Annotated in this window: 46 protein-coding genes and 1 pseudogene (2 of these 47 cut by a window edge); 28 read left to right on the forward strand and 19 right to left on the reverse strand. The window is 73.2% G+C overall.

Features of this window, described 5'->3' with window-relative positions; genetic code table 11:
- On the forward strand, positions 1–372 hold the final stretch of the coding sequence (locus FHR36_RS12735) for an ROK family transcriptional regulator (protein ID WP_253796479.1). Its footprint begins 726 nt before the window's first position; the window shows 372 of its 1098 coding nt (coding positions 727–1098); its start codon lies off the left edge, out of view; its stop codon occupies positions 370–372.
- Between the two features lie 141 nt (positions 373–513).
- On the opposite strand, the gene FHR36_RS12740 is transcribed toward FHR36_RS12735, so the two are convergent.
- From FHR36_RS12740 to FHR36_RS12800, 13 genes are all read right to left on the reverse strand, one after another.
- Positions 514–900 (reverse strand): winged helix-turn-helix transcriptional regulator, encoded by a 387-nt coding sequence (locus FHR36_RS12740; protein WP_253796480.1) that lies wholly within the window; start codon positions 898–900, stop codon positions 514–516.
- Positions 901–1050: 150 nt separating this feature from the next.
- The gene (locus FHR36_RS12745; protein ID WP_253796481.1) at positions 1051–2217 is read right to left on the reverse strand and encodes a thiopeptide maturation pyridine synthase; all 1167 of its coding nucleotides are present in this window, start codon (positions 2215–2217) and stop codon (positions 1051–1053) included.
- Entirely contained in the window at positions 2214–4616 is a 2403-nt protein-coding gene (locus tag FHR36_RS12750; protein WP_253796482.1) for a lantibiotic dehydratase, read from the reverse strand. Before FHR36_RS12750 ends, FHR36_RS12745 begins: the two co-directional genes overlap by 4 nt.
- Positions 4613–6463: a TOMM precursor leader peptide-binding protein gene (locus FHR36_RS12755; protein ID WP_253796484.1), complete on the reverse strand. Its 1851-nt coding sequence runs from the start codon at positions 6461–6463 to the stop codon at positions 4613–4615. The genes FHR36_RS12750 and FHR36_RS12755 overlap by 4 nt, the downstream gene beginning before the upstream one ends.
- A 21-nt stretch (positions 6464–6484) precedes the next feature.
- Positions 6485–7900 (reverse strand): nitroreductase family protein, encoded by a 1416-nt coding sequence (locus FHR36_RS39880; protein WP_253796486.1) that lies wholly within the window; start codon positions 7898–7900, stop codon positions 6485–6487.
- 3 nt (positions 7901–7903) lie between these two features.
- Positions 7904–8878, reverse strand: a complete 975-nt coding sequence (locus FHR36_RS12765) for a lantibiotic dehydratase C-terminal domain-containing protein (RefSeq protein WP_253796488.1) — start codon at positions 8876–8878, stop codon at positions 7904–7906.
- On the reverse strand, positions 8871–11519 hold the full coding sequence (locus FHR36_RS12770) for a lantibiotic dehydratase (protein WP_253796490.1): 2649 nt from the start codon (positions 11517–11519) through the stop codon (positions 8871–8873). Before FHR36_RS12770 ends, FHR36_RS12765 begins: the two co-directional genes overlap by 8 nt.
- On the reverse strand, positions 11516–13072 hold the full coding sequence (locus FHR36_RS12775; RefSeq protein WP_253796491.1) for a SagB family peptide dehydrogenase: 1557 nt from the start codon (positions 13070–13072) through the stop codon (positions 11516–11518). Before FHR36_RS12775 ends, FHR36_RS12770 begins: the two co-directional genes overlap by 4 nt.
- The gene (locus tag FHR36_RS12780; RefSeq protein ID WP_253796492.1) at positions 13069–14718 is read right to left on the reverse strand and encodes a TOMM precursor leader peptide-binding protein; all 1650 of its coding nucleotides are present in this window, start codon (positions 14716–14718) and stop codon (positions 13069–13071) included. Before FHR36_RS12780 ends, FHR36_RS12775 begins: the two co-directional genes overlap by 4 nt.
- Entirely contained in the window at positions 14711–16681 is a 1971-nt protein-coding gene (locus tag FHR36_RS12785) for a hypothetical protein (RefSeq protein WP_253796494.1), read from the reverse strand. The genes FHR36_RS12780 and FHR36_RS12785 overlap by 8 nt, the downstream gene beginning before the upstream one ends.
- Positions 16682–16801: 120 nt before the next feature.
- Positions 16802–16969 (reverse strand): thiomuracin/GE37468 family thiazolyl RiPP peptide, encoded by a 168-nt coding sequence (locus tag FHR36_RS12790; protein ID WP_253796496.1) that lies wholly within the window; start codon positions 16967–16969, stop codon positions 16802–16804.
- 58 nt (positions 16970–17027) lie between these two features.
- A complete protein-coding gene (locus FHR36_RS12795) occupies positions 17028–17195 on the reverse strand; it encodes a thiomuracin/GE37468 family thiazolyl RiPP peptide (RefSeq protein ID WP_253796497.1) in 168 nt (55 codons plus the stop codon).
- 26 nt (positions 17196–17221) lie between these two features.
- Positions 17222–18286 (reverse strand): LLM class flavin-dependent oxidoreductase, encoded by a 1065-nt coding sequence (locus FHR36_RS12800; protein WP_253796498.1) that lies wholly within the window; start codon positions 18284–18286, stop codon positions 17222–17224.
- Between the two features lie 324 nt (positions 18287–18610).
- Here FHR36_RS12800 and FHR36_RS12805 point away from each other — a divergent pair, with 324 nt between their 5' ends.
- The gene (locus FHR36_RS12805) at positions 18611–20650 is read left to right on the forward strand and encodes a radical SAM protein (protein ID WP_253796499.1); all 2040 of its coding nucleotides are present in this window, start codon (positions 18611–18613) and stop codon (positions 20648–20650) included.
- 15 nt (positions 20651–20665) lie between these two features.
- On the opposite strand, the gene FHR36_RS12810 is transcribed toward FHR36_RS12805, so the two are convergent.
- Complete coding sequence (locus tag FHR36_RS12810; RefSeq protein ID WP_253796500.1) at positions 20666–22468, reverse strand: cholesterol oxidase substrate-binding domain-containing protein; 1803 nt, start codon at positions 22466–22468, stop codon at positions 20666–20668.
- Positions 22469–22678: 210 nt separating this feature from the next.
- On the opposite strand from FHR36_RS12810, the gene FHR36_RS12815 reads away from it, so the two are divergent.
- The 4 genes from FHR36_RS12815 to FHR36_RS12830 are packed head-to-tail and all read left to right on the forward strand — an operon-like array spanning position 22679 to position 25299.
- Positions 22679–23776 carry a hypothetical protein gene (locus FHR36_RS12815; protein ID WP_253796501.1) on the forward strand — a complete coding sequence of 366 codons (1098 nt, stop codon included), beginning with the start codon at positions 22679–22681 and terminating at the stop codon, positions 23774–23776.
- A gap of 3 nt (positions 23777–23779) precedes the next feature.
- Positions 23780–24640 (forward strand): DUF3592 domain-containing protein, encoded by an 861-nt coding sequence (locus FHR36_RS12820; RefSeq protein WP_253796502.1) that lies wholly within the window; start codon positions 23780–23782, stop codon positions 24638–24640.
- Positions 24641–24662: 22 nt separating this feature from the next.
- Positions 24663–24983 (forward strand): hypothetical protein, encoded by a 321-nt coding sequence (locus tag FHR36_RS12825; protein WP_253796504.1) that lies wholly within the window; start codon positions 24663–24665, stop codon positions 24981–24983.
- Between the two features lie 13 nt (positions 24984–24996).
- On the forward strand, positions 24997–25299 hold the full coding sequence (locus FHR36_RS12830; protein WP_253796505.1) for a hypothetical protein: 303 nt from the start codon (positions 24997–24999) through the stop codon (positions 25297–25299).
- Between the two features lie 215 nt (positions 25300–25514).
- On the opposite strand, the gene FHR36_RS12835 is transcribed toward FHR36_RS12830, so the two are convergent.
- Positions 25515–25784 carry a type B 50S ribosomal protein L31 gene (locus FHR36_RS12835; RefSeq protein WP_253796506.1) on the reverse strand — a complete coding sequence of 90 codons (270 nt, stop codon included), beginning with the start codon at positions 25782–25784 and terminating at the stop codon, positions 25515–25517.
- A 23-nt stretch (positions 25785–25807) separates the two neighbouring features.
- Positions 25808–25972: a 50S ribosomal protein L33 gene (gene rpmG / locus FHR36_RS12840; protein WP_253796507.1), complete on the reverse strand. Its 165-nt coding sequence runs from the start codon at positions 25970–25972 to the stop codon at positions 25808–25810.
- Positions 25973–26135: 163 nt separating this feature from the next.
- Between rpmG and rpmB the strand changes: the two genes are divergently transcribed.
- From rpmB to rpmF, 6 genes are read left to right on the forward strand one after another with little or no spacing between them, the layout of a single operon-like run.
- Complete coding sequence (rpmB, locus tag FHR36_RS12845; RefSeq protein WP_253796508.1) at positions 26136–26372, forward strand: 50S ribosomal protein L28; 237 nt, start codon at positions 26136–26138, stop codon at positions 26370–26372.
- Complete coding sequence (gene rpsN, locus FHR36_RS12850) at positions 26372–26677, forward strand: 30S ribosomal protein S14 (RefSeq protein ID WP_253796509.1); 306 nt, start codon at positions 26372–26374, stop codon at positions 26675–26677. Before rpmB ends, rpsN begins: the two co-directional genes overlap by 1 nt.
- Positions 26678–26688: 11 nt before the next feature.
- On the forward strand, positions 26689–27876 hold the full coding sequence (locus FHR36_RS12855) for a CobW family GTP-binding protein (protein WP_253796510.1): 1188 nt from the start codon (positions 26689–26691) through the stop codon (positions 27874–27876).
- Positions 27877–27907: 31 nt separating this feature from the next.
- Positions 27908–28186, forward strand: coding sequence for a 30S ribosomal protein S18 (gene rpsR, locus FHR36_RS12860; RefSeq protein WP_253796512.1), 279 nt, complete (start codon positions 27908–27910; stop codon positions 28184–28186).
- Between the two features lie 38 nt (positions 28187–28224).
- Positions 28225–29391 carry a GTP-binding protein gene (locus FHR36_RS12865; RefSeq protein ID WP_407660820.1) on the forward strand — a complete coding sequence of 389 codons (1167 nt, stop codon included), beginning with the start codon at positions 28225–28227 and terminating at the stop codon, positions 29389–29391.
- A 26-nt stretch (positions 29392–29417) separates the two neighbouring features.
- Positions 29418–29588 carry a 50S ribosomal protein L32 gene (rpmF, locus tag FHR36_RS12870; protein ID WP_253796514.1) on the forward strand — a complete coding sequence of 57 codons (171 nt, stop codon included), beginning with the start codon at positions 29418–29420 and terminating at the stop codon, positions 29586–29588.
- Between the two features lie 104 nt (positions 29589–29692).
- Here the strand turns inward: rpmF and FHR36_RS39885 are convergent, their stop codons facing one another.
- The 3 genes and pseudogenes from FHR36_RS39885 to FHR36_RS12885 form a co-directional block, all read right to left on the reverse strand.
- Complete coding sequence (locus tag FHR36_RS39885; protein WP_253796515.1) at positions 29693–31405, reverse strand: class I SAM-dependent methyltransferase; 1713 nt, start codon at positions 31403–31405, stop codon at positions 29693–29695.
- A gap of 97 nt (positions 31406–31502) precedes the next feature.
- Positions 31503–32198 carry a TIGR03943 family putative permease subunit gene (locus tag FHR36_RS12880; RefSeq protein WP_308199303.1) on the reverse strand — a complete coding sequence of 232 codons (696 nt, stop codon included), beginning with the start codon at positions 32196–32198 and terminating at the stop codon, positions 31503–31505.
- A pseudogene (locus FHR36_RS12885) lies at positions 32186–33132 on the reverse strand (permease). Before FHR36_RS12885 ends, FHR36_RS12880 begins: the two are co-directional and overlap by 13 nt.
- A 210-nt stretch (positions 33133–33342) precedes the next feature.
- Here FHR36_RS12885 and FHR36_RS12890 point away from each other — a divergent pair.
- From FHR36_RS12890 to FHR36_RS12965, 16 genes are all read left to right on the forward strand, one after another.
- Positions 33343–34272 (forward strand): metal ABC transporter solute-binding protein, Zn/Mn family, encoded by a 930-nt coding sequence (locus tag FHR36_RS12890; protein ID WP_253796516.1) that lies wholly within the window; start codon positions 33343–33345, stop codon positions 34270–34272.
- Positions 34269–35114 carry a metal ABC transporter ATP-binding protein gene (locus FHR36_RS12895; protein WP_253796517.1) on the forward strand — a complete coding sequence of 282 codons (846 nt, stop codon included), beginning with the start codon at positions 34269–34271 and terminating at the stop codon, positions 35112–35114. The genes FHR36_RS12890 and FHR36_RS12895 overlap by 4 nt, the downstream gene beginning before the upstream one ends.
- Positions 35105–36010 (forward strand): metal ABC transporter permease, encoded by a 906-nt coding sequence (locus FHR36_RS12900; protein WP_253796518.1) that lies wholly within the window; start codon positions 35105–35107, stop codon positions 36008–36010. Before FHR36_RS12895 ends, FHR36_RS12900 begins: the two co-directional genes overlap by 10 nt.
- Positions 36007–36816 carry a metal ABC transporter permease gene (locus FHR36_RS12905; protein WP_253796519.1) on the forward strand — a complete coding sequence of 270 codons (810 nt, stop codon included), beginning with the start codon at positions 36007–36009 and terminating at the stop codon, positions 36814–36816. The genes FHR36_RS12900 and FHR36_RS12905 overlap by 4 nt, the downstream gene beginning before the upstream one ends.
- A gap of 30 nt (positions 36817–36846) precedes the next feature.
- The gene (locus tag FHR36_RS12910; protein ID WP_253796521.1) at positions 36847–37278 is read left to right on the forward strand and encodes a Fur family transcriptional regulator; all 432 of its coding nucleotides are present in this window, start codon (positions 36847–36849) and stop codon (positions 37276–37278) included.
- A gap of 91 nt (positions 37279–37369) precedes the next feature.
- Positions 37370–38599: a YibE/F family protein gene (locus tag FHR36_RS12915; protein WP_253796524.1), complete on the forward strand. Its 1230-nt coding sequence runs from the start codon at positions 37370–37372 to the stop codon at positions 38597–38599.
- An 83-nt stretch (positions 38600–38682) separates the two neighbouring features.
- Positions 38683–40269 (forward strand): ABC transporter substrate-binding protein, encoded by a 1587-nt coding sequence (locus tag FHR36_RS12920; RefSeq protein WP_253796525.1) that lies wholly within the window; start codon positions 38683–38685, stop codon positions 40267–40269.
- On the forward strand, positions 40266–41228 hold the full coding sequence (locus FHR36_RS12925; protein WP_253796526.1) for an ABC transporter permease: 963 nt from the start codon (positions 40266–40268) through the stop codon (positions 41226–41228). Before FHR36_RS12920 ends, FHR36_RS12925 begins: the two co-directional genes overlap by 4 nt.
- A gap of 43 nt (positions 41229–41271) precedes the next feature.
- On the forward strand, positions 41272–43749 hold the full coding sequence (locus tag FHR36_RS12930) for an ABC transporter ATP-binding protein/permease (RefSeq protein WP_253796773.1): 2478 nt from the start codon (positions 41272–41274) through the stop codon (positions 43747–43749).
- The gene (locus tag FHR36_RS12935; protein WP_253796527.1) at positions 43746–44546 is read left to right on the forward strand and encodes a thioesterase II family protein; all 801 of its coding nucleotides are present in this window, start codon (positions 43746–43748) and stop codon (positions 44544–44546) included. Before FHR36_RS12930 ends, FHR36_RS12935 begins: the two co-directional genes overlap by 4 nt.
- 58 nt (positions 44547–44604) lie before the next feature.
- Positions 44605–52188 (forward strand): non-ribosomal peptide synthetase, encoded by a 7584-nt coding sequence (locus FHR36_RS12940; protein WP_253796528.1) that lies wholly within the window; start codon positions 44605–44607, stop codon positions 52186–52188.
- Positions 52185–53243, forward strand: coding sequence for a saccharopine dehydrogenase NADP-binding domain-containing protein (locus FHR36_RS39300; RefSeq protein ID WP_308199304.1), 1059 nt, complete (start codon positions 52185–52187; stop codon positions 53241–53243). Before FHR36_RS12940 ends, FHR36_RS39300 begins: the two co-directional genes overlap by 4 nt.
- Positions 53240–55468 carry a methyltransferase gene (locus FHR36_RS12950; RefSeq protein ID WP_253796529.1) on the forward strand — a complete coding sequence of 743 codons (2229 nt, stop codon included), beginning with the start codon at positions 53240–53242 and terminating at the stop codon, positions 55466–55468. Before FHR36_RS39300 ends, FHR36_RS12950 begins: the two co-directional genes overlap by 4 nt.
- Positions 55462–56157: a VOC family protein gene (locus tag FHR36_RS12955; protein ID WP_253796530.1), complete on the forward strand. Its 696-nt coding sequence runs from the start codon at positions 55462–55464 to the stop codon at positions 56155–56157. Before FHR36_RS12950 ends, FHR36_RS12955 begins: the two co-directional genes overlap by 7 nt.
- 2 nt (positions 56158–56159) lie before the next feature.
- Positions 56160–57521 carry an FAD-binding oxidoreductase gene (locus FHR36_RS12960; protein WP_253796531.1) on the forward strand — a complete coding sequence of 454 codons (1362 nt, stop codon included), beginning with the start codon at positions 56160–56162 and terminating at the stop codon, positions 57519–57521.
- A 1-nt stretch (position 57522) separates the two neighbouring features.
- Positions 57523–57671: the beginning of a non-ribosomal peptide synthetase gene (locus FHR36_RS12965; RefSeq protein WP_253796533.1), read on the forward strand. 5230 nt of this gene lie beyond the right edge of the window; 149 of the gene's 5379 nt are visible here — the first part of the coding sequence; its start codon is at positions 57523–57525; its stop codon lies beyond the right edge, outside the window.

The raw sequence follows: 57671 nt of genomic DNA on the forward strand, positions 1-57671 counted from the left end.
CTCAGCGCCATGGGCGGCTGGCCCGAGGACCGGGAGAGCACCGTCCGTGCGGCCGCCGCGGGCGATGCCGACGCCCGGGCCCGCATCGACGAGGTCGCCGAGTGCCTGGCCACCGGTATCGCCGCCCTGGTCCTCGCCGTCGACCCCGAGTGCGTCATCCTCTCCGGCGGTCTCAGCCGTGCCGGTCAGACGCTCCTCGGGCCGCTCCAGAGCCACCTCGATGCCAAGACTCTCGTCCCCATTCCCATCCGGCTGTCCACCCTCGGCCACGACGCCGTCGCGCTCGGCGCCGTCCGGTTCGCTCTCGACCACGTCGAGCAAGAGCTCTTCGACACCGACTCCGCCCGGCTCATCGCGGCACTCGCACCCTGACGGGGCGCAGGTGGCCGCGGCAGGGTGCGACGAAGGTGGGCCGGCACCGCGGTGCGCGGCCCGGCCGGTCGCGGAACTCGCTGAGCAGCGAGTGGCCGACGGCAGTCCGGGCATGCCCGCCGATCCAGCGGCCGGGTTCAGCTAGCCGCGCACGCGCTGGTCGTACGCCAGCTGATGTGCTCGGATGTCGTCCAGGTTGGCGTCCGTCCAGGCGTAGAGGTGGCTGAGCGGCTCCAGCAGGGACTCGCCGAGCGGGGTGAGAGAGTACTCGACCCCGATCGGCGACGTCGTCAGCACCCGCCGCGCGACCAGCCCGCTGCGCTCCAGGCGGCGCAGGGTGTGGGTCAGGACCCGCTGGGTCACGCCGTCGAGGTGGCGCTTGATCTCGTTGAACCGCCTCGGTCGGTCGAGGAACGCCAGCACCGTCATCGACCACTTGTCGGCGAGCTGGTCGAGGATCAGGCGGCTCGGGCCGTCCGACCGGTAGCCGATGCCGACGGTGGCGCTGGTCTCGAGGGTGGTGGCCATGGCGCGTCCTCCGTGCTCCGTCCGGTGCGGAAGGTGCGGTTCCGGCGCCGGACGCGCGAGCGCGGGACGGCGGGGGTGGGTGAACCGCACCTTCCGTGTGCAGTCGCCACCAGACTGCTGCACCGTCACCTGGCCACGGGAGGCGTAAAACTACCCTACGGAGTACCTATTCGATCCGGGCGGAGCCGACTCGGTGCCGGCCGCCTGCAGCCGGCCGCCATTGTCGACGAATCCGATCAGGTCCTGGATCCGGTCCAGCGCGGTCACCCCGTGGACCTCCTCGACGGCCCGGGAGACCACGTGGCAGATCAGGTTGCGCTCCATCTCGCCGATGCCGAGCCGGTACATGTTGAGGTACATCCAGTTGAGGACGACCCGGTACTGCTGGAACTCGCTCCAGCCGCCGAGCTGGTCGGCCGCGGCCCGGTGGCCGCCGAGCGTCTTGTGGAAGGGGCTGCGGTCGGACCAGGCGCTCCAGCTCGAACCCCACGCCTGCGGGTCGCCGTTCTCGTCGGTGTTGAGCGCCAACGCCCCCGACGCCAGCAGCGCGCCGGCCCGGTTGCGGTAGCGGAGCAGGATGTCGAGCAGGCCGCTGAACGGGACGACGTCGTGGTAGTCGTCGGCCGCGGTGATCTCGACGACCCGCCGGCGGAAGTGCTCCGCACTGGCCGCGTAGACCCGGTCGAACCGTTCGCGCATGCCGTCGGGCAGCTTCGCCAGGTAGGCGTCGGCGTGTCCGCGGAAGGACAGGTACCCGTAGGTCACCGGCGGGAGGAACCGGTTCGCGGCCGCGATGAACAGGTCCACCGCGAGCGCCATCTTCGAGCCGCCGCCGCGGATGTGCTCGAGGATCTCGAACACGACCGCGTTGCTCTCGACGTAGTACTCGGCGAGCAGATCCGCCGCGGCCTGTCCGCCGAGCACGTGCAGACGCTGGTCGTGCGGTGCGATCTCGATGGTGTTGTTGGGCGCCCAGGGCGTCAGCGGCCCGCTCTCGCGCTCGTGTTCGGCGAGCCGGAGGTGGTGCGGGTGCGCCGCCCGCTCGTCCAGGACCACGGTCGACGGATGCGCCCGGAGGTACTCGTCGAGGACGCCGGTGACGGCCGGCACGACGACCTGCGCGAAGGCCTCGTCGCTCGCCAGGACCGGGATGCGGACGTGCGGCCCGCGCCGCCAGTGCGGCTGGAAGTACACCCCGGACACCGCAGGGGACACCGCGTCGATGAACGGGCGCACCGCGTCGAGCAGCAGGTCGGTCCGGTCGCCGCCGCTGTCGTGGCGGAAGACGTTCACGCTGCGCCATGAGGATTCCGTCATTTTCCTTCTCCCAGACAGTTCAGCTCGATCAGGTACTCGCACACCCGCGGCACGCCGAGGTGATCGACGACGGCCGTCTCCGGCTCCGGCAGGACCTCGTGGAACACCGCCGCGGCGGCCGGGTCCCCGGCCAGGCGCTCGAAGGCAAGGACGAGCGGCGGCGAGCCGAGGTCGACGTACATCGGTTTGCGGCTGCGATCGCTCGTGGGCGGGCCCGCCGGTGCGGCGCCCGTCCGCAGCACCGACACGAAGAACCGGGGCGGGATGCCGTGGTCGGCCAGCCAGGCCGCCAGCGCGAGCAGGTACTCCGCGTCGGACCGGCCGGCCCCGCGACGCGGCAGCGTCCCCGGCGGGGCCACCCAGGCGGCCCGCCGCAGCACGACGCGCCCGACGTCCAGCCGCGGCGCGTGCAGCACCCGGTCCTTGCCGCTCGCGGCGCCGGCCTCGTGCTGCAGCGGCTGGTCGGGCCGCAGCAGGATGGGGCTCTCGCCGAACGCCTCCACCAGCAGCGCCAGCACCGGCGGGAACTGCCGCTCGTAGGACAGCCCGCCGTGGACAGGACGGACCACCGCTCCGTCGTCGAGCAGGACCGGGAGCCCGTCCTCGCCCACCCCGACCGTCAGCCGGGCGGCCGGTGGGTGGTCGAGCCGGCCCGGCAGGGTGAGCTCACGCTGGTTGAGCGAGGTGGCGAGCGTCGCGGTGAACTCCGCGTACCCCCGCGTGCTCGGGTACACCGCGTCGACCGGGAGCGGATCGTCGCCAGCGTGGCGCAGCAGCCGGCGCACCTGGGACCGGCCCCGGCCGTACCCGGAGTTCACCGCGTTGACGACCAACCGGTGGCCGTCGTGCTGGGCGTACACCGCGACCGAGCCGACCGGCCGCACCCAGGCCGGCAGCGCGTCGAGCACCGGCTCGATCCGCTCCCGGTCCGACAGCGCGCTGCGGACCTCGGCGATCAGCTCGACCAGGCGGCGCACCTCGGCGACCGGGCTGGCCGCGAGGAGCCCGGTCGTCCCGGCCCCGCTGAAGGCGACCGCGGCCGGGTGCAGTCGCATGGCCTCGTGGCCGTCGCGCACCAGCTCGGCGTAGAACCGGTCGAAGGGCACGGGGGAGCCCGCGGCGAAGCGGTCCCGGATGAACGCGGCCACCGCGAGCCGGAACGGCAGCGTGTGGTCGAAGACCGCGAGGAGCCGGCAGGCGAGGGCCAGATCGTCCAGCGTCTCCTGCCAGGACGGCAGACCCGCTTCGACCACCACGCCCGGGACGACGGACTGTTCGGTCACGACGTCCCGCAGCTTTCCGGTGATGCCGAGGGCCCGCAGCCGCTCGTCCAGCACCGGCCCGAGCGCGATCCGCTGTGCCCCGTCCGCGCTCCGGTACGCGGCCAGCGCCTCCCGGACCGGCGCCAGCCGGGGTACCCGGTCCGCCAATCGGCCGAGCGGATCGACCCCGTGCTCGTCGAAGTCCGGTCGGACGAGAAGCAGGCCGGCCGTCACGAGTGAGCGCAGGTACCCGGCCGCCTGCTCCGGCGGCGCCGGAAAGCCTGCCGTCAACTCGGCGAACGTCGGCTCACCGGCCACTGCCCGCAGGGCGTGGCGCAGCGCCGGGGTGACCGGGAGGGTGAGCAACTCCTCGGCGGGTGCCGGGCCGAGGAACCGGACCCCGTCGGCCACCAGGCGCGCGCTCGGGTTGACCCGGACCGTCACCCCGGTCAGCTCGGCGGCCAGCGGGAGCAGGACCGACAGGTCGAGTTCGACGACCGAGCGGGCCTGCTCGGTCGCCGTCCAGCGCACCGCCGGTCCGTCGGGGACGAACCGGCCGAGGCCGCTGGCGGTGAAGGTGCTGAACGGGCTGGTCCTGGCCGCGGCGCGCGCGGCGTACACGGCCAGCCGGATCAGCTCCTGCCGTCCGGGCCTGCCCCGGAGCACGGTGTGCAGGGTGGGGCTGGCGTGCGCGAGGCCCTGGTCGAAGCGGGGATCCGTGCTGATCTGCCGCAGCCGGGCCCCGACGGCGCGGTCCGCTTCGGCCAGCAGCGCCGGCAACTGCGCACGGTGAGCACGGTACTCGCCCACTGCTCGGCCGAACTCGGCGATGTCGGAGGCGAGTTCACGGCCGAGCGCGGTACGGGCCGGTGGATCGGCGAGCAGCCGTGCCGGGTCGCGCAGCTGGTGCACGCTCCGCCGGAGCGCGACCAGCTTCGGCTTGGCCGCGGGGTCGCGCAGCGCGCCGATCACCGCGTGGCAGCGGTCGGACAGCGCCGCGGCGTCGGCCGTCAGCGCGGCCGCCGTGCGCGCCGACGACAGCAGCGCGTCCCGCAGCCGCTCGTCCGCGAGCTGGTCGAGCACGGTGGCGGGCAGGCCCGCGACGCGTACTCCGAAGGTGGTGGCGTGGCCGGTCATGGGAACGGGTGGGGGTGCGGGTTGAGGTCGGCCTCGGTCAGTGGGTGCGGCGCGTGGCCGAGCCGGTGGGGGACCGTCAGCAGTCGGGGCAGCCCGGTGGTCCGCCGGTTCTGCTGGCCGAAGGTCATGGGCAGGGCGCCGGGTGCGATCACCTTCACGCAGTGCAGGCCGGCGGCCTCGTGCAGCGGTGAGGTCTGGTCGACGACCACGACGTCCATGCCGCCCGCCAGCATCCGCCCGACCGCCTCGGTCAGGTCGTCCCGCAGGTCGGTGTGGAGCGGCCAGGGCCGCCGGCCGAGCTCCTCCCAGCCGACCACGCGGTTGCCGGAGAGCAGGAAGTCGAACCGGTCGAACGCCTCCTGCGTCGCACTGCAGAGCGCGTGGTCGGACATGACCCGCACCAGATCCGGGTCGGCGGCCATCTTCCGGGCCCGCTCCGCCTCCGCGGGGTACCTGCGCACCTCCTGCTCGACGATCGGAGCCAGTTCGCGCAGCGCGGTGAGCACGCCGGAGACCGGGTCCAGCGCCGATCCGCTGGTGCACAGGACCTTCGGCCGGGTGGTGTCACCGGTGGTGTCCTGGGCCAGGACCCAGAACGCGGGGATCCCCTCGGCCAGGGTCATGTCGAAGGCCCGCACCCGGTAGCCGGCGCGCTCGATGCGTTCGACGACGAGTCCGACGCGCGGGTCGGGCGCCCGGGCGAGGTCCACCTCCGGAAGGGGCAGCCGGGCGTACCAGGTCATCAGGAAGGCGTCGCGTTCGACGACCTCCAGGATCCCGTGCAGGATCGCCTCCTCCAGGCAGCCGCCGAGCGCGCAGCCGTTGGAGATCTCGAAGGTGAACGGCTTGTCCGGCTCGGCCCCGGGCCGCCAGTCCGTCCGGTAGTACGCGTACGTCTCCGGGACGAGCACCGGCCGGGCCTCGCGGAAGGAGTACGCCCACACCCAGTCGGTCACCGCGTCCTCGGTGAACGGCTGGTAGGTGCAGTCCGGCTGCTGGTAGCGCTCCGGGGGGAACAGGCCGAGCGAGCGCGGATCGAGGGCGTCCTTGGCGAGTTCGGCGTAGCTGCCGCGCACCGTGGTCCGCTTGCCCCAGGCCCACTGACCGCCGAGCCGCTCCATCGCCTCGGCCACCGCGGTGGCCCGGCACGCCGCGAAGTCACTGGTACGCCCGAACCCCGCCTCGCCGCGGTAGCCGTACTCGGCCAGGACGGCTTCGGCCAGCGGGAACAGCGACCCGCTCAGGCCGGTGGGCGGGGCGACCACGCCCGTCTCGGCGTCCACGTAGAGCGCGGTCAGCCGCGACTCGGACAGGTCGCCGATCCGGCTGGCGCCGGCCCGGGGCTTGGGCCGCGACCGGAGCGTGAGCTCGGCCCGCGCCGCCGTGTCGTCGGGCAGCGCACCGCAGACCTGGCACAAAGGGTCGGGGAGGAACGCGTGCCTGGCCAGCGACAGGTCGCGCAGGTCGAGGAACCAGCAGCAGTCCTCGGCGGCGCCCGCGTGCACCAGTTCGCGCACGGTCTCGGCGGCGAAGTCCGACAGCCAGTGCGAGGGCTCGGCCGCGATCCGGTCGTGCCCCCGCAGCTCGCCGGTCCACTGCTCGCGCCGGGGCGCACTGGAGCGCCACTTCTGCAGGCACCAGACGCAGCCGGGCTCGCCCGGCCGCACCAGCGGGCCGACCACGACCCGGCCGAGCTCGGTCCACACCGGCAGCCAGGGCCGGCCCAGGTCGTGTGCGGCGGCCCAGTCGCCGGTGTCCCAGCCGTCGCGCGCCACCACCAGCACCTCCGGTGGACGCCGAGCGACGGCGGCGGCCAGCAGGCCGTCACCGATCACCGTGGAACTCACGAGCGCTTCTCCCTCACCACGTCAGTACGTCAGTCGGAACTCGGGGCGCAGTCCGGCCGGGTGCTCCGTGCCCAGCTGCGCCATCAGCAGGCCCCGCCTGCGACCGCCCAGGCCGAACCACTCGTCCAGCACGTGCGTCAGCACGTCGTTGTGGATCCGGCTCGCCACCCCGACGGACGCGGCGGCCAGGCAGGCGCGGTGGAGCGCGGCACCGGCGGCCGCGTGCTGGACGCGGTACCAGCGCTCGCCGTAGCGCTCCTCGGCCGCGGCGGCGTCCCCGACCGGCAGCAGCCAGAGGTTCGCCGTACGGGCGCCCTGCTGGGTCAGCGAGGTGATCGCGGCCTCGCGCAGGCGATGGCGCGGATCGCCCTCGGCGACCAGCTCCAACCGGTGCTCGCCCGGGTGGTAGCGGTACGCGCCGTCCGGGACGCCGGTCACGTCGGCCACGACGCAGTGGAACTCGATCAGGTCGGGCGCCAGGTCCCAGCGTGCCCCCTGACCGTAGCCGGTGAGGACCGCGGCCAGCGTGTCGATCGACATGGCGTCGCCGCTGAACCCGCGCATCGCCGCGTGGCGGGTCCGGGTGCCGGCCGCCAGGTCGGGTGCTACGTACGGCAGGTCGATCCGCGTGCCGCCCGCCGCCGGCGCGGCCGCCAGCGGTTCGGGGCCCGGGCGGCTCTGCGCGAGCACGGCCGCGTGCACACCGGCCGCCCGCGGAAAGCCCGCCAGCGACGGGCCGCCGTACGCGGCGGGCACCGGCGGAAGCAGCTCGACGACCGCGTGCACCCCCTCCTCCCGCGGGTCGAGTCCCAGCAGCTCCGTCAGGTCGGCGTCGGGGAAGCACAGCCGGGCCCTGGGGTTCTCCTCGGCCGCGACGACCAGCGCCTGCGCGACCTGGATCCCGGACTCCAGGCAGGTGAGCCGGTAGTACATCTCGCCGTACTTGGCGGCCAGCCGCCAGAACACGTTGGTCTGCACCAGGACCGTGGTGGCCGGCCCGGACGCCGCCCAGCTCCGGTGGTCACCCGAGCGCAGCTGCACCAGCTCGTGCCGGGCCGGGTCGTAGTAGTGGACGCCGGCCGGCACCTCGGAGTCCGGACCGGCGATCACGTACCACTCCGCGCTGTAGCGGGCGCCGCCCGACGGCGTCGGCCGCCGGGTCACCAGCCACTGCAGCGGATCGTTGTCCGGGATGGTCTCGAAGCTGCCGGTGAAGGGCAGCATGTCCAGCGGGGTCAGCCACTGCGAGCGGGTGATCCCGCCGACCCCGGCGAGCACCCGGCCGAGCCGGTGCCCGGGCTGCTCCGGCGGCCACGGCAGCGGGTGCCGCGGCGCGCCCGGGTAGCTCTTCACGATCCGGCGCGGGTACGCCTGCGGGTCCGCCACCTCGGTCGGGGTGCGGATGTCCTCCTGGTAGCGCGAGGCCTCGGTGGTCACGGCTCACACCACGCAGAGGTCGAACGCGGTCCTGGTCAGCAGCAGCCGCAGGTGGGACTCCTGGGCCGGGGCGATGCCGAGCCGGTTGCACATCAGGTGCGCGCACCGCTCCACGATCAGCTGCGGCACCAGGCGGTTGATGTGCTCCAGCACGTCGGCCGGGGCGTCGGCGGCGGGGTAGCCGTCCGGTCCGGGCAGTGACGGTGCGTCGGCCAGGGCCTCGTCGAGCTCCCGTACGGTCGCCAGCCAGCTGCCCACCACGGACGCGTCCGGCGGGGTGGCGCCCCGGGTCGCGGCCCACACCGACTCCAGGCCCGCCCGCAGCTGGGCCTTGTTGGCCTCGAAGTACCGCTCGAACCCCGGCGACTCCAGTAGCTCCGCCGCGCCGCCGCTCTCCGACATGAACCGGGCCTGATAGGCGAGTTCGGGCAGGATGTCGGTGAACAGCGTGCGGTTGGCGGCCAGCATGGCGAAGGCGTCCGCAGCCCGCCCGCCCGGGGTGCGACCGCGGGCGATCAGTTCGAGCGCCAGCGCGCTGGACGCCATGAGCTGCTTCTCGACCGCCGCCAGGGCCGGGCCGGTGCCGAACACCCCGGTCTCCGGCACGTAGTCGACGAACGCGAGCGAGTTGTCCGGGTGCAGCACCCGGTCGTAGTCGGGCATGCGCTCGCGCGCGGCGAGTTGGGCCGCGGACTCGGCGTAGTCCGCCTCGGTCATCGGCGACTGCGACGGTGACGTCCGGAAGAACTCCGCGGCCGTCTCCTCGATGACCGCACGGACGTCCCGATCGTGCTCGGGCCGGGTGCGCACCCGCAGCCGGACGTGCGGGCCGCCCTCCCAGTAGCGCAGGAAGAAGAAGCCGTCGGCCTGCCCGGCCCGGCGCAGCCGTTCGATCACGGGCCCGACGACACCGACGACCACGGTGTCCTGGTCGCCGTGGTGGAAGAGGTGGGCGCTGACCCAGCTCCGCTCAGACATGGGTGACTCCAGGCTCGTTGAGTTCCACGATGTACTCGGCGACGTGCTCGAGGCGGGACCGGCCGGGATCCGGCAGCATCTCGCTGATCTGCACGATCGCGCTCGGCTCGGTGAGCCGGCGTTCCAGCCCGAGCAGCAGCAGCAGGCTCGAGAAGTCCACGTAGTTCGGTTTGATGTCGTTGCCCGGGCCGCGCCCGCCCCGGCCCAGGTCGGCCGGGTCGAGCACGGTGACGAAGCACCGCTCGGGGATGCCGTGTTCGGCCCGCCAGCCGGCCAGCCGCAGGAGCCACGCCGCGTCGGTGGTGGCGTCCGTACGGCGGGGCAGCCGGTCCGCGCGGGTCATCCACATGGCACGCCGCAGCACCACGCTGCCCACCATCAGCCGGGGCAGGTGGCGCACGTCCCGGTCGGTGCGCGGGTCCGCGGTCATCCGGAGTTCGGTCTGCGGGCCGAACCAGGTGGTGGACTCGCCGAACGCCTCGATCATGAACCGGGCGGCGGGCGGCAGCAGCCGGTCGCCGAGGCCCGGGTGGACCGGGCAGATCCGCCGGCCGAGCCGCCGGGACACCAGCGCCGGCAGCCCGTCGTCCCCGCGTCGCACGTACAGGTCGTTGACGGGCACCAGGTCCTCGCCCTCCCGGACGCTGCGCACGCCGGGATAGTCGACGACCAGCCGGACACCGGGCTTCCTCACGTTGACCGCGGAGCGGGCCACGGCCTCGAACTCGGCGAAGAGCACCTCGTCACGGCCAGTGGCCAGCCCCGGTTCAGGCGGTGCGCCGGCGTGCAGGTCGAGCGCGTCCAGCACCTGCCGGACCCGGTTGCGGCCGCGACCGAAGCCGCAACTGACGGTGTTGACCACCAGTTCCGGGCCGTGTGCGGACTCGGCGAGCTGGCAGTAGACCGCGACGGAGGTGGGGGTGCGGACCCAGTCCGGCCACTGTTCGGCCAGCGCGCGCACCTCGGCGGGATCGACCCGGACCACGCCGTCCCCGTCGGGCGCCCGCTCGCCCAGCAGCCGCTTGCCGACGGCCCGCAGACGCTGCAGCTCGCGGACGGCCGCCACCGGGCTGTCCTCGCGGGCGATCGGGCTGGGGGCCAGCCACGACACGCGCGCGGACGCGCCGGCGGACTGCTCGGCCAGCACGTCCCGGTAGAACACCAGCAGCGGAACCTCCGCGTCGGCCGGGTACCGGCTCTCGAACAGCGAGCCGAGCGCGAGCTTGAACGGCACATCGGGACCGATCAGCCCGAGCAGCGTGCGCACCGCGTCGAGGTCGTCCAGCAGCGGCTGCCAGCTGCCCCGGTCCAGCACGGCGGCCGTGCCGGGGTGCACCGCGTTCTCGTAGAAGCTGTACCGGGCGAACTCCTGGGCCAGCTTCGGGCTGTCGAGGTGGGCGTGGTCGCCCACCTCGCGCAGGGCCGAGTCCAGACCGCGGACCACGGCCTCGCGGACGGCGACCCGGTCGCCGGCTGCGGTGGTCGTGGTGTAGCCCGACAGCGCTTCGTGGACCCCGTGGAGCGTACGGTCCAGCCGCTCCAGACCGGGCCGGCTGAGCCGGTGCAGCCAGGAGCGCAGGTCGGTCACCGGGTCCGGGGCCTGGTCGGCGAGCGGCGGGACCAGCTCCAGCACCCCCAGGGCCAGCAGGCGGTGAAGGAACGCGTCCACCTGGCGCTCGTCGGCAGCCCGGGCCAGCAGCCGGCCCCGCAGCCCGTCGAAGGTGACGTCGTGGCCGGCCAGGTCGAGCACCCGGCTCAGGGTCGGCGTGAGAGCGACGCTGTGCACGTGCTCGACCGGCCGCCGGCCGAGGAACACCAGCGCGCCGTCGGTGACCGTCGCGCTGGGGTTGAGGCGGACCCGGCAGCCGCCGACCACCTCCGGGCGTTCACTGACGGCCCGGGCGATCCGGTGCAGCGAGCCGACGCTGATCTCGGTCCCGGTCACGGCGGCGAACCGCCCCTCGCCGGGCCGGCCGGACAGCTCGACGAGCTCGTCGGCCCGGCCCCAGGCGGCCAGGCCGCTGCTGGTGAACGTGGAGTACGGGCTGGTCTTCGCCGCGGAGCGGGCGAGGTACTGGGCCAGGCGCAGCACGGTCTGGCGCTGCGGTGCGCGGCCGGTGCCGACCCACTTGTCGAGGGCCAGGAACAGGTCCGGGTTGGCGTGCACGAGACCCAGCTGGAACGCGGGCAGCCGGGCCGCGGCGCGCAGCGCCTCGCAGCTCGCGGCCCAGTCCTGTTCGACCTGCTCGGGGAGCGCCGCCAGCAGGCGGTTGCGTTCGGCCAGCCGCGCCGTCCAGGAGCTGACCGGGTCGACCAGGTCGGCGGGCAGTCCGGCCAGCCGGTCGGGATCGACCGGCCGCCCGCGGTGCACGGCCCGGCGCACCGCGACGAGGCCGGCCTTCCGCTCGCCGTCGCCCGTGGCGCCGATCGCCGCGTAGAGCCGGTCCGACAGTTCGCCGGTCGCGGTGGCGATCTCGGCCTGGAGCCGCACCAGGTCGTCCGCGGTGCGCGAGCTCCGCTCGCCGCGCAGCCCGTCGAGTGCGGCGAGCGGACTGCCGGCGAGGCGGACCACGGCGGCCGGGCCGAGCACGTAGCGCGCCGTGGTGGACGGGGCCGCGCCGGATCGGGCCTGCCGGCTCATCCGTCCACCGCCTCGGGCTCGACGGGCACGATCAGGCGCGAGCCCGGGCCGGTCCTGGCCAGCAGGATCTGGAAGACCGGGGTGTGGCGCTGCTCGGTGAGCCCGAGCGCCGCGCGGACCCCCTCGGCGCTGTAGGCGTTGACGACCCGTCCGGACAGGCCCTGCGCCGCGGCCGCGACGCACACCCGGTGCGCGAGCAGCCCGGCCTCCTGGTTGATCACCCGGTAGCCGCGGTCGCCGAACGTGTCGAACGCCCAGTCGCGGTCGCCGACCAGGTGGACGACGGCGTTCAGGCCGTGGAAGACCGGTCCGGGGATGCTGACGCGCTCGATCGCCGTGATGGCGTCGGTGTCGGCGCCCGCCCGGTCGACCGGGTGCAGTGCGCCGGTCTCCCGGTCGAGCCGGTAGCAGCCGGGCGGTATGCCGTCGAGGTCGCCCACCGTCAGGAAGATCTCCAGCGGGACGGGGGACCCGGCCGGGACGGCATCGCTGCTGACCCCGGTACAGGCCCGGGCCAGCCGCGCCCACAGCTCGATCCCGTCGACCCGCGAGGGGACCGGACGGAAGACCGCGGGACCGGAGTCGCGGGCGCGCAGCACGGCCGCCAGGTCCACCTCCGGCACCTCGGCCGCGGGCAGCTGGAGCGGTGCGCCGCCGGACACCCCGGACCTCCCGGGCGCGACCGGTGCGGCCGCCGCGAAGGCCGCGGTGTCCGTGCGCAGGGAGGCGCGATTGACCTTGGTCAACGTCGGACAGGCCCGCGCGACCCGCAGCCCGCTGCGGACCACCGCCGGATCGATCGGGTCGATCGCGTCGCTCAGCATCGCGGCCGTCCGGGAGACCGGGTCGCGCCGGATGCCGGGCTCGCCGAAGTGCAGCGGCAGGACCAGCAGGGCCGGTTCCTCGTCGGGGTCGAGCCCGAGCAGTTTGTTGACCGGCTCGTCGGTGAACTGGTGGTGCAGGTGCGCCCGCAGGCCCATGGCCCGGGCGACCAGGTCGATGTTCCCGGCGAGCAGCCCGGCCTCCTGCGTGCACAGGCGGTAGGCGTAGTCGCGGTAGATGAACGCGGTCTTGGCGAAGTGCCCGGAGAGCACGATCACGGCCTCCGGCAGCGGACCCGCGGTTGCGGTGGCCAGGCCCAGCAGACGGCGGTAGTCGCCGTCGCGCAGGCGCACCAGCTCGTGGTGCGGGGCGTCGTAGTGATAGACGCCGTCGGCCAGGCAGAGGTACAGCTGGACGCCGAACAGGCAGCGCGCGGAGGCGACCATCCGGTGGTAGGGCCACGTCCCGTTGGTGTCGAACTCCTGCCGGGAGATGCCGTATCCGTACCGCAGCAGGGTGGAGAGCGCCGACTCGTCGAAGGCCTCGACCCCGGTCAGCTCCCGCGGTACCGCGGTGGTCAGCGGACGGCGGGGCAGGCCCCGGAAGATCTTGAACTTCAGCGGCTCGTCCGGGTTGCCGTACTCCGACTGCCGGGTCTCCATCGCCTCGGCGAGGTCCTCCAGGGTCACCCGCCAGAACTCCCGGCCGACGCCCTGCTCGGGCCCGCTCACGGGAACGGGTGCGGGTGCGGGTTGCGCACCCGGGGCAGCCGGGGCAGTCCGGTCACCCGCCGGGCCGTGTGTCCGAAGGTCATCGGCAACGAGCCGGGTGCCATCACCTTGACGCATCTGAAGCCTCCCGAGGCCTGTTCCGTGGCGGTGGTGTCTACGGCGACGACGTCCATGCCGGCCGCGGCGAAACGGCGGACGGCCTCGTCGAGATCCGCGCCGATGTCGGTGTTGCTCGGCCAGTGCCGGCGTTCGAACCCCTGCTGCCAGGACTGCACCGGCGGGTCGTCGAGGAGGAACGCGTACCGGTCGAAGGTGCCCGGATTCGCCGCGCACAGCAGGTGGTCGGCCATCGACACGACGTCGTCCGGATGGTCGGCCAGGTGCTGGGCGCGCTCGCGCCAACCCGGGTCGAGCGCGAGCAGGGCCACGTACTCGACGGTCTGGCTCAGTTCGTGCAGCGCGGCCAGCACCGCCTCGGCCGGGCGCAGCCCGCTGCCGCCGGTCGAGACGGCGGCGGGCCGTCCGGTTCCGGTGATGTCCTCGGCCAGCGTCCAGAACGACGGGATCCCGTGGTCCTGCGTGGTGTCGAAGACGCGCACCCGGTAGCCCTGCCGCTCGATGCGCTCGGCCACCAGCGCGATCCGGCGGTCGGGCACGGTCGCCAGGTCGATCTCGGGCAGCGAGGTCTGTGCGTACCAGGCCATCAGGAACGCGTCGCGCTCGGCGACTTCGAGGACGCCGTGCAGCACCGCCTCCTCGTAGCAGCCGCCGAGCGCGCAGCCGCTGGAGATCTCGCAGGCGAACCTGCGGTCACCGCCGGACCGGTGCAGCCGGTAGTAGACGAAGCTCTCCGGTACCAGCACCGGTCGGCCCCGGCCGAACGAGTACCCCCACACCCAGTCGGTCACCGCGTCCTCGGTGAACTCCCGGTAGGGGAAGCCGGGGAGCCGGTACCGGTCGGCGGGGTAGAGGCCGAGCGAGCGGGGGTCGACCGCGTCGGCGGCCACCGCGGCCCAGCCGGCCGTCACCCCGGTCCGCCGGCTCGGTGCGTACGCGGCGAGCCGCTCCAGCGACTCCGCCACCGAGACGGCCCGCGCGGAGGTGAAGTCCCTGGTACGGCCGTAGCCCGCCGCCTCCAGGCCGACACCGGGCACGGCCATCAGCGCCCCGGTGAACGGGAACGCGTGCTGGGTGTACGAGGTGACCGAGGGGATCAGGCCGCTCTGCCCGTCCACGTACAGCGCGTCGAGTTCGCCCGGGTCCAGCCGGCGGACGCGGCTCGACTCAGGCGAGAGCTTGGGCCGCGCCTCCCGGCCGATCTCCGCGCCCCGCTCGGTGTCGTCGGGCACGGTCGAACAGCTCGGGCAGTGCGGATCGGCGAGAAACCCGTGCCGGGACAGCGCCAGGGTGGCCGTGTCGACGATCCAGAACCGCTGCGCCTCGGGCCCGGCCGAGGCCAGCCCGGCGACGGTGTCCGTCAGGAAGCTGGGCAGCTCCCGGTCCGGGACGCCGACGGCCATCTCGGCGCCGCGCTCGGCCGAGGCCGCCGCGGTGCGCCGGGTGCGCAGGCACTCCGGGCAGCCCGGCGGCCACGGCCCGACGATCACCTGGTGCGGCTCGCGCAGCACCTGAGGCAGGTCAGTCATGGACGACCACGGCCCGCGCCACGAACGGACACAGCCGGGCGACGAAGGGGTCGTGGTCGAGCGGCACCGCGACCACGCGGCCGCCCTCGCGCGTCAACCGCGCCACTACCGCCTCGAGGGTCACCGACTCCGGCCACGGTCCGGCCTCCCCGCGAAGCTCCGCGGGCAGGTCGGGCACGGCCGCCGGCGCGTAGACCGGCTGGTCCGCGGCGCGCGACTGGTACGCCAGCAGGGTCTGCTCCAGTCCCTGCTCCAGCGCGGCGGCGACGTCCAGGTCGCTCGCGTACGCGACGGTGCCCGCCGGCGTGCTGAATGCGAGGGTGGGCAGGCCGAGCAGGTCGGACAGGTCGTGGATCTCGAAGGCCTCCTCGACGATCCCCAGCAGCTTCAGGTAGCGCTCGCTGCGCGGGGTCAGTTCCGCACCGTCCAGGTCGAGCCGGGGCAGCGGGCGGGTCGCGGCCGACAGTGCGGCCGTGACGTTCGCGTGGGCCGCCGCGACCACCGCGGCGCGGGTGGCCTCGGGCCAGTCGCGGCCGGAGGCGGCGGTCCGCGCGGCGGGGAAGACCGACGCGCTGTCGGCCGCGACCAGTTCACCGGTCAGCACGTCCAGGCCGTACACCTGCTCGCCCCGGCGGGAGTCGACCATGACCGCCGCGTACTGCTCGAACGCGCGCCGGACCGCCCGCTGGCGCGATTCCACCACGGTCTCGCCGCAGCCGTGCACCGGGAACGGACCGCCGGCCAGGCCGACGGGGTCGGAGACCACGACCTCGCTGACGAACAGGGGCAGTTGCTCGTAGTCGCGTTCGGTGACCTCGGCGAAGACACCGGTGCGCGGATCGACGCACGCCACCGCGCGCTGGGCCAGTTCCTCGTCGTCGACCGGCGCGGAGACCGGCAGCGCGGCCAGCCGTGCCGGGTCGTCCGGGGCGGCGGGCGCGGCGAGCGGGTGCGGCTGGAACGCGTGCTTCACGGTCTCCAGCGTCTCCAGGTCGAACCGCACCAGCTCATTCGGTCCGGTGCCCTGGTCGATGCCGGTGAGGTGGCGGAACGCGGCGAAGCACAGCTGGTTGGCGACCAGGGCGACCGTGGGGCCGCGCAGGAAGGCGCTCGGCTCCACCTGCGGGTCGTCGCCCAGGTCGGCGTCGCCGAGGCCGGGGGCGAGCGCGCGCAGGCGGCGCCAGGCGGACTCCCAGGCCGTGGGATCGCCGTCCTTGGCGATCACCGGGCCGATCCACGCCTCGTCGCCCGCCACGACGGCCTGCGCGAACGAGGCACCGGCGGCGACCGCGCTGCGCGGCAGCGTCCGGGCGCGTTCGATCATGGGCCGGTCGGCGACGTGCAGCACCATGGCGGCGCCGGCCGCCAGCCGGTCGACCTGCCCGTCCTCGACGGGCAGGTAGGCGACCTGCTGCTCGGGGTCCTGCTCCCGGGCCGCGGCGAGGTGCTCGGCGATCCGGTCGCGGTCCACCGGCGACTCGGGGAACGGCGCCAGCGACACGGTGCGCACGCCCGAGCGCAACTGGGAGTTGGTCAGGGCCTGCAGCAGCGGACCGGACCCGGCCAGCACCACGGTGCCGTCGCGGTAGCGCTCGAAGCGCAGGTCCGGCGAGTCGGTGAAGTACTCGATGAAGGCGATGTTGGCCGCGTAGGTCTCGGCCAGTGCGGCGGGCAGCGTGTGCGGACGGTCCTCCAGCACGTTCTTGACGTAGCCCTTGCCGATCAGCAGCAGGGTGAGCCTGGCGAACGCCTCGCGGCTGGACTCCGGTACGGCCGCGCACAGTTCGGCCAGCGTCCGGGTGCCGTCCAGCATCGGCGCGATCCGCTGGATCCACTCGTAGGTCGACGCTCCCTTGAGCATCGATCCGCCCAGGTTGCTGCGGATGTAGGCACCCTCGGGCACGCGCATGACGTAGACGTCCCCGCGCAGCCGCGGCCGTATCAGCTCGAGATTGACTTGCATCGCCACTGCCTCTTCACACCTTCGTCGATGACGGGTCAGGGGGAGGACCGAGAGCCACCCGGTCCTCGTTCACAAGCACGCACCGGCTAGAGCACGTGTGCCCGGAACATCAGCACCGGATCAGGTGCAGCAGCAGCACGGCGTGCAGCAGCAGCAGCTGCTCGCACCGGCGGACGCGGACAGCTCGGTCAGGCCGTAGCCGGCGGTCACCGAAGCGGGCACAACCTCGCCCAGGTCCACGAGCTCGAAGGCGCTGTCGTCCAGCACCAGGTCGTTGAATCCCTCCATGGCTCGTACACCTCCTTTCTTTCTTTGAATTCGACGGGTGGTTCGGATCGGCACCGGATCAGGTGCAGGAGCAGCACGGGGTGCAGCAGCAGCAGCTGCTGGCACCGCCGGACGCGGACAGCTCGGTCAGGCCGTAGCCGGCGGTCACCGAAGCGGGCACAACCTCGCCCAGGTCCACGAGCTCGAAGGCGCTGTCGTCCAGCACCAGGTCGTTGAATCCCTCCATTTCTTGCACACCTCCTCTCGCGTGAGTCACAGTGATTTCACCTCGGGCAGAACCTGGTCGCAGAAGAGCTCCAGGGTCTGCCGAGCCTCGGGGAGCGGCATCGCACCGAAATCGATCTGCCAGAGGATCTGGTCGACGCCGCCGATGTGGTGGTTGAACGCGCGGATCCGGTCGATGACGGTGGCCGGGGATCCGACGATCGCACCACCTTCGGTGAAGAGCTTTGAGGGCTTGAGGCCGCGCAGCATCCAGCCGAATCCGGAGTAGCCGCGGTAGGCGGAGGATTCCCTCCGGTCCCACGGGCTCACGGCCTCGGCCCAGACGTCCAGGTAGCGGCGCAGGTAGGTTTCGGCGATCTGCTCCGCCTGCTCGTCGGTCTCCGCGACCACCAGCGGCAGGCTTGCCGCCACCCGGGGTCGCAGACCCGAACCGCCGTGCGCGACCTGGAACGCGTCGCGGTAGAGGTCGAGTTGGCCGCGGAACTCGTGCGGCGAGATCATCGGGGTGATCAGCAGCCCGAGCCCCTCCGTGCCCAGCCAGGCGAAGTTCTCCGGCGTGCGGACAGCGGCGCCCCACATCGGCGGATGCGGCTGCTGGGTGGGCCGCGGCCGTCCGGTCACGTCTCGGTAGGAGAAGAACGGGGTCTGCTCGGTGACGTTCTCCTCGGTCCAGATCCGCCGCACCGCGCGAATGGTCTCGCGGTAGCGGTCGTTGCTCTCGTCCATCGGAACGCCGAGCGCGTCGAACTCGTCGGGCAGGTACGCCCGGGCGAAACCCACATCGAGCCGGCCGCCGCTGAGCGCGTCCAGTTGCGCGGCTTCGGCAGCCAGTTGGATCGGATGGTGGAAGACCGGAAGGACGCAACCGGTGATCAGCCGGACCGAGTTCGTCCGAGCGGCCACGGCCGACAGGAAGCCCAGCGGACTCGGGCAGTAGCCGCCGTAGTGGTGGAGGTAGTGCTCGGTCATCTTGACCGAATCCAGGCCACCCAGTTCGGCCTGTACCGACAATTCCAGCGCGTCGCTGAAATAGGTCTGCGGAGATTTCATCTCCGGCTTGCAGTCGGGAAGAAAGGAAAGCCCGAAGCGCACCGATACCACTCCCTAGCAACCGGATATCCACCGGATGGACGTCTGGGGTTCGCACCCACGCGGTCCGCGGGTCCTTTCGGCACCACCGGGGTGTTTCGCGGCAGACGCTACATCGGGCCAGAGGGGGCGTCAATCCGCGTATCAGCGGCCGTCCGTCGGGTATTCGAGCAGGTATCCCCGAGGATACTTACGATGCGAAGTGTGCGCTATTGACGCGTGTGCCGGGCGCTGCGACCGTATTCGGGCTGGCAACTCGTGCGCAGCCGAGCCCGTGCGTACGGGATGTCAACCTCAACCGACTTCTTTCCGTACGGACGGGCAGCTATGACCTCCACCATGGACGTGACCCACTTCGCCGCCGCCGCCTCACCGCCGCCGGCGCCCGCAGGGAAGAAGTCGGTGCAGCTCGTCGAGTTCACCGCGATGCACGGCGTCCGGTACAGCGTCACCCTCGGGTATCTCAAGGCGACCGCGATGGCGGACCCGGTCATCGACGCGGCCTACGACTTCCGGATCAACGTGCGGGAGCAGAGCGGCGGGGAGCAGGCGATGACGGCGCTGCTCGACTCCTGGGACGAGCCCTTCGTCGTCGGGCTGACCGTGTACTTCTGGAACCGGGCCCAGTCCCTGGAGCTCGCCCGCCTGGTCAAGGAGCGCTGGCCGGCCTGCCGCGTCGTGATCGGCGGCAACGACGTCAGCCACCAGCAGGACCCGCTGTTCGCCGAGGCGCCCTGGGTGGACGTGCTGGTGCACGGCGAGGGCGAGCTGCGCTTCCGCGACCTGCTGCACCGGTTCCTCGCCGACGGCGACCTCGCCACGATCCCCGGCATCAGCCACTGGTCGGACGGCGCCGTCGTCACCAACGCGGACGCGGACCGGATCACCGACCTGGACCAGATCGTGTCGCCGATCCTCACCCCGGTGTACTCCGACGAGGAGATCACCGGCTCGTCCATGATCGTGTACGAGACCAACCGCGGCTGCCCGTACAAGTGCTCGTTCTGCTACTGGGGCGGCGCCACCAACTCCAAGGTGCGCCAGTTCGACCTCGACCGGATCTTCGCCGAGCTGGACCGGCTGATCCGGCTGATGCCCACGGACGCGACGCTGTTCATCGCGGACGCGAACTTCGGCATCCTCGCCCGGGACCGGCAGATCGCCGAGCGGATCGTGGAACTGAGCCGGCGCTACGACAAGCGGATGCTCGTCAGCACCAACTGGGCCAAGAACGGCAACGAGCGCATCGTGCAGATCGCGAGCATGCTGCACGAGGCCGAACTGACCGGTGCGATCACGCTCTCCGCGCAGTCCTTCGACGCCAACGTCCTGAAGATCGCCAACCGCGCCAACATCCGCACCGACCACTACCGCCGCTTGCTGTCCCGGTTCCGCGAACTCGACATCCCCACCTACACGGACCTGATCTGGGGTCTGCCCGGCGAGAGCTACACGACGTACCTGGACGGCATCGAGGAGGTGCTGACCGCAGGCGGCTCGCCGGTGATCTATCCGCTGCTGCTGCTGAACAACACCGACTACTCGCGGGAGTCCTTCCAGGACGAGCACAAGCTGGCGACCCGCTGGATGCCCTGCGACATCACCAACCCCGAACTCGTCGCCGACGTCGTGATCGGGCACAGTGCCATGACCGCCGAGGAGTGGGTGCGCGGCATGGAGTTCCGGGTGGCCATGACGCTGTTCCAGAAGATCCTGCTGCGCTGCTCGCTGCGCGTCCTGCACGCGACCACCGGCGTCCGGCTGGTCGAACTGTGCCGGGAACTCTGGACGTTCCTGCTCGACGACTGCGCCGACCCGTTCCTGCGGGCGATCGCCCGCAACATCGGTGCCACCTACCGGGAGCCGGCGGACCTGGACATGGCGCTGCTCAGGAGAGTCATCGGCGACCAGATCGTGGTGCCCGAGGAGATGCACTTCCAGGCGCTGCTCTGCCGCATCATCGGCACCGAGCGCGCCACGACGGACCTGCTCCGCGCAGCGGTCGACCGGCTCTGCGACCGGCTCACCGACGCCGGGCACCGGATCGACCGCACCCTGCTCGACGGCGCGCTGGCGCTCGACTTCGCGGCGACCACGATCCTGCGCGGAATCCTGCGCAAGGACGTCCAGGAGGCCGAGTTCGCCGTGCCGCGGTCGGCCTGGGACCTGCTCGTCGACGCCGGTGACGTGCCGTCGGGTCTCGACGTGAGCGGACAGGACCACACCGTGCACGGCACGGTGTGGTCACCGGACCGCTGGCTCGACTACCCGATCAGCGTGTACGCGCTGGCGATCTGGCACGGCACCGGCCGGCCGCTGCACGACCTGCTGTTCGACCTGCCCGACCGGGCCGGGGCCGTCGCCTGACCGACCACGACCGGATCACGGTCGCAGCAGGCCGTCCAGGAAGGCGTTCCCGAACACCCGGTGCGGGTCGTACCGGTCGAGCACGGCGACGGCCTCGTCCCAGCCGGGGCCGCCGCCGGCCCGCAGGCTGTCCGGAATGGTCCGCCGGAGCAGCTCGGGGTCGGCCCAGGTGGCGTCCGCGGTGTACGCCCAGCCCTTCGACCACTCGACCCGCAGCCCGGCCCGCCTGCCGTCGAACACGCGCAGCAGGAACTGCTCGATGTCCCGGGAGAAGCGTTCCCGGCCCGGGGTGGTGGGGAAGGTGAGGACGTCCAGCCAGACGGCGGTGTCCCAGTCGGGACGGTCGGGGCGCGGCCGCAGGGCCGACAGCAGCGGCGGGAGGGCGCCCGGCACCCCGGACCAGGCCGGGTCGTCCAGGTCGGTGACCCGGATCTCGACCGGCCCGTTCACCGGGTACTCGCCCCGCCCCTGGTACTCCTTCAGCAGCTGCTGGTAGTAGCCGCAGAATTCGCTCACCACCCACTGCAGATCGGTGCGACGGGCCAGGACGGCGTACCCGCTGGCGGTCACCCGCAGGGTGCTGGGCCGGACGTACTGCAGCACGGTGCGGGACGGGCCCCACAGGTCCGAGCGCAGGCCGCCGCCGAGCAGGTGGGTGAGGGCGTCGCCGCTCAGCAGGTCGCCGAGCAGGCTGCCGGAGAGCAGCAGGTCGCTCACGTCGCCGGTCAGGCCGAGCCGGGCGACCAGGTACTGGAGCTGCCCCAGCAGCGGGGCCAGCTCCCAGGCCCCGCCGGTCAGTCGGGCGACCAGGTCGGAGACGGGCTCGGGGATGTTGTCGGAGAACGGGTAGTTGTACGGCTGCTGGACGGCGTGCGAGCCGAAGGGCTGCCGCGGGCTGGTGCTCCAGACCTTGAGCCAGGGCCGGTCGGTGAACGGGAACCAGATCGCCTCGGCCCGGCCGCTCTCCTCGACGAAGCCGGCCAGGGTGCGGCCGCCGCGGCCGGGCGGGGCGAACAGCTCGTCGGCCGGGATGTCCAGCAGGCTGCGGCAGCGCAGCGGCCGGTCGGCTCCGACCCGGATCTCGACCTCGGTGAGGAAGGCCCGGCCGAGGTGGACCAGGAAGGCCGCCGAGTCGGCCTCGGCACGGTCGAAGGTGCGCAGCCGGTAGCGTCCGCCCGGCTCGTCCCAGACCACGGCGGTCAGCGAGGTGACCTGGTTGCTCAGCGTGCCGTAGCCGTGGCCGGGCACCTGATCGGCGCCCGGCACCCCGGTGCCGTGGCCGCCGATCGCGAGTACGCCGCCGACGGTCAGCTCGCCGGGCGCCGGGCAGGCGGCCACCCCGAGGCCGTGTCCGGCGAGGAAGGCGAGCAGGTCCTCCATGGTGGTGCCGGTCTGCACCCGTACCGTGGACGGGCCGGTCAGCGACATTCCGGTCAGGTGCTCGCCGGTGTCGACGAGCAGCACCCGGGTGGCGGCCGGGGTGCGGTCGGGCACGGTGAGCGGGGCCCAGGTGTGCCGGTAGCCCTGGGCGCGCAGCCGCCAGCCGTTCGCCCGGGCCCAGTCGGCCAGCGCGACCACCTGCTCCGGGGAGGTGGGGGAGCACGTCCACAGCTCGTCAGTGCGCACCTCGCCCGACCAGTTCTGGTACACCCGCCGGTACGGCACCACCCCGGCGGGCAGGCTGGGCGGGGGCGACTGGTCCGCGGACGCGCTGTCCGGCCCGATCGTGCCGCGCAGCAGCCAGGCGGCGCCGCCCAGAACGGCGGACAGCCCCAGCAGCTCCCGCCGGCTCGGACCGGCGCTCTCCCCGACGCCCATGGTGCCCCCAACTGCTCGTGTGTCAGATGGGGCACAGCGTAAAGTGACGGTTCGTCAGATCGGAACGGATTCGTCGATCGACCACCTGAACGAGTGATGGGTATGCGAGATGCGGCTCGGACGGCCCACCCGAACGACCCGCCCGGGGAATGAGCCTCCGGTCCTTCAACGTGCCTGCGAAAAACGGCGCTTCCCAGCAGAATTGTCAGTATGACGATCACCACGGTCGCCCCGCCGCCCACGCACCGCACACCCCTCGCGCTCGCGCGGGGGTTCCTGACCGGTGGCGTGGTCGGCACGTCGCTCGCCGCGCTCGTCGTGGGCGGGATCGTCGAGAACGTGCCGCTGTTCGTCACGGGGTTGGTCCTGCCCGTGGTCTACGGACTGCTGTTCCTCCTCGCCGGTGTGCCGAGGCGTGCCCGGGAGGCGGCGGTCGTGCCCTGTACGGCGCTCGCGATGATCGAGGGTCTGGAGGCCGTCGGGGGCGAGTCGAGCGACATACCGGTGCGGTTCGAGCTCACCGTCGCGCCGGACGACGGGCCGGCGTACCGGGTCGAGATCACGCAGGACATCAACCTCGTGGACCTGTCCGACTACCGGCCGCGCGGCGTTGTGGTGGTCCAGTACCCGCCGGACCGGCCGTGGCGGGTGCGGATCGTCAAGCGGCCGACACCGGAGTGGGAGGGCCGGGTGGCCTCGGCCCGCCTCGACTCGGCGCCCGGGACGGCCAGGGTGGCCGCGCCCCCGGAGGGCCGCGCCTTCGGCTTCGTCGTGCTGCTCGGGCTGCTGCTCGGTGCGGTCGTCGTGGTCCTGCCATTCCGCGCGGACCTCTTCGACCGGAACGACACCGCGAAGTCGCCTTCGGCCGCGCCGCCGTCCGTCTCCTCCACGTCGTCGACCACAGTGGTGTCGTCGGCGTCCGGAACGGTCGCCCTGGGCCCGGGCCGGTCGTTTCTCGACACGGGTGAACTGGACCGGGCCGTGGGCTCGCTCACCACGGGTGGGGACGCACGCCAGGCGCTCACCGTTGTCGTGCAGGAACAGCTGCTGTCGGTCGTGTTCTTGCCGACCGGAATGCAGGCCTCGGGGTTCGACCTCCGCGCGCTGCCCTACGACCGTGTCCCCGCCCTGGTGGAGGAGGCCACCACCACCCTCGGTGTCGACTCCCCGAGCACCTGGCAGATCACCGCCGACCGCCTCACCGGCGGGGTCGCCGTCAGAGTCTCGGTGACCGGCCCCGAAGGCACCGCCTATCTGGAGGCGGATGGACAGGGCAAGGTCGTGCGGCGCGTCTCGGCAGGAGGCTGACCCATGGACTGGCACATGTATCCGGTGCTGTGGTGCGGGGTGTTCGGCACGTGGGCGCTGGTCGGATACGGGCTGTCACTGGCCGGGATGACCCGGGCGCAGCGGACGGTCCGGGCGATCGGGCGGATCGAGCGGGTGGGGGAGCCTCGGCACGGAAGCTCCCCGAAGGACGGGATAGCCGTGGTCGTCTCGTTCCAAGACCCGTCCACCGGGGAGGAGTTCACCGTCACCAACGACGGTGGGCCGGGCGAGAGGATCAGCGTGGCCTGGACGGGCCGGGAGATCGGCGTGCACTACCCGCGCGGCAGACCCCACGACTTCCGGTTCGCCGACCACCGCTCCGAAGGCGGGCGCGGCCTCGGTTGGCCCAACTTCGCGCTCTTCCTCGTCTACGCCGGTCTGGTCGTCGTCGCCGCGATCGACCGGGGCTGGCCGTGGGCGCTGCTCGGCTTCTGCGGGCCGTGGGCCCTCTCCGGGGTGTACCACCTGCCCGGCAACATCCGCGACCGGAACCGCCGTCTCGGCGAACTGGCCGCCATGGCCGCCGTACCCGGCCGCGTCGTTGCCGTGCTCAAGAGCGTCAGCACCGACGACGATGGCTACACCTCCACCCGCCTGGTACCGGTCGTCACCTTCACCACCCTCGACGGCAGGGCTGTCACGGCCTACTGCGAGTCAGGCCTGCGGAACCCCGCCGGATCGCAGGGCCTGGACGTCACGATCCACTACGCCCCCGCCGACCTGGCCGTCCTCACCCTGGACGTCGAGGCCGAACGCCGTTCCTGGAAGCGGGACATGGCCGTCAACGTGGTGGGTGTGCTGGTCGTGGCAGCGGCGGCCGTGGTGGGGGTGGTCGCGCTGTGACACGGCGGGCTATGTTCCCGCCATGGATCCGTTCACGTTCGACTACGAGGACTTGCATCTGCGCGTGGACCGGGGGGTGTTCGAGCTGTTCGGCCCGCGTGGTTCCGAGCTGAGGGTGCCGCTGCGGTGGCTCGGGGCGTTGGTGCACTACAAGAAGCCCGACCGGCCCGGCACGTTGCTCATCGGCACCGTACGTGATCCGGACGCTGCGCTCTACGGCACCGACCGGGCCGCCTTCTGGTACAGCACCTCGCCCGCGTTCCAGGTGCCGCCCGATGACGAGCCGTTGTTCCGCGCGTACTTCACCGAGGTGGCCGCGCTCGCCGACCGGAGGGTGGTCTGACCTGGATCAGGCGGTGCCGAAGGTGTTCCAGCACGAGCGCGTGTACATCCAGGTCGACCGGGGGATCGTCGAGGTCTTCCGGCGCAGTAACGTCATCGGGCCGTACCGCTACCCGCCGGCCCGGGTGACGGTGTACGCCGAGGCGCGTCGAGGGGGCCGGACCCGGCTGCACTTCGGGATCGCCGAGGACCTGGGCGAACCGATCTACGGGTGTGTGCCGACCCTGCCCGGAGCGCTGGGAAGAGAGGTACGGCACGTAGGCGCGCCAGTCGCGGGGCGGCAGGAGCGCACCAAGATTGTGTCGCAGTGGCCATGATTTTGCGTCAACTGTCCGAAATGCAGCAGCCCGACGGCCGGCGGCGTCACCGGCGCACCGAGTGTCGTGGTCAGGACCACGGCGCCGCCCACCGCGACGATCGGCAGTGCGTATGCCGCCGGCGAGGCCGCCGAGCACGGTTGCGGGCAACGACCCCGCTTGCTCTGCGGGGTCATCTCACTCATCCCCGGCGCACCGACCGGGTTGGCGTGCTGTCAGCTCGTCGATCCACGCCCCGTGCCGGTGTGGCCGTACCGGCGCTGGAACCGCTCGACGCGGCCGGCGGTGTCCAGGACGCGGGCGGTGCCGGTGTAGAAGGGGTGGCTGGCCGAGGAGATCTCGACGTCGATGACGGGGTAGGTGTTGCCGTCCTCCCACTCGATCGTGCGGGTGCTGGTGGCGGTCGAGCGCGTGAGGAAGGCGAGGCCGCCGGACTTGTCGCGGAAGACGACGGGGCGGTACTCGGGGTGGATGCCGGGCTTCATGGGGTGTGCCTCCAGGGGATTGGTCAGCGCTCTTCGCGGAAGTCGACGTGCTGCTTGACGATCGGGTCGTACTTGCGCAGGACCAGCCGGTCGGGGTCGTTGCGGCGGTTCTTGCGGGTCACGTAGGTGTAGCCGGTCCCGGCGGTGGAGCGGAGCTTGATGATCGGGCGCAGTTCGTTGCGGGCCATGAGGTCCTCTCTGGGGTTGGTTGGGCGGGGGATGGCATCACTATAGCAAAATGAAATCCGTTTTCATCTAGGCTACTGTGGGGAGCGCATCCCGGGGCCGTCCCGCCTGTCCCGGGATGCGCAGCCCTTGCACGCCCGCACCCGCCGCACATGGAGTCCCCCGATGTCTGCTCACTGCCAACTGACCGGTCGCAAGCCGGGGTTCGGCAATGCGATCTCGCACTCGCACCGCCGCACCCGCCGCCGCTTCGACCCGAACATCCAGCGCAAGCGCTACTGGCTGCCCAGCGAAGGCCGCTTCGTGCGTCTCACGCTCAGCGCCAAGGGCCTGAAGACCGTCGACGCGATCGGCATCGAGGCCGCTGTCAGCCGGATCCGGGCCCGTGGGGAGAAGGTCTGATGGCCAAGCGGAGCAAGGTGGCGAAGAACGAGAAGCGCCGTGCCGTCGTCGCCCGGTACGCCGAGCGGCGGGCCGAGCTGAAGAAGGTCGTCGCGAGCCCGTCGAGCACTCCCGAGGAGCGGGCCGCCGCCCAGCGCGGGCTCGCCCGCCAGCCGCGCGATGCCAGCGCGACCCGCGTGCGCAACCGCGACAGCGTGGACGGCCGGCCGCGCGGCTACCAGCGTGCCTTCGGCCTGTCCCGGATCAACCTCCGAGTCATGGCCCATGCCGGGCAGCTGCCCGGCGTCCGCAAGTCCAGCTGGTGAAGGGGGACCTCGTGTCCGATGACGTGAAGCTCCCGGTCGTCGTGGTGGCCGGGCTGCACGAGGATGTCCGCCGCCGGGTGGTGGACGAGCTGCTGGCCGGTGGCGTGGACGCGGTCGTGCTCCACCACGACCTGCGCGCCGCCTCGCAGGGCACCGTCCACCGTGAAATTCGCGACGGCGAGCGCGTGTTCGGTCGGGCTGAGGTCGAGCTCACCAACAACTGCCCCTGCTGCGCTCTGCGCGAGGACCTGTTGCCGGAGCTGCTGGGGATCGCCGAGGATGGTCAAATCGGTTTGGTCATAGTCGAGTTGTGGGGAGGAAGTGACCCGCATCCGGCCGTCGAGCTGATCGCCGGAGGCGAGGTGGACGGCCGCTGCCTGCACGAGGTGGTCGAACTCGCCGGCGTGGTCACGGCCGTGGACCCGCTGCGGGTGGTCGGCGAGCTGTCCGTCTCCGACGACCTGGTCGAGCACGGCCTGCACACCTGCGCCGACGACGCCCGTACCTGCGCCGAGGCGCTGGCCCACCAGATCGAGTACGCCGCCGTGCTGGCCGTCCCGCGGGCCGGCCGGGACGGTGACACCCCGGAACGGCGGGCCGGGCTCGCCGTCCTCGGTCAACTGCACCCGACCGCGCGGACCGTGCGCCTCGGCACGGGCGAGCTGATCCGCGTGGCGCTCGGCGGCTTCGATGTCGCGGCCGCCCGCGACCGGGTCAACCCGGCGCTCGCGCTGCTGCCGCAGCAGCACGACGAGGCGGGCGTGGCCACGGTGGTGTGGGAGCGACGCAGACCGCTGCACCCCGGGCGGCTGTATGAGGCCCTGGAGCTGCTGGTTCCCGCCGCCCAGCGCAGCCGCGGCCGGTTCTGGCTGGCCAACCGCCCCGACCTGATGCTGGCCTGGGACGCCGCAGGGGCCAACCTGGCGGTCGAGGAGTGCGGGCCCTGGCTGGCCTCGCTGCCCGACGCGGCCTGGGAGCTCTACCCGCCCGCGCGCCGGGCTGCCGCCGCGCTCGACTGGCACCCCCTGCACGGCGACCGGGTCCAGCAGCTCAGCTTCACCGCCGTGGGCCTGGACGCCGACGGGATCGTCGAACTGCTCGACTCCTGCCTGCTCACCGACGCCGAACTGCTGGCGGGTGAACAGGGCTGGAAGGCGCTGCCGGACGCGTTCGAGGATCTGCTCGAACCCGTCTCCTGATCACCTGCCCGAACCGAACGAAGGACCCGAGATGGCCAAGCGCCCCGGCCCCGCACGGCCGGCCAAGCCCCGCCCCAACCCCCTGATCGAGGCGGGCATCACGTACGTCGACTACAAGGACACCACCCTTCCCCCAGCCTTCGGCCGGGGGTGCCCCCATCGGAAGTTCATCTCCGACCGCGGCAAGATCCGCAGCCGCCGGGTCACCCGCCTGACCGTCCAGCAGCAGAAGGCCATGGCCCGCGCCATCAAGAACGCCCGCGAGATGGCACTGCTGCCGTACGCCTCCAGGGCAAAGGCCGACCGGTGACGGGATCGCCGCCGACCGCTGCGCCGGCCAGGCTCCCGGTGACCGTGCTCTCGGGCTTCCTCGGCGCGGGGAAGACCACGCTGCTCAACCACGTCCTGAACAACCGGGACGGGCTGCGGGTCGCGATCATCGTCAACGACATGAGCGAGGTCAACATCGACGCCGCACTGGTCCGCGACGGTGGGGCGGCTCTGTCCCGGACCGAGGAGCGGCTGGTCGAGATGACCAACGGGTGCATCTGCTGCACCCTGCGCGACGACCTGCTGGAGGAGGTCGACCGGCTCGCGCGGGAAGGCCGCTTCGACTACCTGCTGATCGAGTCCAGCGGCATCTCCGAGCCCATGCCGGTCGCAGCCACCTTCGCGTTCGAACGTGACGACGGCGCCAGACTCGGTGACGTCGCCCGGCTGGACACCATGGTCACCGTGGTCGACGCTGCCAACTTCCTGCCCGAACTTCGCGGTGGCGACGAGCTGACCGCGCGCGGACTCGACCAGTACGAGGACGACGACCGTACCGTCAGCGACCTGCTGATCGAGCAGGTGGAGTTCGCCGACGTCCTCGTGCTCAACAAGACCGACCTGGTGTCCGCCGAGGAGGCGGACCGGTTGGCCGCGGCACTGGGCCGGCTCAACCCCGCCGCCCGGATCGTGCGGGCGACCGGTGGCCGCGTCCCTCCCGCCGATCTGCTCGGCACCGGCCTGTTCGACCTGACCCGGGCGCAGGAGGCGCCGGGCTGGGTGGCCGAGCTCAACGGTGACCACGTGCCGGAGACCGAGGAGTACGGCATCGGCAGCCTGGTCTACCGCGCCGACCGGCCCTTCCATCCGGGCCGGCTCTGGGAGCTGGTGAGTCGGCGCCTGGATGCCGGGGAGTTCGGCTCGGTGCTGCGCTCCAAGGGGTTCTTCTGGCTGGCCTCCCGGCCGACCGTCACCGGACTGTGGTCCCAGGCCGGTGCGGTCGCCCGGTTCGAGCCTTCCGGTGTGCGCCTCGCCGACTCCGAACAGCACGAGGGCGGACAGGAGTTGGTGTTCATCGGCACCGGACTCCGGAAGGACGGGCTGCGCGCCGCGCTCGCCCACTGCCTGCTGGACGACCTCGAACATGCCGCCGGACCGGCCGTCTGGACCACCCTCGACGACCCGTTTCCCGCGTGGGACGCGCACCACTCCCAGCGCGATCACGACCACGCCCACCTGGCGTAGGACCCAGACCTCAGAAGGAGCCCACCATGGCCGTACCCAAGCGGAAGATGTCCCGGAGCAACACCCGGCACCGGCGCGCGCAGTGGAAGGCGAGCACCCCGGACCTCGTGCCGGTCACCGTCAACGGCCGCGAGCACCTGGTGCCGCGCCGACTGGTCCGCGCCTATGAGCGGGGACTGCTGACGCCGGAGCCGTAGGAACACCAGGGAGGGGCCGCAGCCCAGGGCTGCGGCCCCGCTGCCGTTTCGGCAGCCCGCTGGTGGTCGGGATCCGGGAGTGCTCGACCGACTTCGGACGTCGGCTACGGCACCCGGGCGGTGAACAACTGCCGGCCGAGGAGCGTCAACGGATGGTTCTCGTCGGGCAGCGTGAGAACCGTGCCGATTCCGGCGCCGGCGAGCGCGTCGAGCCATCGGTCGCGGGACGCGGCAGGGGAGCCGGAGCCGAACCGCGCGACCGGGTGGAGGAACACACGTGAGATCAGCGCCTCGTACGGTTCGAGGATCGGCTCGGTGAGCAGGAGCCAGCCCCCCGGGACGAGCAGCGCGGCGAGCCGGCGGGCCGTGGTCCCGGGGTCGGGGGAGTCGCCGAGTGCCCCGGTGGCGACGATCACGTCGAAGGAGCCGGGCCGGGGGCCGTGCTCGCCGGGCTCGCCGTGCAGGTCGAAGAGGGCGCAGCGCACCCGGGCGTGCCTCGCCAGCCGTGACCGGGCTGCGGCGAGCAGGAGTTCGGAGGCGTCGGTGCACAGGTAGTCGACGGCGGGCCCGGGGTTGCCCTCGGCGGCGAGGGCGGTCGCGATCGCGGCGGTGGTGTGGCCGGTGCCGGCGCCGATCTCCAGGACCCGCAGTGGACCGGGTCCGGAGTGGGCGAGCGCGATGTCCCGTAGCGTGGTGGTCAGTGCGGTGGTGAAGTAGCGGCCGGTCGCTGTCTGCCGCCCGAAGGCGTCCGCGATCCGCATGCTGCCTTTGGGGAGGAGCAGATCGGCCGCCCGGCGCTCGCCGGCCAGCAGTGCGGGCAGGCGCTCGGCGCAGCGGCGGAGGAAATCGATGACGGTCGCCGAGCCGAGGTGGCCGGTCCAGGCGTCGGCGGCCAGCTTCCAGAGCGTGGCGATCGCGGCGGGCTCGACCGGTATGCGGGCGCGGTGGAGCCGTCCGTCACTGGTGATCAGGCCGTGGTCGGCCAGGACCTCGAGCCACCGTTCCACCAGCGGCCGGTACTCCGACGTGACCCGGGCCGCGTCGAGGATGTCGGTGAGAGTGTGGTCCCGGGCGGGGTCCGTCAGGACGCCGCGGTGCTGGAGCGCGATCAGCATCGAGGCGAGGACGGCCGCCTCCAGCCGTTCGGTGAAGGTGCGGGCCTGCTCGGCGGAGATCCCGATGCCGTGCTTCCACGCCTGGGCCGCGGCGGCGGCCGTCACGGTGTGGAGGGTGGTGTCGGCCGCCTCGGGCCCGGTGTGCGGCTCGCGAACGTGCGCCACGACCGCCCCCAGGGCATCGACGGCGGCGTACACGTCCTCCTGCCGGGGTTCGGGGCCGATGTGCACCACTCGCCGCAGCCTGCTCAGGTCGTTCGCGTGGAGGCCGGACACGCGGACGAGGCGCCACAGCAGGTCGGACGGCAGGCTCAGGTGGGTCGTCCTCGATCCGGCCAGCCGGGCGAGGACGTGGGAGGGCGACTGGTCCGGCTCGCCGCAGATCACGGTGCCGCCGGCAAGGACGGTCGCGAGCGCGAGATCCACCGCGAGCTCGCTGACCGGGTAGGCCACGGTGTGCCGGATGGGCGGTGGGCCGAGGATGCCCGCCCAGTGGCGCAGCCGCCGCTCGGCCGGATCGGACCCGCGGGTCGGGAAGGCCGGCAGGTGTGCGACACGTCCGGCCACCGCCTCCGCCAGCCCCTCCGGCACCTTGCCCCGCAGCAGGGCGTTGCCGCTGACGGGCCGGCCCTCGGCCGTCATCAGGGCGGGTCGGTCGCCGAGCGCGCGGAGGGCGCGCAGCAGCGGATGGGTGTAGGACACGGCGTCAACTCCGGGCTCGGCGGCGGAAGCGGGACCACTGAATCACAGGAGCGGACTTGGAGACAATGGTTTTCATGTCTGATTGCGGGCGCGGAGCTCACGGCAGCACGGGCTGGATCGTGTCCCGGTAGGGGTTGCGCGGCTGGGGGATCCGCGTCAGTGCGGTGGCGTCGAGTCCGGGCGCGGACCGGCCGGAGGTCGGCCGCCAGACGCCGGTGACGGTGACCCAGGTGTCGGCCGGCGGTGCGGTGATGCCGTGGATCGCGACCTTCAGGGTGCGGGCGTCGGCCGCGCAGCAGGTGACGATGACCCGGCTGAGCTGCCAGGTGCCGTCGGCGGCGGGTGCGGCGAAGCCGGTGAGCCGGACGGTGCGGCCGGCGAGGGAGTGGCTGTCGTCCCAGGCGGCTCGGGCGGTGAAGTCGGTCAGGGTGAGGTCGAGGGTGCCCTGATCGGGGAGCGCGGAGAAGTGGGTGCGCCTGGCGATCGCGCCGGACCCGTCGTGGGCGACGGTGTACGAGCCGAGCGCGGGCGGAGCGAAGATCAGCAGCATGGCGGCCGGCGGTGCCAACAGCCAGGCGGATCGCGGCCGGTGCTGCGGATCGCGTCGTCCGTCGCCGGCCAGGACGGACACCAGTCCGAGCAGCAGCAGCACCGCGCCCGAGGCGATCAGCAGGGGCCGCAGCCCCTCCTTGACGTACCGCAGGTAGAGGTCGCTCAGCAGGCTGACCCGCAGCAGCGCGGCGCCGGTCAGTACGAGCAGCAGGGCCGAGGCGTGCCGTCTCACAGCAGCCACGCCCCGATCAGTCCGCTGCACAGCACCGCTACGCAGAACGTCGCGGTCGAGAACCGGACCGCGAAGGCACGGCCGAAGGTGCCGGCCTGGAGGGCGATCAGTTTCAGGTCGACCATCGGGCCGACCACCATGAAGGCGAGTCGGGCGGTGGACGAGAAGCCGCTGAGCGACGCGGCGACGAACGCGTCGGCCTCGGAGCAGATCGACAAGGCCACCGCGAGTACGGCGAGCAGCAGGACGGACAGCCGCGGCGAGCCGGTGAAGGTCTCCAGCAGGGGTGGCGGAACGGCCACGTTGGAGGTGGCGGCCGCTGCCGCGCCGAACACCAGGAAGCCGCCTGCGTGCAGGAAGTCGTGCTGCAGGCCGCGTCGGAACGCCACCAGGCGTCCGCCCTCGTGCTGCTTCCCGACGCTCGGTGTCCGAAGCCACTCGGTGCGCCCGGCGCCGAGCCAGAGCAGGCCCATCGTGACCGAGGTGACGAGCGAGGCGACCAACCGTGCCATCACCATCGCGGGATGGCCCGGGAAGGCCAGTGAAGTCGCCACCAGCACCACCGGGTTGATCGCGGGTGCCGAGAGCAGGAAGGCCAGGGCGGCGGCGGGAGTCACTCCGCGCCGCATCAGGCTTCCGGCCACCGGTACCGAGGCGCACTCGCAGCCGGGCAGCACGACCCCGGCCGCGCCGGCCGTTACGACGGCGGCCGCCGGGTTGCGGGGCAGTACGCGGCTGAGCAGCCGGTCGGGGACGAAGGCGCCGATCGTGGCCGACACCACCGTGCCGAGCAGCAGGAACGGCATGCTCTGCAGGACGACGGCGCGAGCACGGTCCGCCAGGCCTCGAAGGCGGGGTCCTCGACCCAGCCCAGGAGATCGGGTGCGGCCATCAGGCCGGCGCTGCCGATGGCCAGCAGCGCGAACCCGCCCACCACCGTCATCACCAGCGCGCGCAGCAGACGCCACACCGCCTCGCTCGAACCGGCCGTCTCCTTGTCCACGAGCACCGGAGCCTAAGGCCTGTCCGACGCGGCCGAGGTCAAGGTTTGGCAATGGTTTTCATTTTTTCCTACGGGTGGATGGTGATGAAAACCATTCCCATCTACTGTGTGGGGTGTTCCCGGCACCCGAGCCACCAGGAGACCTTCCCCATGCGTTCCGCCAGACTTGCCGCCGCCGCTGCCATCGCGCTGCTCGCCGCAACCAGCGCCTGCTCGACCGCGCCCACGCCCGTCCCGTCCTCCGATGCGGGCGGCGCCGGCAAGGTCGTCCAGGTCGTCGCGGCCGAGAACTTCTGGGGCTCGATAGCCGCCCAGCTCGGCGGCGAGCACGCCAAGGTGGGCAACATCATCAACAGCCCGGACGCCGACCCGCACGACTACGAGCCCACCGCCGCCGACGGCCGCGCCGTCGCGGGCGCCCAGTACGTCATCACCAACGGCATCGGCTACGACGCCTGGACGGACAAGCTGCTCGGCGCCAACCCCGCATCCGGCCGGACCGTGCTCAAGGTCGGCGACCTGGTGGGCATCAAGGAGGGCGGCAACCCGCACCGCTGGTACTCGCCGGAGGACGTCCACCAGGTCATCGACCGGATCACCGCCGACTACCAGAAGATCGACCCGGCCGACGCCGCCTACTTCGACGCCCGGAAGGCCGACTTCCTGAGCAAGAGCCTGGCCCCGTACGACCAGGCGATCGCGCAGATCAAGGCCACCTACGCCGGAACCCCGATCGGCGCCTCGGAGTCGATCGTCACCCCGCTCGCCGAGAGCCTCGGCCTCAAGCTGCTCACCCCCGAGAGCTTCCTCGACGCCACCAGCGAGGGCACCGACCCGACCGCCGCCGACAAGGCCACCATCGACCAGCAGATCGCGACCAAGCAGATCAAGATCTACGTCTACAACAGCCAGAACGACACCCCGGACATCAAGGCGCAGGTCGAGGCGGCCAAGGCCCAGGGCATCCCGGTCGCCACCGTCACCGAGACGCCCACCCCGGGCAACGCCGGCTTCCAGGACTGGCAGACCGCCGAACTCCAGGGCATCGCCGCCGCGTTGAAGCAGGCGACCGGCAAGTGACCGCCCAGCCGATCGAGCAGGCCGCGGTGCCCGCACCTGCCCACGCCGGAGCGCCCGTGCTCCAGTTGACCGGCGCGGCCGTCCGGGTCGGCGGTCGCACGCTCTGGTCGGGAGTCGATCTCACCATCGGGGCCGGGGAGTTCACCGCTGTCCTCGGCCCCAACGGGGTCGGCAAGTCGACCCTGCTGAAGACGCTGCTCGGGGCCGCTCCCACGGCGGCCGGGGAGATCCGGGCCCCCGGGCGTACGGAGATCGGCTACCTGCCGCAGCGCCGCACCTTCGACGCGGGCGTACGGATCCGCGGGATCGACGTGGTGCGCCTCGGCCTGGACGGCCACCGCTGGGGCCTGCCAGTGCCGTTCCTCAACCGTGCCCGGCGGCGCGCCGAACGCAGGCGCATCGACGAGGCCATCGAGTCGACCGGCGCCACCGGCTACGCCCACCGGCCGATCGGCGAGTGCTCCGGCGGCGAACAGCAACGCCTGCTGCTCGCCCAGGCCCTGGTCACCCGCCCCCGGCTGCTGCTGCTCGACGAGCCGCTCGACAGCCTCGACCTGCCGAACCAGAGCGCCGTCGCCGCCCTGCTCGGCCGGATCTGCCGCGAGGACGGCGTGGCGGTCGTCATGGTCGCCCACGACGTCAACCCGATCCTCCACCACCTCGACCGGGTCGTGTACCTCGCCGAGGGCCGAGCCGTCACCGGCCCGCCCCGTGAGGTGATCACCTCCGAGACCCTCACCCGGCTCTACGGCGCCCCCGTCGAGGTGCTGCGCACCACCGACGGTCGACTGGTCGTGGTCGGAATGCCGGACGAATGCCGGAGCGGTGGCCCGTGCTGCTAGCCGAGACCACTCCGTACGCGTTCACGTGGAACCTGGTCGCCGACGTCCGGGAGATGTGGTCCTTCCCCTTCATGGTCAACGCCTTCCGCGCCGGGGCGATCGTCGCCGTGGTCGCCGGAGCCGTGGGCTGGTTCATGGTGCTGCGCCGGCAGACCTTCGCCGGGCACACCCTGTCCGTCGTCGCCTTCCCCGGTGCCGCCCTCGCCACCCTCATCGGGGTGTCCACCGCGGTCGGGTACCTGGGCGCCTGCCTGCTCGCGGCCGTGGTGATCGCCGGCCTTCGCGAGAGCGGCCGGTCCGGCGTGGCCGTGGAATCCGCGGCCACCGGTACGGTGCAGGCGTTCGCGCTGGCCTGCGGCTTTCTCTTCGTCACCCTCTACAAGGGGATGCTCGGCGGCCCGCAGGCCCTGCTGTTCGGGACCTTCCTCGGCATCACCACCGGCCAGGTGGCCCTGCTCACGGTCGTCGGGGCCGTGGTCCTCACGCTGCTGGCGGCCTTCGGCCGTCCGCTGCTGTTCGCCTCCTCGGATCGGGAGGTCGCGGCCGCGCGCGGCGTGCCGGTGCGAGCGCTCGGTGCGGGCTTCCTGCTCCTGCTCGGCGCGGCGACGGCGGAGGCGAGCCAGATCACCGGCAGCCTGCTGGTGTTCGCGCTGCTTGTGGTGCCCGCCGCCACCGCCCAGGTGCTCACCGCCCGGCCGGTCCTCGGGCTCGCGCTCACGGTGCTCCTCGGCCTCGCCGCCTGCTGGCTCGGGCTGATCGCGGCCTTCTACCAGCCGTACCCGCTGGGCTTCTTCGTCACCACCTTCGCCTTCGCCGGGTACGTCCTGGCGCAGCTGACCAGGGCGGTACGAGGCGCTGTGGGACGGGTGGCGCTGCCGACGGGAGCCACGTCGTGATCACGGCCCTGTCCCATCCGTTCTTCCTGCACGCGCTGCTGGCCGGTACCGCCATCGCCCTCGCCTCCGGCCTGGTCGGGTACTTCCTCGTCCTGCGAGCCCAGACCTTCACCGGCGACACCCTCGGACACGTCGCCTTCACCGGTGCCATGGCCGCCCTCGCCGGCGGCTACGACCTGCGACTCGGCCTGTTCGCCGCCACCATCGGCGTCGCCCTGCTGCTCGGCGCGCTCGGCCGTCGCGGCCGACCCGACGACGTCGTCATCGGCACCCTGTTCTCCTGGATCCTCGGACTCGGCACCTTCTTCCTCACCCTCTACACCACCCACCGCAGCAGCACCCAGGGCAACGCCGGAATCACCGTGCTCTTCGGCTCCATCTACGGACTCGATGCCACGCAGACCACCACCGCCGTCCTGATCGCCGCCGGCATCACCACCGCCGTCCTGCTGCTCGCCCGCCCGCTGCTCTTCGCCAGCCTGGACGAGGCGGTCGCCGCCGCGCGCGGCGTACCCGCCACCGCGCTCGGCCTCGGCTTCCTCGCCCTGGCCGGGGCGTGCGCCGCCGAGGTCACCCAGGCCGTCGGCTCGCTGCTGCTGCTCGGCCTGCTCGCCGCCCCGGCGGGCACGGCCATCCGCCTGACCGACCGTCCCTACCGCGCCCTCGGACTGTCCGCCGCACTCGCCGTGCTCGACCTGTGGGCCGGACTCGCGCTAAGCGCCCAGGTCCCCGTCCTGCCACCCAGCTTCAGCATCATGGCCGTCACTGCCACCTGCTACGCCGCCGCTCACCTGGTCGGACCCTAGGGCCGCGACCTGACCACGGAGGCCGCCACCATGCCCCGCAAACGCCAGACCGCTGCGCCCGGCTGGAAGGAGACACCGCAGCGTGTCCTGGTACGGCAGGCGCTCGCCGCCAGCCCCGGCTTCATCACCGCCCAGCTCCTGCACGCCCGGATGATCGCCGCCGGCGCGACGGTGGGCCTGAGCACCGTGTACCGGGCGCTGGCCGCGCTCACCGCCGCCGGGTACGCCGACACCGTCCGCGACGACGCCGGCGAACGGCACTACCGCCACCGGCCCGGCGCCGACCACCGCCACTACCTGATCTGCCGCCACTGCGGCCACAGCTTCGCCGTCGACTCCGGCCCGGTCGAGAAGTGGGCCGAGCGCGTCGTGCGCCAGTCGGGGTTCACCGACGTCCACCACACCGTCGAACTCGCCGGCACCTGCACCGACTGCACCGGCACCCGATCGGACGGCCCGTGACGCCACGCCCGCCCGGCCGAGCCTGCCGGGCCGGGAACCCGGCGCCACCGATGATCTGAGGTGGTACCGGGACCGGGTGAGGAGCCGCAGCATGGAGGACAGGCCGCCGGGCGAGGGCGACCCGCACCACCACGAGCCGGCGGCGGGCGCCGCGCACAGCCACGCCCACGGCCCGGCCAGGCCGGTCTCGGCGCACCTGCGCCGGGTCATCGCCGCCGTGCTGGTGCCGTTCGCGGTGGCGGTGGTGGTCGGGCTGATCGTGCTGTGGCCCGGAGGGGTGCCCGCGCACGAGCGCACCGGCGCGGGCTTCGACCAGCAGACGCGAAGCGGCAAGGTCAGCCAGGTGGTCGAGGTGCCCTGCTCGGACCTCAACCCCCAGGACACCGGCACCTGTCGGCAGACCACGGTCGAGGTGACCAGCGGCCCGGACCAGGGGCGCACCTTCACCGTGACGGTCCACCCGGGTGAGCTGCGCCGTTACAGCGTCGGGGAAGGGTTGATCCTCACCTACTCGCCCGACGCGCCGCCGGAACTCCAGTACGCCGTGGCCGACGTCGACCGCGACACCCCGATCGCACTGCTGGCCGGACTCTTCGCGCTGGCCGTCCTGATCGTCGGGCGCTGGCGAGGGCTCACCGCACTCATCGCCCTGGTCATCAGCTTCGCGGTGCTCTCGCTGTTCATCCTCCCGGCCATCCTGCACGGCTCCGATCCGCTGCTGGTCGCGGTGGTCGGTGCCAGCGCCATCATGCTGATCGCGCTGTACCTGTGCCACGGCCTCTCCGCGCGGACCTCGGTCGCCGTGCTCGGCACACTCGTCTCGCTGGTGCTGATCGGGGTGCTGGGCTCGGTGTTCACCAACTGGGCCCACCTCACCGGGAACACCTCCGAGGAGACCGGACTGATCCACGACCTCTACCCCAATATCGAGATCCGCGGCCTGCTGCTGGCCGGCTTCATCATCGGTTCACTCGGTGTGCTGGACGATGTGACGGTCACCCAGACGTCCGCGGTGTGGGAGCTGAAGCAGGCCGACCCGACCATGAACGCCCGCCGCCTGTACACCGCGGGGGTGCGGATCGGCCGCGACCACATCGCCTCCACGGTCAACACCCTGGTACTCGCCTACGCCGGCGCGGCCCTACCGCTCCTGCTGCTCTTCTCCATCGCCCACCGCGACTTCGGCCCAGTGGCCACCAGCGAGATCGTTGCCGAGGAGATTGCCCGGACCCTGGTCGGCAGCATCGGCCTGGTCGCCTCGGTGCCGGTCACCACCGTGCTCGCCGCACTCATCGCCGCGGCGGACCATGACGCTTATTGAAAAGCATTATCATTTTACTATAGGCTGACCGGGTTGCCGGAAGGTTGGGCGGATGACGCCTGCATGCTTGTAGTGAGGAAAAAATGACTGTTCATCAGATATCGCGCCGATCCGCGCTGCGCACATTCGGCGTCGGGGTGGGGGCGGCTCTCGGAAGTGGCCTTTTGGCGGCCTGCGGCAGCAACGGGAAGGATCCGGCCGCCCTGGGCACCGCCGCCGCAAGCGTCGCACCGCGCCGGGGCGGCAAGCTGCGCGCGGCGTTCGCCGGCTCCAGCGCCGAGTCCACCAGTGTCCTGCAGGCCACCGGATCCGCGATCGACTACGTGCGCGCCCGGCTGGTCTGGGACACCCTCGGCGAGCTCGAGGGCAGCTCCGTGGTCTGGCGGCTGGCCGAGTCGGTCGAGCCGAACGCCGACGCGACCCGCTGGACGGTCCGGGTCCGGGACGGAGTCACCTTCAGCGACGGCCGCAGACTCACCGCGCAGGACGTGCTGTTCAGCCTGCGTACCCTGGCCGGGAACCCGACCACCCAGAGCGCGCTGCTCGGCGGCCTCGACCCGGTCGCCTCCACCGTCCGTGATCCGCGTACCCTCGACCTGGTCCTCAAGAGCCCGGACGGCTTCTTCGACCTGGCGCTAGCGCAGTCGATCTTCGTGATCCCCGACGGCACCACGGACTTCGAGCACGCCGTCGGCTCCGGCCCGTTCGTCCTGAAGAGCTGGACCCGCGGCAGCAGCAGTCTGCTCGCGGCCCGCCGCGACTACTGGGACTCCTCGCGCGGCGGCCCGTACCTCGACGAGATCGAACTGGCCTCCGTCGTCGACGCGGGCGCGCGCGTCAACGGCCTCAAGGCCGGGCAGTTCGACTACGCGGGCGGGATCACCCTCACCGCGGCCAGGGCCGAGGCGAACAACCGCGACCTGCGGATCGTCACCGCTCCCAAGGAGCTGTGGAGCGACCTCGCCCTCACCATGAACCTGGGGCAGGCACCGTTCACCAGGCCCGAGGCCGTCGAGGCCCTCAAGTACGCGATCGACCGCGAGGCGATGGTCCGCACCGTCACCCTCGGCTTCGGCGAACCGGCCGACGACGCGCTCGGCAAGTACCAGTCCTGGTACGACACTTCACTGCCGCGCCGGGCCCACGACCCGGAGCGGGCGAAGCAGCTGCTCGCCGCCGCCGGGCTCGGCGGGCTGAAGCTCTCCGTCCGCACCAGCGACTACGAGTACGGCACGCTGGAGAGCGCGACCGCCTTCGTCCAGCAGGGGCAGGCCGCGGGACTCGCCGTCGCGGTGGACAGGATCCCGGCCGCGGACTACTACACCGACATCAAGGCGCTGCTCAGCGCACCGCTGCAGACCAACCGGTACAACGCGATGCCGCTGCCGCTCCAACTCTCCTTCTTCTACGGAGCGAAGGCCGCCTACCCGTTCACCGGGCCGGCCGACGACACCCTCGACGGACTGATGACGGCCATGCACGCGGCCGTCGGCGACGCCAGGCGCGCCCACGCCGTGAACGACGTCCAGCACTACCTCCACGAACGCGGCGGTGACGCGGTGTTCGCCCGGATCCCCCCGGCCGCGGCCATGCGGCCGAGCGTGCGGGGTGTCCAGGCCCGCGGCTTCTTCGACTACCCGTGTCTGCGCGACGCCTTCCTCTCGGCGTGAGCCGGACGGGACCGCTCGCCCGGGCACTGCGCAGCCTGGCAGGTGCGGTCGGCACGCTGCTGGCCGCATCGCTGCTGGTCTTCGGCGCGACCGCGCTGGTGCCGGGCGACGCGGCCGCCGCACGACTGGCCGGCCGGGCCGGGCCGGAGCGGATCGCCGAACTCCGGCACGGCCTCGGCCTCGACCAGCCGTGGTGGCAGCGGTACGGACACTGGCTCTGGCACGCCGTGCAGGGCGACCTCGGCACCTCGTACGCCAATGGCACCCCGGTGGCCGACCTGATCGCGGCGCGGGCGGGCAACTCGCTGCTGCTGGGCGCCGTTGCGGCGGCGCTGCTGCTGCCGCTGTCCGTCGGCCTCGGCCTGTGGGCCGGACTGCGCGCGGGCCGAGCGGCGGACCGGCTGGTGTCGGGCGCGACGCTCGCGCTGGTCAGCCTGCCGGAGTTCGTGACCGGCACGCTGCTGGTGCTGCTGCTCGCGGTCGGCCTCGGCTGGCTGCCGGCCGTGTCGCTGCCCTCGGCCGGCAACAGCCCGCTGTCGCAGCCGGAGCTCCTGGTCCTGCCGGTGCTGACCCTGGTGTCGGTGTGCCTGGCGCAGAACGTACGGCTGGTGAGAGCCGGAGTGATCGTCGCGTCCGCCTCCGACGCCGCGCAGGCGGCCCGGCTCGGCGGGGTGCCCGAGGGGCGGGTCGTGCTGCGCTGGGTCCTCCCGGCGGGGATCGTGCCGGCCGTGCCGGTGATGGCCCGCTACCTGGCCCATCTGCTGGGCGGGACGCTGGTGGCCGAGACCCTGTTCGGCTACCCGGGGCTGGCCGCCGCCCTGGTGAACGCCACCGCGACCAGGGACACCCCGGTCGTCCTCGGCATCGCGCTCATCGTCGCCACCCTGACCGTGATGTTGAACCTGCTCGCCGACGCACTCGCCGGCGTCCTCAATCCCGCTGCCAAGAACCTGAGTTGACTCGGTGATCCGGCCGGTGACCCGTAGCAAGGAGTCCGATGTGATGGTCAGGAACCGGCCCGTCGAGCGGCGCGCGATCGTGGCGGGAAGCGTGCTGGCGGCGGTCATCGGGCTGGCCCTGCTCGGCCCGCTCCTCGCCCCGCACCCGCCCGGTGAGGTGGTCGACATGCCGTACGGCCCGGCCCGGGGAGCCACCCCGCTGGGCACCGACCACCTCGGCGCCGATGTGCTGAGCCGCCTCCTCGCAGGCGGTCGCACGCTCGTGCTGCTCTCGCTCGCCGCGCTCGGCGTCGCGTACCTGGCGGGCGCCACCGCCGGGATGCTGGCGGCGTTGCGCGGGGGGCGCACCGACACGGCGGTGCTGCGGGTGACGGACGTGCTGCTGAGCATGCCGGGATTCCTGCTGCTGAGCGTCCTGGTGGTCGCCGCCGGGCGCGGACCGGCCGGGGTCGGGGTGGCGACGGCCGTCGTCCTGCTGCCGGACATCGTGCGGGTCGTCCGGGCGGCCACGCTCCAGGTACTGCAGCACGACTACGTCGAGGCGGCCCTCGCGCGCGGCGAGAGCCAACGCCACGTCCTGGTCAGGGAAGTACTGCCGAACCTCGCGTCGGTCCTCGCCGCCGACGCCGGAGTCCGCTTCGTGGGAGCCGTGTTCGTCATCGCCACCGCCGGATTCCTCGGCTACGGCGCGCAACCCCCGGCGGCGGACTGGGGGTTGATGATCCTGGAGAACCGCGACGGCCTGTCCCTCCAACCGCTCGCGGTCGCCGTACCGGCCGCCGCCGTCCTGCTGCTCCTGCTCTCGGCGAACCTGCTGCTCGACTCGGCGTTCCCGGCCCGGCAGCCTGCCCGCCGGGGCAGCCGCCCGGCGGGAGGGTCCGCCGCCGACCCGGACGCGGTCCTGCGGCTGAGGGGTCTCACCGTCGACGCCGACACCCCGGACGGGCCGCGCACCGTGCTCGACGGCCTCGACCTGGAACTTCGGCGCGGACGCCTGCTCGCGCTGGTCGGCCCCTCCGGCAGCGGCAAGACCACCGCCGCGCTCGCCGCGCTCGGCGAACTGCGGCCCGGGCTCACGCATCGCGCCGGCGAGGCCGTCCTGGCCGGACACGCCGTCCTGCACCTGCAGGATCGGGCGCTGCGCCGGGTGCGGAGCCGGCACGCCGGATACGTCCCGCAGGACCCGCGAACCTCGCTCGCCCCAATGCTGCGGGTGGCCGGGCACCTCGGCGAGTACCTGCGGGCGCGTGGCGTCCCTCGGGCGGCCCGGCCGGAGCTGATCCGCTCCGCCGTGCGAAGGGTGCGGCTGCCGGACGACGACGAGTTCCTGCGCCGCCATCCGCACCAGCTCTCGGGCGGCCAGCGTCAGCGGGTCGCGCTCGCGGCCGCGCTCGCGCACCGGCCCGACGTACTGGTCCTGGACGAGCCGACCAGTGCGCTCGACCAGGCCACGGCGTCGGCACTGCTGGCCGATCTCCGGCAGCTGTGCCAGGACGACGGACCGGCCGTCCTGCTGGTCGCGCACGACCTCGCCCAGATGGCCTCGATCGCCGACGAGGTGGCTGTGCTGGACGGCGGCCGGCTGGTGGAACGCGGGCCGGCGGCCCAGGTGCTGGCGCATCCGCAGAGTGCGGCGGGGCGACGGCTGGTCGAGGCCGCCCGGGGGGCCCTGGTGCAGGACAGGGCGGCTGCGGAACTGCCGCAGCACGCGCCGGAGCCGCCGGCCCGGCCGGTGCTGGCGGTGCGCGGCCTGTCGGCGCGCCGGGGTGACCGTACGCTGCTCGACGGGATCGCGTTCGACGTCGAACCGGGCGGCTGCCTGAGCGTGGTCGGCCCCTCCGGCGGCGGCAAGACCACGCTGCTGCGCTGTCTCGCCGGCCTGCACGACGACCGGGCCGGGGACATCGAACTCGACGGCGTCCCCCTGGCCCGGGGACTGCGCGGCCGCTCGCCCGAACAACTGCGGCGGCTCCAGCTCGTCCCGCAGGACCCGCACAGCTCGCTCAACCCACGCCACACGGTGGAGCGGATCATCGCCCGGCCGCTCGGCCGGCACCGGCCGGAGCTCGATCCCGCGGGCCTGCGCGCAGCGGTCCGGGAGCTGCTCGAACGCGTGGGCCTGGACGAAGAGTTCGCCACCCGACGGTCCGCGCAGCTCTCCGGCGGGCAGCGCCAGCGTGTCGCCCTGGCGCGCGCCCTGGCATCCGGACCGGCCGTCCTGCTCTGCGACGAGGTGACCAGCGCGCTCGACCCGCCGACGGCCGCCACCGTGGTCGCCCTGCTCGCCCGGCTGCGCGACGAACTCGGCGTGGCCCTGGTGGTGGTCACCCACGACCTGACGGTGCCCGCCCGGCTCGGCGGCCGGATGGCCGTCCTGGCCGACGGCCGGATCAAGGAGGCGGGGCCCGTCGGGCAGTTGCTCACCGCCTCCGCGGACCCGACCACCGAGGACCTGCTGCTCGGCGTACCGGGGCTGCCCTCGCCCGAGCCGCGCCGAGCGGCGACAAGGACGCGACCGTGAAGGAACCCGAGATGCCGACCGACCGCCGACTGCGCCGCCCCGTCGCCCGTCCGGGCGCCGCCCTGCGGCTGTTCTGCCTGCCGCACGCCGGCGGCTCGGCGGGACTCTACCGGGCCTGGCCGGCCCTGCTGCCACCGGAGATCGAGCCGGTGCTGGTCTGCCCGCCGGGCCGGGAGGACCGCCTGGACGAACCCTTCCCTGCCGACCTGCCCGCGCTGGTCGCCGATCTGGCGCAGGCCGTGGCCCCGCTGCTCGACCGGCCGTGGGCGGTGTTCGGGCACAGCATGGGTGCGACGGTCGCCCAGGAGCTCGCCCTGCACCTGACCGGGGCCGGGCACCGGGGGCCGGTCCACCTGTTCGCCTCCGCCCGCGAGGCGCCGCAGTACCGGCACGGCGGTACGGTCCACCTGCTCGACGACGACGCGCTCTGCGCCGAGTTGCTGCGGCTGGGCGGCAGTGCGCGGGAACTGCTGGCGATACCCGAGATCCGGCCGCTGGTGCTGCCCGCCGTGCGGGAGGACCACCGGCTGATCGAGCACCACACCGCGGCGCCGCGGGGCCTGCTCGACTGCCCCGTGACCGCCCTGGTCGGCGACCGGGACACGGAGCTGACCGCCGAGGAGGCGGCCGGCTGGCGGGAGTGGACCACGGGCTCCTTCGAGCTGCTGACCTTCCCCGGCGGGCACTTCTACCTGTCGGATCAGCCCGGCGCCGTGGTCGACGCCGTGCTGGCGGGGCTCGCCGCCTCGGGTCCGGATGCTGGGCATCTTATTGCTAATGAAAATCATTGTGAATAAGGTGAGGCTCCGACCAGGGGTACGCCGGTCGAGGATTCATGTCGAGAAGGGTCATCCAGTGACGGATCTGTCGGAACTCATCGCCGAACTAGTGGAGTTCGAGGCCGAGCAGATCGGCGAGCGGGACAACCTGATCGAGCTCGGCCTCGACTCGCTCGCCATGATGCGAGTGGCGGGCCACCTGCGCCGCACGGGCCTCGACATCGGCTTCGCCGAGCTGGCCGCCGAACCGACGCTCGCGGCCTGGCGGACACTGCTCGCCGGGCGGCAGGCCGCGGACCCGGCCGAGGAGTCGGCCGTTCGGACCGAGGACGGTGAACCCTTCGACCTCGCGCTGATGCAGCACGCGTACTGGGTCGGCAGGTCGGAGGGCCAGCAGCTCGGCGGCGTGGCCGCACACTTCTACAACGAGTTCGACGGGGGCGGGGTCGAGGCCGGGCGGCTGGAAGCAGCGGTGCGGGCCGTGCTGGCGCGGCACGGCATGCTCCGGGTGAGGATCCTGGACGACGGCCGCCAGCAGATCGCGCCGCACAGCTCCTGGCCGGGCCTGACCGTCCACGACCTGCGCGACCTTCCCGCCGAGCAGGCGGAGCGGCGCCTGGAGGAGCTGCGTGGTCGGCTCTCGCACCGGCGTCTGGACATCGCGGCGGGCGAGGTCTTCGACGTCCAGCTCTCGCTGCTGCCGGAGGAGATGCGCGCGGGTGGCACCCGCGTCCACGTCAATCTGGACATGGTCGCCGCCGACGCGCTCAGCCTGCGCGTCCTGCTCGCCGATCTCGCCCAGGCCTATGACGACCCCGCGGCGGCGCCGCCGCTCACGTACAGCTACCCGCGCTACCTGGCCGAGCGCGCCGCTCGGCGCGCCGAACCGGACCGCGCGAGCGCACTCGCCGCCGACCGCGAGCACTGGCAGCGCCGACTGCCCGAACTCCCCGCCGCCCCGCAGCTCCCGCTCGCCCCGGACCACTCCGCCTCCGCCGCGACCACCGTCGTGCGCCGGCACCGGTGGCTCGATGCCGAGGCCGCCCGATGTCTCGGCGAACTCGCCCGCCGCCACGGGCTCACTCCGGCGATGGCCCTGACCGCGGTCTTCGCCGAGACCCTCGGCGCATTCAGCGCCGAACCGGACCTCCTGCTCAACCTGCCGCTGTTCGACCGCGAGCCGATGAACGACGAAGTACCTTCTCTGGTAGGTGACTTCACCTCCTCCGTCCTGCTGGCGTGGGACGGCGCCGCGCCCGGCTCCTTCGCCGAGCGGGCGCTGCGGCTCCAGTCCCGCTTCCATGCGGACGCCGCCCACGGTGGCTACTCCGGTGTCGAGGTGCTGCGCGACGCCTCGCGGCTGCGCGGCGAGCGCGTCCTCGCGCCGGTCGTCCACACGAGCGCGCTGGGCCTGGGAGACCTCTTTCCGGCTGCTGTGCGTCGGACCTTCGGTGAGGCCTGCTGGATCATCTCGCAGGGCCCGCAGGTCCACCTGGACGCCCAGGTCACCGAGCTCGACGGCGGCCTGCTGGTCAACTGGGACGCCCGCGAGGCCGCATTCGCCCCCGGCGCGCTCTACGCCATGTTCGCCGCCTACTCGCTGCTGCTCGACCGCCTGCTGAGCGGCCCGGACGCCTGGTCCGCGCCGCCGTCCGCCCTGCTGCCGGACGGGCAACGGCAGGTCCGCGAGCGGGTCAACGCCACCGCCCGTCAGCGCTCGGGCGCCCGCCTGCACGACGGCTTCTTTGCCCACGCCCGCCACCGGCCCGAGGCCCCCGCCCTGCTCTGGGGCACCGACGGCTCCCGTACCTACGGCGAACTCGCCGACCACGCCCTGCGCCTGGCCGCCCGGCTGCGCGATCAGGGTGTCGGCCCCGGCGACCTGGTCGCCGTCACTCTGCCCAAGGGCCCGGACCAGGTGACCGCCGTCCTCGCGGTCCTCGCCGCCGGCGCCGCCTACCTCCCGCTCGGCGTCGACCAGCCCGCGCTGCGCCGCGCGCGCATCCACCGCGCGGCCGGCGTCCGGCTGGTGCTGGAGGACACCGTCGTACCGGACGGGGTCGCTGCGCTGCCCGGGCCGGTCGCGGGCGGCGACACCGACCTCGCCTACGTGATCTACACCTCCGGCTCGACCGGCGAGCCCAAGGGTGTCGAACTCACCCACGCCGCCGCGACGAACACCGTCGACGACCTCAACGAGCGCTTCGCCGTGGGCTCGAGTGACCGCACCCTCGCCCTCTCCGCGCTGGACTTCGACCTGTCGGTGTACGACATCTTCGGCCCGCTCACCGCCGGCGGCGCCGTGGTCTGCCCGCAGGAGCAGGAACGGCGCGAGGCCGCCGTCTGGGCCGACCTGATGCACCGACACCGCGCCACGATCGTCAACTGCGTGCCCGCCCTGCTCGACATGCTCGTCACGGCTGCGGCGGACGGCCCGCACCCCGCCCTTCGGCTCGCCCTCCTCGGCGGTGACTGGGTACCGCTGGACCTGCCCGGCCGGGTGCGCGAACTGGCCCCGGAGTGCCGCTTCGTCGCCCTCGGCGGCACCACCGAGACCGCCGTCCACTCCACCGTCTGCGAGGTGCACGGCATCCCGGACGACTGGGTCTCCGTCCCGTACGGCACCCCGCTGTCCAACGTCACCTGCCGGGTGGTCGACCCCCTCGGGCGGGACGCGCCGGACTGGGTGCCGGGCGAGCTGTGGATCGGTGGCGCGGGCGTCGCCCGCGGCTACCGGGGCGATCCCGAGCGGACGGCGGACCGGTTCGTGACGGCCGACGGCCTGCGCTGGTACCGCACCGGCGACCGGGCCCGCTACCGGCCGGACGGCACGCTGGAGTTCCTCGGCCGGGCCGACCACCAGGTCAAGGTCAAGGGCCACCGGATCGAACTCGGCGAGATCGAGGCCGCATTGACGTCGTACCCCGGTGTGGCCCAGGGCGTGGCCGTGGTCGGCGAGGACCGTGCGCTCGCCGCCGCCGTCACCACCGCCCGCGCCGCGCAGCGTGCCCCCGACCGGTCGGCCCTCGCCCCCGAGGCCGCGAGCGAGTCCCTCGACCTGCCCGCGCTCCGGGCCCACCTCGCGGAACGGCTGCCGGTCGCGATGGCGCCCGAGCGGATCGCCGTCCTGCCCACCCTCCCGCTGACACCCAACGGCAAGATCGACCGGGCCTCGCTGCGCCGCCTGCTCGGTGCCCAGGAGTTCCGGGCCGCGGAGCCCGTCACCGCCCCGGTCGGCGAGGCCGAGCAGCGGCTGGCCGCCGCCTGGCAGGACATCCTCGGCGTGGAAGGGGTCGGCAGGGAGCACGACTTCTTCGCGCTCGGCGGCGACTCGCTGCTGGCGACCCGCCTGGTGTCCCGCCTGCGCGCCGAGGGCTACGGCACGATCAGGCTCGCCGAGCTGTTCGCGCACTCCGTGCTCGCCGACTTCGCCGCCCTCCTGGCCCCCGACGTCGCTGCTGCGCCGACGACGCCTGTCGCGGATCAGGAGCACCGGCACGAGCCGTTCGCCCCGACCGACGTCCAGCGCGCGTACTGGCTGGGCCGGGGCGAGGGCTTCACCCTCGGCGGCATCGGCTGCCACTTCTACCGCGAGTACGACCTGGACGATCTCGACCTCGCCCGGCTGGAGGAGGCGGTCAACCGGCTGGTGCTGCGGCACGAGATGCTGCGGGCCGTCTTCGACGAGAACGGCGACCAGCGGATCCTCGCCGAGGTGCCCCGATTCACCATCGCGGTCGCCGACGCGGGGCCGGACCCCGAGGAGGCGTTCGCCGAGCTGCGCGAGCAGGCGTCGCACCGGGTGTTCGACCCGTCCTGCTGGCCGCTGTTCGCCGTCGGCGCCGTCCGCTCGGGCCGGCGGACCAGGCTCGCGATCGGCATCGACAACCTCGTCCTGGACGCGCTGAGCATCCTCATCGTCTACCGCGAGCTCGGCGCGCTCTACACCGACCCGGCGACCGAACTGCCCCCGGTGGGCCTCTCGTTCCGCGACTACCTGCGCGCGGCCGCCCCCGATCCGGCGGCGCTTGCCGCAGCGGAGGCGTACTGGACCGCACGGCTGCCCGAGCTGCCCCCAGCCCCGCAACTCCCACTCGCCGTCGACCCGTCGGCGCTCGAACGGCTGCGCTTCGTCCGGCACGAGGCCCGGCTCGACGCCGCGCGCTGGCAGCCGATCGCCGACCGGGCGCGCGGCTACGGGGTCACCCCGTCCGCCGTCCTGCTCTCCGCCTTCGCCGAGGTGCTCGGCCGCTGGAGCGCCCGGCCCGAACTCACCCTCAACCTCACGCTCTTCGACCGCAAGGAGCTTCATCCGGACGTCGACAACGTGCTGGGTGACTTCACCTCGCTGCTGCTGGTGGCCAGCCGTCCGCAGCCGGGCGAGGGCCGGCTCGCCGCCGCCCGGCGCATCCAGCAGGAGCTCTGGGCAGCCCTGGACCACCGGGACCTGTCCGCCGTCCAGGTGCTGCGCCGGCTCGCCCGGAGCACGGGCGAGGCCGAGGTCACCATGCCGGTCGTCTTCACCAGCGCGCTCGGCGTCGGCAGTGAGGTGGACGGGCCGTTCGCCGAGCATGTCTGGGGCGTGTCGCAGACCCCGCAGGTCTGGCTCGACCACCAGGTCACCGAGGCCGACGGCGGCGTCCGGCTCAACTGGGACGTGGTGGACGGGCTCTTCCCCGCCGGGCTCGTGGAGGAGATGTTCGCCGCCTACCTCCGGCTGCTGGACCGGCTCGCCACGTCGCCCTGGGACGGTGATGCCCCGGACCTGCTGCCCGAGGCGCAGCGCCGCACCCGGGAGCTCGTCAACGACACCGGAGCGGGAGAGCTCGACAGCCTGCTGCACCGGGAGTTCTTCCGGCGGGCAGTCGAGCACCCCGAACGGACCGCGCTGGTGTGGGGTGCGGGCAGCGAGCTGAGCTACGGCGAACTGGCCGACCGTGCCCTGCGGTTGGCGACCGTCCTCGCCGAGCACGGGGTCCGGCCCGGCGAGCCGGTGGCCGTCACCCTGCCCAAGGGGCCCGAGCAGATCGCCGCCGTGCTGGGCGTGCTGGCCGCCGGGGCGGCGTACGTGCCGGTCGGCGTCGACCAGCCGCAGGCCCGCCGGGACCGCATCCACCGGCTGGCCGGTGTGCGCTTCGCGGTCACCGACGAGCCCGGTCGGGCCGAGGGGGTGCGAGCGCTGCTCATGGCCGACTCGGTCTCGGCCCCGCCCGCCGCCGGGCCCGCCGAGGTCGCGCCGGAGCAGCTCGCCTACGTGATCTTCACCTCCGGCTCGACCGGCGCCCCCAAGGGCGTCGAGCTGAGCCACCGGGCCGCCGCCAACACCGTCACCGACATCAACGACCGCTTCGGCATCGGCGGGGCGGACCGGGTGCTCGCCGTGTCGGCCCTCGACTTCGACCTCTCGGTGTACGACATCTTCGGCCTGCTCTCGGCCGGCGGCTCCCTCGTGCTGATCGAGGAGGACGACCGGCGGGACGCCCGACGTTGGCTGGAGCTCGTCCACCGGCACGGGGTGACCGTGTGGAACAGCGTCCCCGCGCTGCTGGAGATGCTGCTGACCGTCGCCGAGGGCACCGAGCAGCCGCTCGAGTCGCTGCGGCTCGCGCTCGTGTCCGGCGACTGGGTGCCGCTGGACCTGCCCGGCCGGTTCGCCGCCCGGCGGCCCGGCGGGCGGTTCATCGCGATGGGCGGCGCCACCGAGGCCGCGATCTGGTCCAACGCCTTCGAGGTCGAACGGGTCGATCCCGCCTGGCCTTCGGTGCCGTACGGGTTCCCGCTGCGCGGCCAGCGCTTCCGGGTGGTGGACGGACACGGCCGGGACTGCCCGGACTGGGTGCCCGGCGAGCTCTGGATCGGCGGCGCGGGCGTCGCCGAGGGGTACCGTGGCGAAGCCGAGCTGACGGCACGGCAGTTCGTCACGGTCGACGGCCGGCGCTGGTACCGCACCGGCGACCTGGGCCGCTACTGGCCGGACGGCACGCTGGAGTTCCTCGGCCGGGCCGACCAGCAGGTCAAGATCCGGGGGCACCGGATCGAACTCGGCGAGATCGAAGCCGCGTTGCAGTCCGCCCCCGGCGTCGGCCGGGCCGTGGTCGCGGTGTCCGGCGAGGGCGCCGGGCGACGCCTGGTCGGGGCGGTGGTGGAGGCAGCCCCGTCCGCCGGACCGGAGGAGGCGGACGGCACACCGCCGTCGGCCGACGTCCTGGCCGCACGGGACGCGGCCGTCCGGCTGGAGGCGGAGGCGGCCGAGGCGTTCCTCGTCCGACTGCTCGACCTGGCGGCGCTGACCGGCGCCCGCCAAATCGGCGGGCTCGCCGCCCGCCTGGATCTCGCCGAGGAACACCTGCCGGTGCTGCGGCTGTGGCTGGCCCACCTGGTCGAGCGCAAGGTGCTGCTCGAGCAGCCGGACGGGTACGCGCCCGGCCCCGAGCTGCCCGCCGCGCTCTCCCGCCGACCGGCGGCCGGCGACGGCTACGCCGGCCTGGTCGGGCGCGCCCACACCCGCCTGCTGGAACGGCTCGCCGACTACCGGGAGATCCTCGCCGGCCGTCGGGACGCCACCGTCCTGCTCGACGACGAGGTGCTCGCCCCGGCCAACCTCGCCGACGCCGACCCGGGGACCGGTACGGCACTCGCCGAACTCGCGGCCGAGCTGGCCGCACTGGCCGAGCAGGCAGGCCGTCCGCTGGAGATCGTCGAGCTGGACGGCCGGGCGGGCCGCACCGCCGAACGCCTGCTGGCCCTGCTCACCCCCGAGCAGGCGCGCTACACCCTGCTCGACGCCTCCCCGGCCATGGTGGCCGCGGCAACCACGCGGCTCGCCGCACTGCCGCACCACACCGCCTGCCGCCAGGTGGACACCGGGCGGCTGCCCGAGGAGCTGCGACACCGCTTCGACGTGGTGCTGGCCGCCAACGCGCTGCACCGCTACCCCGACGCCGCCCACGGACCCGCCCTGGCCGCGCTGCTCGCCCGCCCGGGCGGACGGCTGCTGGCGGTGGAACGCTCCGCGCTGACGCCGATCGCCCTCCTGACCGCGGGTCTGCTCGACGGCGGCTACACCGGCCTGGACCAGGCCCGCCGCAGGGCGGGCACCCCGATGCTCCCCGGCGCCCGCTGGGCCGACCTGTTCGCGGCGGCCGGGCTGCGCGCGACGGGCCACCGGGCGGTGGGCGACTCGCTCACGGACCTGCTGTGGGCGCGGCGCCCGCAGGACACCGCCGACCCGCAGCCGGACGCCCTGCGCGACCACGCGGCGGGCCGCCTCCCGGCCCACATGGTGCCGGAACGGATCGAGGTGCTGCCCTGGCTGCCCCTGAGCGCCAACGGCAAGGTCGACCGGGCCGCGATCGCCGCACTCGTGGCCACGGGGACGTCCGAGACGGCGGACCAGCCGCCGCGAGGGGAGCTGGAGTCGGCGGTGGCCGAGCTCTGGTCGGACCTGCTGGGCACCGCCGTGACCGGACGCAGCCGGGGATTCTTCGAACTCGGTGGCGACAGTCTGCTGGCCACCCGCTTCATCGAGCAGGTCCGGCGCCGCTACGGGGTCGAGCTGCCGCTGCGCCGGATGTTCCGGGCCCCCGGCCTGGCCGAGGTCGCCGAGACGCTCGCCGAGCTCCTGGCGGCGGCCGAGGACACCGAGGAGGGCGAGCTGTGATCGGCGTCATCGGCGGCCACGGGGCCGTGGGGGCGCGGGCCGCCCGGATCCTGGCCCGCTGGGGGGTCGGCCCGCTGCGGATCGGCGGCCGCAACCCGCACCCGCTGCCGGAGGGCCTGGTGGCCGAGCAGATCCCCGTGGACGTCACCGACGAGGCCTCCCTCGCCCGCTTCGTCCGGGGCTGCCGGGTGGTCGTCAACTGCTCCGGCCCGTCGCACCTCACCGCCGAGCGGGTCGCCGGGGCGGCGGTGGCGGCGGGCGCCCACCACGTGGACGCCGGTGGCGAACCGTTCGACCTCGATTGCGGCGACCGCAGCGTGGTGCTCAACGCCGGAGCGCTGCCCGGGCTCTCGGGGCTGCTGCCGCGCTGGCTGGCGGGGCAGGGCTTCGACGCCGTCCACACGCTGACGGCGTACGCCGCCGTGCTGGACCGGTTCACCGGCGCGGGCGCGGAGGACTATCTGCACGGCGTCCTCGGCGAGGCCAACGAACCGCTCGCCGCCTGGGACGACGGAACCCGCCGCGGCGCGGCCCGCACCCGCCTGGCCGGACTGCGCCTGCCGTACCTGCCACGGCCCGTGACCGCACTGCCGTACCTGGACGCCGAGGGTGAGGAGCTGGCCGAGGAGCTCTCCCTCCGCACGGGCACCTGGTACAGCGTGCTGGACGGCGAGCGCCTCGGCATCGCCCTGGATGCCGCCCGCACCCTGGCGCGGCCCGAGGCGGTGGCCCGGCTGTGCCGGGCGACCGCGTTGGACGTGGCGGGGCGGCAGCCGTACGCGACGCTGCTCGTCCAGCTCGACGGACGTGCGAACGGAAGTCCGGTCAGCCGTACGGCGGTTGTGCGATCCGGTGGGATCGCCGAGCTGACCGGCGCGGTCACCGCCGTGGCCGCCCGGGCGGTGCTGGGCGGCGAGGTCCCGCCGGGCGTCCGGCCGGCGGCGACGGCGCTCGATCCCCGGCGCGCCCTGGAGAACCTGCGGGAGCTGTGCGAACTGACTGTCACTCAGGCCCGCATCGACGAGCTGATGAATGAAGAGGAGGGGGTCCTGTGACCGGCCGCAGGCTGCGGGTGGTGGTGTGCGGGACGACGTTCGGGCAGTTCTACCTGGCCGCGATCGCCGCGCTGCCCGAGGAGTTCGAGCTCGCGGGCATTCTCGCCCGGGGCGGCGAGCGCTCCGTGGAGTGCGCCCGACGCCACGGCGTGCCGCTGTATGCCGAGGTGGCGCAGCTGCCGGACGACATCGACCTCGCCTGCGTGGTCGTGCGGTCCGGCGTGATGGGGGGCTCGGGCAGCGACCTGGCACAGGCGCTCATGGCGCGGGGCATCCACGTCGTCCAGGAGCAGCCCGTGCACCACGACGACCTCGCCGCCTGCCTGCGCACCGCGCGCCGGCACGGCGTCCGCTACCGGCTCGGCGACCTGTACGTGCGACTGCCCGCGGTGCGCTGGTTCGCGGCGGCGGCACGGGCGCTGCTCAACCGGCAGCACGCCGTGTACGTGGACGCGGCCTGCTCGATGCAGGTGGCCTTCCCGCTGGTGCACCTGCTCGGGGACGCGCTGGGCGGCGTCCGGCCGTGGCGGCTCGACCCGGCGGGCGGGCAGGACGCGCCGTTCACCGTGCTCGCCGGTGAGGTGAGCGGCGTGCCGCTCACCCTGCGGGTGCACAACCAGGTCGATCCGGCCGACCCCGACAACCACATCCATCTGCTGCACCGGGTGACCATCGGCACGGACGGCGGCGCGCTCACGCTCACCGACACCCACGGGCCGGTCACCTGGATCCCCCGGCTGCACATCCCGGACGCGGTCAAGCACCGCTTCGACATGACCGGCCCGGGCACGGGGCACCTGGGCGAGCCGAGCACGGTCGTCCTGGGGCCGGCGCAGCCGCCCGCCTACCGGCGGATCCTGGGCGAGCTGTGGCCCGCCGCGATCGGGGCCGACCTGCTCGCCCAGCGGGCCGCGATCCTGGGCCTGCCCGGCGCGGAGCGCCCGGAGCAGTACCACCTCGCGCTGTGTCGGCTCTGGCAGGACGTCACCGCCGCCGCCGGCTACCCGTCGCTCCGGCCCGCCCAGACCCACCGGCCGCTGCCGGTCGCGGAGTTGATCGCGGCGGTGGCGGACATCGAGGACGAGACGGTGGCCGGGAGCGACAACGCGGGCGACCCGATCGACGCCGCCGCGCAGGCCGCCGAACGCACCGCACACGGCATCACCGCCGAGGGGACCCGCACCTTCGTGGAGCGGTTGGACGAAGCCGTCCTCTCCTCCGTGGCCCTGGCGTTCCAGCGGTGCGGCCTCCTCGAGCCGTCCGGGCCCGGCCGCCCGGCGGCCGAGATCCTCGCCGCCGCCCGGACCGCGCCGCAGCACCACGCGCTGGTCGAACGCTGGCTCGGCATTCTGGCCGAACACGGCCTGGCCCGGCGGGAGTCGGAGCGGTTCCTCGCCGCCGGGCCGATCGAGGAGACGGCCGTGGCCCGCTCCTGGGAGCTGGCCGCCGACGCCTGGACCGGCGGGCTCGGATCGGCCGCGTTCATCGACTACCTGCGGGCCAACGCCGAGCACCTGCCCGAGCTGATGAGCGGCGAGCAGCACCCGGCCCTGCTGCTCTTCCCCGAGGGCCGGACCGACCTGGCGGACGCCGTCTACCGGGAGACCGCCACCGCCCGCTACCTCAATGCCGCCGTGGCCGAGGCCGTACGGCGGATCGCCGAGGCCGCGCCGCGCCCGCTGCGGATCCTGGAGGTCGGCGCGGGCACCGGGGCGACCACCGATGCGGTCCTCGCGCAGCTCACGGAGGCCGACTATCTGTTCACCGACCTCTCGCAGTTCTTCCTCGCCCCCGCGCGGGAACGCTTCGCCGGGCGGCCGGGGCTGCGCTTCGCGGTGTTCGACATCGACCGCCCGGCCGCGGCCCAGGGGCTCGCGCCCGACTCCTTCGACGTGGTCATCGCCGCCGGAGTGCTCAACAACGCCTGCGACGCCGACGCCACCGTCCGCGAACTGGTAAAGCTGCTGGCCCCGGGCGGGCGGCTGCTGATCACCGAGCCGACCAGGGAGCACCTGGAGATCCTGGCCTCCCAGGCGTTCATGATGACCCCGCCCCAGGACGCCCGTCGCGAGTCCGGCACCACCTTCCTCAGCCGCGCGCAGTGGTCGGACGTACTCACCGGCGCCGGCCTCGGCGACGTACGGACCCTGCCCGCCGAGGACCATCCACTGGCACCGCTCGGCCAACGGCTGTTCGCTGCCCGGAAGGAGGGCGGCCCGTGCTGAGAGCCGGCCACATCCTCTGCAAGGTCGACGACATCCACGCCGCCGTGCGGGACTTCGAGGAGCTCGGCTTCACCATGGCGTGGGGCGGCGCACCCGACTGGGCGCACAACGCGCTGCTCTGGTTCGAGTCCGGACCGTTCATCGAGCTCTTCGAACTGCCCGCCCGCTTCGGCCTGCTGCGGCACCCCTTCGCCCTCCGCCACGGCCGAGCGGCCGGTGAGCGCCTCGCCCGCTGGGCGCGCCCGGGCGAGGGCTGGCGTGACCTCGCGCTCGAGACCGACGACACCGAACTCGACGGGGTCAGAGCGGAGTTGCGGGCCTGGGGCGTCACGGTCTCGCGAGTGATGAAGGGCGCTCGGACCCGGCCCGACGGAGACCGGGTGCGCTACCAGTTCCTTGCCCCGAGCCCGTCCTGCCTGCCCTTCGTGGTCTCCGCCTACGACCCGCCGCAGCGCCCCGAGAAGGTGCTCCACCCCAACGGTGCGCGGGGCGTCGCCCGCATCGGCATGGCCGTGGCCGCCGCCGACCGCACGGCGTACGACGCGTTGGTCGGCTCGGACGACCCCTGGATCGACGCCCGCCCGTCCGGACGCACCGGCGTCCGAAGGGTCGAACTCCACGGACTCGAGGACGCGTTGGATCCGGTCAAGCTGCACGGAGCGTGGCTCGCTCCGGCTCGGAGGGACTGACCGTGCGCACCCATTTCCGAGGCGAGCTGCTCACCCCGGGCATGCCCGGCTACGACGCCGCCCGCCGGGTCCGCAACGCCCGCGTCGACCGCCGCCCCGCCCTGATCGCCCGGTGCACCGGCAGCGACGACGTGATCGTCGCACTGGCCCACGCCCGCGAACACCGGCTGCCGGTCGCCGTGCGCGGCGGCGGCGCGAACGTCGCCGGCTGGGGCACCTGCGACGGCGGCGTGGTGCTTGACCTCGGCGGCATGAAGCGCATCGACGTCGATCCGCACGGCCGCACCGCCGTCGCCGAACCCGGGCTCACCTGGGGCGAGTTCGACGCCGCCACCCAGCAGTACGGCCTCGCCCTGCCGGGGGCTCGCAACACCGGGGTCGGCATCGCCGGCCACACCCTCGGCGGGGGAGTGGGCGACCTCTCCCGGCAGTACGGCCTCACCAGCGACAATGTTCTCTTCTTCGACCTGGTCACCGCCGACGGCCGCCGGGTCCGCGCCGACGCGCAGCAGAACACCGAACTGTTCTGGGGCCTGCGCGGCGGCGGGGGCAACTTCGGTGTCGTCACCCGCTTCGGCTTCCGCCTGCACCCCGTGACGACGGTGGTGGCCGGCCCGCTGATCCACCCGGCCGAGCGAGTGCCCGAGGTGCTGCGGCGGGCCCGGGACTGGCTGGACCAGGCGCCCGACGAGGCCTCGCTGATCGCCATCGTGTGGACCGCTCCGCCGCTGCCCTGGATCCCCGAGCACCTGCACTTCGAACGCGGGGCCGTCCTCATCCCGACCTGGTTCGGCGACCCCGGCCGGGCCGAGGAGATCATGGCACCGCTGCGCACCCCCGCTCCGGCCGCCGACGCGGTCGCGCCGATGCCCTACCTCGCCTACCAGCGACTGCTCCAGTCGCCGCCGAACTTCGCCGAGCAGCACGTCTACAACCGGGGCGAGTTGCTGGCCGAACTCTCCGATCCGACCATCGACGCGCTGGTCGCGCTCTGGCAGTCGTCCGGGCCCAACTTCTCCGTCGTGCTGGGTGCGCTCGGGGGCGCGATCAGCCGCGCCCCCGCCGGTCCGACGGCCTACACCCACCGCGACGCCCGCTGGTTCGCCGAGATCTGCGCCCAGTGGTACGGCGCGCCCGACAACCCCGTCCACCTCGCACCCGCCGTCACCGGCCGGCGCGCGCTGCAGCACGTCACCAGGGGCCCGTACCTCAACCTGCTCCCCGACCCCGAGCCCGCGTGGGTGCGGGCCGCGTACGGAGACGAGACGTACGCCCGGCTGGAGCGCCTCAAGCAGACCTGGGACCCGGACAACGTGTTCCGGTTCAACGCCAACATTCCACCCCGCACCGAGGAGAACACCTGACATGGCAGCCGAGCTGATCGCCGAACTGAGCGGCGCAGGCGTCGAGTTGTGGGAGGAGGACGGCAACCTCCGCTACCGAGCGCCCAAGGGCGCGCTGACCGACGACCGCCTGAAGCGCCTGCGCGAGGCCAAGGCAGCCGTCCTGGACCG

This window comes from Kitasatospora cinereorecta (assembly GCF_024172095.1).
Classification (GTDB): domain Bacteria; phylum Actinomycetota; class Actinomycetes; order Streptomycetales; family Streptomycetaceae; genus Kitasatospora; species Kitasatospora cinereorecta.

Bases quoted from the DNA above. Each gene is read 5' to 3' on its own strand.
- rpsN (WP_253796509.1), top strand. From the start codon at position 26,372: ATGGCCAAGCGGAGCAAGGTGGCGAAGAACGAGAAGCGCCGTGCCGTC.
- FHR36_RS12930 (WP_253796773.1), top strand. From the start codon at position 41,272: ATGGTCAGGAACCGGCCCGTCGAGCGGCGCGCGATCGTGGCGGGAAGC.
- FHR36_RS12745 (WP_253796481.1), bottom strand. From the start codon at position 2,217: ATGACGGAATCCTCATGGCGCAGCGTGAACGTCTTCCGCCACGACAGC.
- FHR36_RS12780 (WP_253796492.1), bottom strand. From the start codon at position 14,718: ATGACTGACCTGCCTCAGGTGCTGCGCGAGCCGCACCAGGTGATCGTC.
- rpmB (WP_253796508.1), top strand. From the start codon at position 26,136: ATGTCTGCTCACTGCCAACTGACCGGTCGCAAGCCGGGGTTCGGCAAT.
- FHR36_RS12915 (WP_253796524.1), top strand. From the start codon at position 37,370: ATGGAGGACAGGCCGCCGGGCGAGGGCGACCCGCACCACCACGAGCCG.
- FHR36_RS12785 (WP_253796494.1), bottom strand. From the start codon at position 16,681: ATGCAAGTCAATCTCGAGCTGATACGGCCGCGGCTGCGCGGGGACGTC.
- FHR36_RS12920 (WP_253796525.1), top strand. From the start codon at position 38,683: ATGACTGTTCATCAGATATCGCGCCGATCCGCGCTGCGCACATTCGGC.
- FHR36_RS12805 (WP_253796499.1), top strand. From the start codon at position 18,611: ATGACCTCCACCATGGACGTGACCCACTTCGCCGCCGCCGCCTCACCG.
- FHR36_RS12765 (WP_253796488.1), bottom strand. From the start codon at position 8,878: ATGTCTGAGCGGAGCTGGGTCAGCGCCCACCTCTTCCACCACGGCGAC.
- FHR36_RS12825 (WP_253796504.1), top strand. From the start codon at position 24,663: ATGGATCCGTTCACGTTCGACTACGAGGACTTGCATCTGCGCGTGGAC.
- FHR36_RS12890 (WP_253796516.1), top strand. From the start codon at position 33,343: ATGCGTTCCGCCAGACTTGCCGCCGCCGCTGCCATCGCGCTGCTCGCC.
- FHR36_RS12810 (WP_253796500.1), bottom strand. From the start codon at position 22,468: ATGGGCGTCGGGGAGAGCGCCGGTCCGAGCCGGCGGGAGCTGCTGGGG.
- FHR36_RS12795 (WP_253796497.1), bottom strand. From the start codon at position 17,195: ATGGAGGGATTCAACGACCTGGTGCTGGACGACAGCGCCTTCGAGCTC.
- FHR36_RS12750 (WP_253796482.1), bottom strand. From the start codon at position 4,616: ATGACCGGCCACGCCACCACCTTCGGAGTACGCGTCGCGGGCCTGCCC.
- FHR36_RS12790 (WP_253796496.1), bottom strand. From the start codon at position 16,969: ATGGAGGGATTCAACGACCTGGTGCTGGACGACAGCGCCTTCGAGCTC.
- rpsR (WP_253796512.1), top strand. From the start codon at position 27,908: ATGGCCAAGCGCCCCGGCCCCGCACGGCCGGCCAAGCCCCGCCCCAAC.
- FHR36_RS12835 (WP_253796506.1), bottom strand. From the start codon at position 25,784: ATGAAGCCCGGCATCCACCCCGAGTACCGCCCCGTCGTCTTCCGCGAC.
- FHR36_RS12910 (WP_253796521.1), top strand. From the start codon at position 36,847: ATGCCCCGCAAACGCCAGACCGCTGCGCCCGGCTGGAAGGAGACACCG.
- FHR36_RS12770 (WP_253796490.1), bottom strand. From the start codon at position 11,519: ATGAGCCGGCAGGCCCGATCCGGCGCGGCCCCGTCCACCACGGCGCGC.
- FHR36_RS12820 (WP_253796502.1), top strand. From the start codon at position 23,780: ATGGACTGGCACATGTATCCGGTGCTGTGGTGCGGGGTGTTCGGCACG.
- FHR36_RS12740 (WP_253796480.1), bottom strand. From the start codon at position 900: ATGGCCACCACCCTCGAGACCAGCGCCACCGTCGGCATCGGCTACCGG.
- rpmG (WP_253796507.1), bottom strand. From the start codon at position 25,972: ATGGCCCGCAACGAACTGCGCCCGATCATCAAGCTCCGCTCCACCGCC.
- FHR36_RS12815 (WP_253796501.1), top strand. From the start codon at position 22,679: ATGACGATCACCACGGTCGCCCCGCCGCCCACGCACCGCACACCCCTC.
- rpmF (WP_253796514.1), top strand. From the start codon at position 29,418: ATGGCCGTACCCAAGCGGAAGATGTCCCGGAGCAACACCCGGCACCGG.